Below are 57,671 nucleotides of genomic sequence, written 5' to 3'. Positions count from 1 at the left end.
AACACCAAGGCGTTTTTCTACATCGCGGTGATGATGCCGATGTGGGCCAGTTACATCGTCAAGGCCTATGCCTGGACCTTGCTGCTGGCCAAGGGCGGCGTGGCCCAGTGGTTCGTTCAGTACCTGAACCTGGAGCCGGTGTTGCAGTTCGTACTCGGGATGCCGGGAGTGGGTGGCAGCACCCTGTCGACCTCGCACCTGGGGCGGTTCATGGTGTTTGTCTATATTTGGCTGCCGTTCATGATCCTGCCGATCCAGGCCTCACTGGAACGCCTGCCGCCGTCCTTGCTGCAAGCTTCGGCGGACCTGGGTGCCAAACCGCGTCAGACCTTCATGCAAGTGATTCTGCCGTTGTCGATTCCGGGCATCGCGGCCGGTTCGATCTTCACCTTTTCACTGACGCTGGGCGACTTCATCGTGCCGCAACTGGTGGGCCCGCCGGGCTACTTCGTCGGCAGCATGGTCTACGCCCAGCAAGGGGCGATCGGCAACATGCCGATGGCGGCAGCCTTCACGCTGGTGCCGATCGTGCTGATCGCCATTTACCTGTCCATCGTCAAACGTCTGGGAGCCTTCGATGCGCTCTGATTCTTCCTCTCAAGACCGGGCGTCCCTGGGCCTGCGCATCGCCGCCTGGGGCGGGTTGCTGTTCTTGCACTTCCCGATCCTGATCATCTTCCTCTATGCCTTCAACACCGAAGACGCGGCGTTCAGCTTTCCGCCCAAGGGCTTCACCCTGAAGTGGATCGCCGTGGCGTTCTCGCGGCCCGACGTACTGGAGGCGATCAAGCTGTCGCTGCAGATCGCCGCCATCGCCACGCTGATTGCGTTGATCCTCGGCACCCTCGCCTCGGCGGCGTTGTACCGGCGGGACTTCTTCGGCAAGCAAGGTATTTCGCTGATGCTGATCCTGCCGATCGCATTGCCGGGGATCATCACCGGGATCGCGCTGCTTGCGACCTTCAAGACGCTGGGGATCGAGCCGGGGGTATTCACCATCGTGATCGGTCACGCGACCTTCTGTGTGGTGATCGTCTACAACAACGTCATCGCCCGGTTACGCCGCACGTCATATAGCTTGATCGAGGCGTCGATGGACCTCGGCGCCGACGGCTGGCAGACCTTCCGCTACATTGTCCTGCCGAACCTCGGCTCGGCGTTGCTGGCTGGCGGCATGCTGGCGTTTGCCCTGTCGTTCGACGAAATCATCGTCACCACCTTCACCGCCGGCCACGAACGCACCTTGCCGTTGTGGCTGCTCAACCAGCTCAGCCGCCCTCGGGACGTGCCGGTGACCAATGTCGTGGCGATGCTGGTGATGATGGTGACCATGTTGCCGATTCTCGGCGCGTATTACCTGACCCGTGGTGGGGAGAGTGTTGCGGGTAGTGGCGGAAAATAACTGACAACTCATTTCCCAATGTGGGAAGCGGATTCTGTAGGAGCGAGGCTTGCCCGCGAAGGCGTCCTCAAGAACGTCAAAAGCTTCGCGGGCAAGCCTCGCTCCTACAGAGATTCGGTTTCCACAGAGGGAAAACAACAGCTTCGGAGGACAAAGCCATGCAAACCAAACTCTTGATCAATGGCCAACTGGTCGCCGGCGACGGCCCCGCCCAAGCCGTGTTCAACCCCGCCCTCGGTCGCGTACTGGTGGAAATCAACGAAGCCAGCGAAGACCAGGTCGACGCCGCCGTGCGCGCCGCCGATAGCGCCTTCGAAGGCTGGTCGCAAACCACGCCGAAAGAACGCTCACTGTTGCTGCTCAAACTCGCCGACATCATCGAAACCCATGGCGAAGAGCTGGCCAAACTCGAGTCGGACAACTGCGGCAAACCCTACAGCGCCGCGCTGAACGACGAGATCCCGGCGATTGCCGACGTGTTCCGATTCTTCGCCGGGGCCAGCCGTTGCATGGGTGGCGCGCTGGGGGGTGAATACTTGCACGGCCACACCTCGATGATCCGCCGCGACCCGGTGGGCGTGATTGCCTCCATCGCGCCATGGAACTACCCGCTGATGATGCTCGCCTGGAAAGTCGCCCCGGCCCTGGCCGCCGGTAATACCGTGGTGCTCAAGCCATCGGAACAAACCCCGCTGACCGCCCTGCGCCTGGCAGAACTGGCATCGGAGATTTTCCCGGCTGGTGTGCTTAACCTGGTGTTCGGTCGTGGTCCTACAGTCGGCACCCCGCTGGTCACCCACCCGAAAGTGCGCATGGTATCGCTGACCGGCTCCATCGCTACCGGCTCGAACATCATTTCCAGCACCGCCGGCAGCGTCAAACGCATGCACATGGAACTGGGCGGCAAGGCGCCGGTGATCATCTTCGACGATGCCGACATCGACGCCGCCGTGGAAGGCATTCGCACCTTCGGTTTCTACAACGCCGGGCAGGACTGCACTGCCGCTTGCCGCATCTACGCTCAGGCAGGCATCTATGACACCTTCGTCGAGAAGCTCGGCGCCGCGGTCAGCAGCCTCAAATACGGCTTGCAGGATGATCCATCGACGGAGCTTGGCCCATTGATCAGCGCGCAACATCGTGACCGCGTAACCGGGTTTGTCGAGCGGGCCATGGCGCAACCGCACATTCGTTTGATCACCGGCGGCAAGCCAGTGGAAGGCAATGGCTTCTTCTTTGAACCGACAGTGCTGGCCGACGCACAACAGGACGACGAGATCGTGCGCCGCGAAGTATTCGGGCCGGTGGTATCGGTGACCCGATTCACCGATGAAGCGCAGGCCCTGGCCTGGGCCAACGATTCGGACTACGGCCTGGCATCGTCAGTCTGGACCGCAGATGTCGGCCGCGCCCATCGCCTGTCTGCACGCCTGCAGTACGGCTGCACTTGGGTGAACACCCACTTCATGCTGGTCAGCGAAATGCCGCACGGTGGTCAGAAACTGTCCGGTTATGGCAAGGACATGTCCATGTATGGACTGGAGGATTACACGGTTGTGCGGCATGTGATGTTCAAGCATTAAAAGCAAAAAGATCGCTGCCTGCGGCAGTTCTCCTGTAAGCGCTGCCGCAGGCCGCGATCTTTTGCTCAACGGACAAAGCCTTTACACCTCAAAACCGCGAAACACTCCTCATCGCATCCACCAGATAGCGCATCGCAATCCGGTCACTCTCCGACAGCTCGCGATAGCGCTCCACCAACTTCAACTCCTCCGAACTGAGCCGACGCCTTCGCCGCCCGGTGGCCAGGCAGGGAAAGAGTCCCAACATTTCAGTGATGCCTTGTACTTTCGACATGGACGATGTCCTTCTATACGTCAGAGAAAACTGCAAAACCGCATCGCCCTATCACTTTCAGAGGGTCGCCTTACGCCCGCTGAACCCACCGGCCTGAAGGGCCGAAACCGGTCATGTCCATAGAATAGAAATTAAATCGGCGCTGAAAAGCGGTTTTTAGAGTAATTAGTCGAAAAAAGCAGATATGCCCTATAAATCAGAAAGTGCTGTGAGAAACGTTACCTGACATGTCTTGTTTCATTGCCGCGCTGTCGCGGTGCCTTCAATCATTTTTGCTCTGCAACTGAACGGTTTAAGCTTATTGGCATCTGCTCTAAAGTCCGTTGCGTTTGGCCGAAGGCATGTCCGAACCGTTATTTCTGATCCAGCACGTGCCAGGAACGGCGCGGGATTGTTCACGACAGGTTGTACTTATGCACCGCAGGAATTTGCTCAAAGCGTCCATGGCCATCGCGGCTTACACCGGTCTCTCGGCCACCGGCCTGCTGGCCGCGAACGCCTGGGCCGGTAGCGGCACTGCCGATGGCGATGCTCAGGCGTTCGACTTCGAAGCGCTGAAGAGCCAGGCCAAACTGCTCGCCGGCAAGCCGTATCAGGACACCAAACAGGTGCTGCCGCCGACGCTGGCAACCATGACGCCGCAGAACTTCAACGCGATCCGCTACGACGGCAATCACTCACTGTGGAAGGATCTGAAAGGTCAGCTGGACGTACAGTTCTTCCACGTCGGCATGGGTTTCAAGCAGCCGGTGCGCATGTACAGCGTCGATCCCAAGACTCGACTGGCGCGCGAGGTGCATTTCCGCCCGTCGCTGTTCAATTATGAAAAAACCACCGTCGATACCCAGCAGCTCAAGGGCGACCTGGGCTTTTCCGGGTTCAAGCTATTCAAGGCCCCGGAGCTGGATCAGCACGACGTCTTGTCGTTCCTCGGCGCCAGCTATTTCCGTGCGGTAGACGCCACCGGCCAGTACGGTTTGTCGGCCCGCGGCCTGGCGATCGACACCTACGCCAAGAAGCGCGAAGAGTTCCCGGACTTCACCAAGTTCTGGTTCGAGACACCGGGCAAGGACAGCACCCGTTTCGTGGTGTACGCCCTGCTCGATTCGCCGAGCGCCACCGGGGCCTACCGTTTTGACATCGATTGCCAGGCCGAACGCGTGGTGATGGAAGTCGACGCCCACGTCAATGCCCGCACCGCCATCGAGCAACTGGGTATCGCACCGATGACCAGCATGTTCAGTTGCGGCACCCACGAGCGCCGTATGTGCGACACCATTCACCCGCAAATCCACGACTCCGATCGCCTGGCGATGTGGCGCGGCAACGGCGAGTGGATCTGCCGTCCGCTGAACAACCCGGCCACCCTGCAATTCAACGCCTTCGCCGACACCGACCCGAAAGGCTTCGGCCTGGTGCAGACCGACCATGAATTCGACAGTTATCAGGACACCGTCGACTGGTACAGCAAGCGTCCGAGCCTGTGGGTAGAACCTACAACCGCGTGGGGCGAAGGCTCTATCGATTTGCTGGAAATTCCTACGACCGGCGAAACCCTGGACAACATCGTCGCGTTCTGGACGCCGAAAAAACCGGTCGCGGCCGGTGACTCCCTGAACTACGGCTACAAACTCTACTGGAGCGCCCTGCCACCGACGGGTACGCCGCTGGCACGGGTCAATGCGACCCGTTCGGGCATGGGTGGCTTCGTCGAAGGCTGGGCGCCAGGTGAACATTACCCCGAAGTCTGGGCACGCCGCTTTGCCGTGGACTTCACCGGCGGCGGGCTGGACCGCTTGCCCGAAGGCGCGGGGATCGAACCGGTGGTGACCTGCTCGAACGGTCAGGTGAAGGATTTCAACGTGCTGGTGCTCGATGACATCAAGGGCTACCGAATCACCTTCGACTGGTACCCGACCAATGACAGCGTGGCGCCGGTGGAGCTGCGGTTGTTCATTCGCACCAATGACCGCACGTTGAGTGAAACCTGGTTGTACCAGTATTTCCCGCCTGCGCCTGATAAGCGTAAGTACACCTGACGGTAAGTGGGCGCCTGAACCGGCCCCTTCGCGGGCAAGCCCGCTCCCACAGTGATGGGGTTGTTCACAAAATTTGTGTACGCCGCCGATCCTTGTGGGAGCGGGCTTGCCCGCGAAGGCGGCAGGACAGCCGACAAACCTCTCGACACAAAAATGCAAAAGCCCCGGTCAACACGACCGGGGCTTTTTTGGTCTTACAGCCGCATTCAATCACGCAAATCCGATTCATGAATCGGCTGGTCACGATGGGTGGCCCGTTGGTATTGCGCCGGCCAGATCGCCTTGTGCCCACCCAGATCGTCATCGGCATGCAGCGGCCAATACGGATCACGCAACAATTCCCGGGCGAGGAAGATGATGTCGGCCTGACAGGTGCGCAGAATATGCTCGGCCTGGGCCGGCTCGGTGATCATGCCGACGGTGCCGGTGGCAATACCTGACTCCTTGCGTACCCGCTCGGCGAAACGGGTCTGATAACCGGGCCCTGTAGGAATTTCGGCATTTACCGCCGTACCGCCCGACGAAACGTCAATCAGGTCCACACCCAGGTCTTTCAGGCGTCGCGCCAGCTCCACGGTTTCGTCGGGGTTCCAACCGTCTTCCACCCAGTCGGTGGCCGATACCCGCACAAACACCGGTAACTCTTCAGGCCACACGGCCCGCACCGCTTCGGTGACTTGCAGCACCAGCCGGATGCGATTCTCGAACGAACCGCCGTACAGATCGCGCCGTTGATTGCTTAGGGGCGAAAGGAACTGATGCAGCAGGTAACCATGGGCGGCATGCACTTCGACCACTTTGAAACCGGCGGTCAGCGCCCGTTTGGCCGACTCGACGAAGGCCTGAATGACCTCGGCGATCTCACTCTCATTGAGCTGCTTGGGCGGTGTGTGCTGGGGGTCGAAGGCGATCGGCGAAGGGCCGACCGGAGTCCAGCCGCCATCTTCCGGCTTGACGCTGCCATGTTTGCCCAGCCACGGCCGATGCGTGCTGGCCTTGCGACCGGCGTGGGCCAACTGGATGCCGGCGACAGCGCCTTGGGCGGCGATGAAACGGGTTATACGTTGCAGGGGTTCGATCTGTTGATCATTCCAGAGACCAAGGTCCTGGGCGGTGATACGCCCGTCGGCGGTGACCGCCGTGGCTTCAGTGAATACCAGACCCGCGCCGCCGATCGCGCGGCTGCCGAGATGGACCAGATGCCAGTCATTAGCCAGCCCATCGACGCTGGAGTACTGGCACATCGGTGACACCGCGATGCGGTTGAGCAGGGTCAATTGACGAAGGGTATAGGGTTCAAGCAGCAGACTCATGGGGCACCTCTCAAATCAGTGGGCAGGCTCCAGGGTTCTGTTTGAATAGTCGACGAGTGACAGGAAAAAGGTGCAGCACCCGCCCCCGCGGGCAAAAAATTCGACAAGACGTCACAAGGATAATCAAGCAGTGCTTAGAGCCTAGTCGACATCGCGGGATCAGGGAGGGTTCAGAGAGATTCGGTGTGAGGGAAATCGCTTTCGCGGGCAAGCCTCGCTCCCACAGGGTTTACGCAAATCCTGTGGGAGCGGGCTTGCCCGCGAAGGGCTTAACGCGGTTCGATGTGGGCAATCATCAACTGCACAGTCTCGTTCCCACGAAACTCGTTGAGGTCGAGCTTGTAGGCCAATTCGACCCACTTGATGGTCGGATTCGGCCAGATGTCCCGGTCGATACCAAAGGCGATGCCATCCAGCTTCACCGAGCCGCATTCGCTCTTCAGCACCACTTTGAGGTGCCGCTCGCCAACCACGCGCTGCTCGACCAACTGGAACACCCCGTGAAACAGCGGCTCCGGGAAGTGTTGGCCCCAAGGCCCGGCGTGGCGCAGGGCGCGAGCCAGTTCCAGGTGAAACTCCTCAACCGCCAGGGTGCCGTCTGACAGCAGTCGCCCGGTCAGGTCTTCTTCACGCATTTGCCTGCGCACTTCGGCGTCGAAAGCTTCGGCGAACAACGGAAAATTCGCTTCCGGCAAGGTCAGGCCGGCCGCCATGGCGTGGCCGCCGTATTTACTGATCAGGTTCGGATGTTGCGCCGCGACCACGCTCAAGGCATCGCGAATGTGAAAGCCCTGAACCGAACGCCCCGAGCCCTTGAGCAGGCCATCGCCAGCATCGGCAAAGGCAATGGTCGGACGGAAATAGCGCTCTTTCATACGCGAGGCGAGGATACCGATCACCCCCTGGTGCCACTCGGGATCGAACAGGCACAGGCCGAACGGCATCGATTCCACCGGCAGATCCTTGAGTTGGGCCAGCGCCTCGCGCTGCATGCCCTGCTCGATGGATTTACGGTCCTGGTTCATGCCATCCAGCTGAGCCGCCATTTCACGGGCGGCGCCAGCGTCTTCGGTGAGCAGGCACTCGATGCCCAGGCTCATGTCATCCAGCCGCCCTGCCGCGTTCAGACGCGGGCCGAGGATAAAGCCCAGGTCAGTGGAGGTGATGCGCGAATGATCACGCTTGGCCACTTCAAGGATCGCCTTGATCCCCGGGCGGGCGCGCCCGGCGCGAATTCGCTCCAGGCCCTGATGCACCAGAATCCGGTTGTTGGCATCCAGCGGCACCACGTCGGCGACGCTGCCAAGCGCCACCAGGTCGAGCAATTCGCCAATGTTCGGCTGCGCCTTGCTCTCGTACCAGCCCAGGCTGCGCAAACGCGCACGCAGGGCCATCAATACATAGAAAATCACCCCGACACCGGCCAGGGCTTTGCTCGGGAATTCGCAACCCGGCTGGTTCGGATTGACGATGGCATCGGCTAACGGCAGTTCGTCGCCGGGCAAGTGGTGATCGGTGACCAGCACCTTGAGCCCGGCCTTTTTCGCCGCCGCCACGCCTTCGACGCTGGAAATGCCGTTGTCCACGGTGATCAGTAACTGCGGCTCGCGGGTCAGCGCCACTTCGACGATTTCCGGGGTCAGGCCGTAGCCGTACTCGAAGCGGTTGGGCACCAGATAGTCGACATGCGCCGCGCCCAGCAGGCGTAACCCCAACATGCCCACGGTACTGGCCGTCGCGCCATCGGCATCGAAGTCGCCAACGATCAGAATCCGCTGACGCTGCTCCAGCGCCGTCACCAGCAAATCCACCGCCGCCTCGATGCCCTTGAGCTGCTGGAACGGAATCAGCCGCGCCAGGCTCTTGTCCAGTTCAGCCTCGGACTGCACGCCCCGCGCCGCGTAAAGGCGGGTCAGCAGCGGTGGGATATCACCGAGGAATGGCAGGGTGTCGGGCAACAGGCGAGGTTCGATGCGCATGGGGTGACAGGTGCTTCTCTTGAATACGTAGGATAAAACCGGGTGACGCGGCCAAGCGGCGAATAATCAGCCGCGTTCGCCGGCCAGCCATTGCAACTGGACTTCGTGCTGACCACGGTCGTCGGTGACGAAAATCGTTCCTTCGCTGATCATCACGTCCCACTTGATAACGCGCGGCATGTCCTTGGCCAGGGTTTCCAGCACGTCCTGGGGCACGGCGGCGATGTTGACGTTTTTCAGGGTCTTGATCGCCGGGATCACTTTGCCTTCCCAGACACGCAGGCTGCCGTAGGCCAGCAGGCTGGTGCGTTCGGTGCGGCGCGAGCACCAGGTCAGGCGGTCGGCGTCTGGCTGGCCGACTTCGATCCAGTGCAGGACACGGTCGTCCAGGCTCTTTTCCCACAGCGCCGGCTCATCCACGTCTGACAGACCGCGGCCAAAAGACAGCTGCTCGTTGTACCAGAAGGCGTAGGCCAGCAGCCGCACGGTCATGCGCTCTTCGGTTTCCGAAGGGTGACGGGCGATGGTCTGCTTCACGTTCTCGTAGACGCTGCGGTCGAGGTCGGTGAGGTTCAGTTCAAACTTGTAGGTCGTGGACGGCTGGGCCATGAACGGGCTTCTTGATACGGGGAAAGGCGGCAAGTCTAACCGATGCAAGAGGGCAATCAACGAATTGAAGGCGAATCAACTTTGGGCGATGGATGTCGGCCTATGATAAAACGCTGCATTCGCTCAGCCTTTGTCCTACAGGATTTCGCATGCCGTTCTCCAATAAACCGCTCTCGGGTCTGAAAGTCATCGAATTGGGTACGTTGATTGCCGGGCCGTTTGCCTCGCGTATTTGCGGCGAATTCGGCGCCGAAGTGATCAAGATCGAGTCACCGGACGGCGGTGATCCGTTGCGCAAATGGCGCAAGTTGTATGAAGGCACCTCGCTGTGGTGGTTCGTTCAGGCGCGCAACAAGAAATCCCTGACCCTGAACCTGAAACACCCCGATGGCCTGGCGATCCTGAAACAGCTGCTCAGTGAAGCGGACATCCTGATCGAGAATTTTCGCCCCGGCGTGCTGGAAAAGCTCGGCCTGGGTTGGGAAGTTTTGCACGCACTGAACCCGAAACTGGTGATGGTGCGGCTCTCGGGCTTTGGCCAGACCGGCCCCATGAAAGATCAGCCGGGCTTCGGTGCGGTCGGTGAGTCCATGGGCGGCCTGCGCTACATCACCGGGTTCGAGGACCGGCCGCCAGTGCGCACCGGGATTTCCATCGGCGACTCGATTGCCGCGCTCTGGGGCGTGATCGGCGCACTGATGGCCTTGCGTCATCGCGAGGTCAACGGTGGCTTGGGCCAAGTGGTGGACGTGGCGCTGTACGAAGCGATCTTCGCCATGATGGAAAGCATGGTCCCGGAGTTCGACGTGTTCGGCTTCATCCGCGAACGCACCGGCAACATCATGCCGGGCATCACGCCCTCCTCCATTCACACCAGCGCCGACGGCAAACACGTGCAGATCGGCGCCAACGGCGATGCGATCTTCAAGCGATTCATGCTGATCATCGGCCGCGAGGATCTGGCCAACGACCCAGTGCTGGCCAGCAACGACGGGCGTGACAGCCGTCGCGACGAGATTTACGGGGTGATCGATCGTTGGGTCAACTCACTGCCGCTGGACGCAGTGATCGAGCAATTGAACCAGGCCGACGTTCCCGCCAGCCGGATCTTCAGCGCCGAAGACATGCTCAGCGATCCGCAATACCTGGCCCGGGAAATGTTCCTGCAAGCCAAGCTGCCCGACGGCAAGGACTTCAAGATGCCCGGCATCGTACCGAAGCTTTCCGAGACACCCGGCACCTCGGAATGGGTCGGGCCGCAGTTGGGTGAACACAATGCGCAAGTCCTCCACGATCTGGGCTACGACCCGGCACAGATCGCACGACTGCGTGAAGACGGGGCCATCTAAGCTGAATCGCCTGCTTTCATCTGTCCTCGATTACGCCGGCATCGGGCGCCTGCTGGCGGCGCTCGGGCTGTTGTCGGGCCTGATATCCCCGGCCCTGGCGCAACCTAAGGAGCATTTGTTCTGGCTGTTGCGCGACCTGCCGCCACTGACAATCTTCGAAGGTCCGAAAAAAGGCCAGGGCGTTATCGACCAACTGATGCCCCTGCTGATCGCCGGTATGCCGCAGTACGAACACACCCTGATACGGGTCAATCGCGCCCGCGGCATGCAGATGCTTCACGAAGAATCCTTTACCTGCGACCCCTCGCTGGTCTGGAGCAAGGAGCGCGAACAATGGATCACGTATTCCATTCCGGCCTTCCGGGTGGTCAGCAATGGGCTGGTGATCCGACGTGAAGATCGGTCGGTGCTGGAGCCGTTTCTTTCCAACGGTGAAGTCGATCTGGCGGCCCTGTTGGCCAGCGGTCGACAGAAAGTCGGTGTGATCGCCGAGCGCCGTTACGGTGAGTTCCTCGACACACTGCTGCAACAGGCGCCAGCCGGCGCGCTGACGCCCCACTATGGCAATGACGCCCTCGGCAGCCTGCTGCAGATGCAACGCCTGGGTCGTTTGCAGGTGGTATTGGGTTACTGGCCGGAAATCCGCTATCAGGCCCATCAGGAAAACCTGGCCGATGAGCAACTGGAGTTCTACCCGGTCAAAGGCACGGGCAACTACATGCCCGTGTACATCGGTTGCTCGAATACGCCCCAGGGTCGACAGGCGATCAGTGAAATCAACCGACTATTGCGCGCCCTGCCCCGCGAGCACCTGGACCCGTTGTATGCCGACTGGCTCGACCCGCAAAGACGCAAGAATTACCTGGAAGAAACCAAGGCCTTTTTCGAGCATCAGGCCACGCAATGACAAATCGCAGGCAAAAAGAAACCCCGAGAAGTGGGGAGACAACTCGGGGTTAAACGTGGCCTGTATGACAGACCCGTAGCAGCAAGCTACAAGCACCGGAGCACAATGCTTGATCCTGCCGTTACATGGTCTGACTGACCTTGGCGCAGGAAGGTTCCCACAAAAAACACTTCAATTTCGGCTGACCAGGCGCTTGTCCTGAGCAGCATTGCGCAACGCCGCGATGACACAGGGCTCCAGGCGTCCTTCAGCGATCAGCACGTCGCGGTGCAAGCCGTCGACGACATCCGTCAGCAGACGTTTATCGGTTAACTGGGCCTGATTGAACAGCCGTTCGACCACGATAGCGCCGGTCGCACTCTTGAGCGTCACCAGGCATTCGCCATGGGCACCCGATGGGGTCAACTTGACCTGGTACGGGCTCAGAGCCTCGCCGAGCAATAGACTGATACTTTCCATCTCGATCACCACTCAATAGTCCGCAAACAAAGTGCCTGGGGCGTATCCACAGTAAATGACCCCAGGCCCGAGAAGAAAGTTCTGGATTCCAACGGCAGGCGCACCGGCGCCTCTGGTGGATAAAGCATGCCCGGAAAAGATGACAGTAAAAAAACAGCCGCGTTTAAACCCTTTCACCCGAGACACATTCCTTGTAGCAGCTGCCAAAGGCTGCGTTCGGCCGTAGCAGCTGCCGAGCCTGCGAGGCTGCGTTCGGCTGCGCAGCAGTCGTAAAACCTGCTTGCAAGGTCTGACTGAAGCACCGCGTGGCCTGGATTCACGACTGCTGCGCAGCCGAACGCAGCCTCGCAGGCTCGGCAGCTGCTACAGGGATTGCGCTTCACGCCTGCCTTGTCCGCTTGGCCAGATCGGTCCATCCGCCCAGCAGTCCGCGCAATTGACCGTCCGCGCTGTAAAACGGCACTGTCCACTGATAGATGTCCCTGACGCCGTCCTTGAACATCAACTGGCGCTCGCTGAAGCGGGTCTTGCGCGTACCGAGCTGGGCCATGAACTCGGCGTGCAGTTGCTCGGCGGTTTCCTTGGGCAAAACATCGAGTTCGATCAGGCGGCGCCCCTGAATCTGGTCGAAACGAGTCGACAAACTCTCCTCATAACTTTTGTTGCACATGATCAAACGCCCTTCCAGATCACGCACGAACATCGGATCGGGCATGGCGTCTATCAAGGCATGCTGGAAGGCGAGCTGGTCATTGAGGTCTTTTTCGGCGTCCCGACGTTGCTGGATCAACATCGCAAGTCGCCGGCTCCACAACAGGGATAGCAGCGCAAAAACACTGGCGACAAAAACGCCCCAACAGCCCCATTCTGCTATTCGCTGCCAGGTCGAAGGCGTCTGTACAGGAACAATGCCATCGAGCCACTTCAAGCGAATGGCACGTAACTCGGCAGGCGGAAACGCTTCGAGCGCCTTGTTGAGGATGCTCAACAATTGCGGCTGTCCTTTGCGTACCGCCAGATGATCGGCCTCCCATTTACCCTCCACCGTATCGCCCACCTTGAGCTGCCCGGATGGATAGAGCTGCGCCCCGGTTTCGTTCTCGATGGTGGCATAGGCTTCGCCGCTTTCGACCAACGCCCTGGCCTCGGCGTAGGTTTTGACCGAATGCAACTCGATGGCCGGATAATCGCGACGAATAGCCGCCTCCAGCGCATGCCGTGCTGGCAGCACCAGTACTCTTTTCGACAGCTGCTGCATGGATTGCACCGCTGGCGCGCCCGCTCGCCCGACGAACACCCAGCCCGCACCACCGAACGCATGACTGAAATCCAGAAACTCCTTGCGCTCCTCACTCATTGCCAGTGTGGTGCTCATGTCTGCCGCGCCGTTTTCCAGGCGCTCCAGCAATTGATCGGTGGAAAACGTCTCTTCGTGGAGGAACTTCAGCCCTGTCATGGCGCTGATGCGGTTGAGCACATCGTTGTTCAAACCGCTCCAGTGTCCATGTTCATCCTTGAACAGGTACAACGGGTACTGCGCCGACGCGACGATGACCGTCGGATGTTGCGCAATCCATTGCAGCTCCTGAGCGTCTAGCCCGATCGCGGCCCCGACGACCGACTCACGGGGTCCATAAGTCGCCAATTGCGCCGCCAGCCCCCATTGAGCAACGCTCATGGCGCCGACCAACAATATCCAGCACGCGGCTGGTTTAAACCCTCTAAAAAACAGCATTGCCACTTCCTTGGTAATCGTCTCGCCCGTCCTTCATGGGCGGCTCTTCATTTACGAAACCCGACAAGTGTGGCATGCAGAAATGAGAAAGCCCGTCAGGAGACGGGCTTCAAAATGTGACAGCTTTTACCGGTTACAGTGGCTTGCCGCGGTTGCCATGCTGACTGACAAAGGCCTGCACGGCTTTCAGGTCGTTCGGCAACACGGTGCAACGCTCATCTCGCTCAAACAAATCAGAAAGATGTGCAGGTAGTTCAAGCGCTTTTCCTACACCGGCTTTTTCCACCGCGTCCGGGAATTTGACCGGATGAGCCGTACCCAGGATCACCATCGGAATATCCAGGCTGCGACGGCATTCGCGCGCGGCCTTCACGCCGATGGCGGTGTGCGGGTCCAGCACCTCGCCGGTTTGCTCGAAGACTTCAGCAATGGTTTCGCAGGTTTGGGCGTCGTCCACCGCCAGCGAATCGAACAGCTTGCGCGCCTCGGTCCAGCGTTCCTGTTCGACACTGAAACCGCCACCCTGCTTGAAGGTGTCCATCAAACCGGCAATCGCCGCGCCGTTGCGACCGTGCAAGTCGAACAGCAGGCGTTCGAAGTTCGACGAGACCATGATGTCCATCGATGGCGACAGCGTGGCGTGCAGGGTTTCCTTGACGTACTGATTGCCGCTCATGAAGCGGTGCAGGATGTCGTTGCGGTTGGTGGCGACGATCAACTGGTTGATCGGCAGACCCATGTTGCGCGCCAGGTAACCGGCGAAGATATCGCCGAAGTTGCCGGTCGGCACCGAGAACGACACCGAACGCGCCGGGCCGCCCAACTGCAGGGCTGCGTGGAAGTAATAAACGATCTGGGCCATGATCCGCGCCCAGTTGATCGAGTTCACCGCTACCAGACGGGTGCCCTTGAGGAAGCTCTGGTCGGCGAAGCTCGCCTTGACCATTTCCTGGCAGTCATCGAAGTTGCCTTCGATGGCGATGTTATGGATGTTCTCGCCAAAGATGGTGGTCATCTGGCGACGCTGCACTTCAGACACGCGGTTGTGCGGGTGCAGGATGAAGATGTCGACGTTTTCGCAATGCTTGCAGCCTTCGATGGCCGCCGAACCGGTGTCGCCGGAGGTAGCACCGACGATCACTACGCGCTCGCCGCGTTTTTCCAGCACGTAGTCGAGCAGACGACCGAGCAGTTGCAGGGCGAAGTCCTTGAACGCCAGGGTCGGGCCGTGGAACAGCTCCAGCACCCATTCGTTGCTGTTCAGCTGACGCAACGGTGCCACGGCGCTGTGGGAAAACACGCCATAGGTTTCTTCAAGAATCTTTTTGAAATCGGCATCCGGAATGCTGCCGGTAACGAACGGGCGCATCACCCGGAAGGCCAGCTCGTGATACGGCAGGCCGGCCCAGGAAGCGATTTCTTCCTGAGTGAAACGTGGCAGGTTTTCCGGGACGTACAGACCGCCGTCGGTGGCTAGACCGGCCAGCAGGACGTCTTCGAAATTCAGGGCCGGTGCCTGGCCGCGGGTACTGATATAACGCATGACTGGCTCCAATAGACAGTGTTCGCAAACCCGGGCCCGCACGCAGGCCCGGTGAACGATAACGACTTAGTTCAGGTGCTCGACGCGGATCCGTACAACCGGACCGACCACGCCCGCAAGCGCTTCCAGGGCAGCGATCGCATCGTTGATGTGCTGTTCCAGTACGCGGTGGGTCAGCAGGATCATCGGCACCAGGCCGTCGTGTTCCTCGACTTCCTTCTGCATGATCGATTCGATGTTGATGCCGCGCTCCGACAGGATGCTCGCCACCTGGGCCAACACGCCCGGATGGTCCTTGGCCTGAATGCGCAGGTAGTAGGCGCTTTCGCAGGCTTCGATTGGCAGGATCGGGTGGGCCGACAGCGAATCCGGCTGGAAGGCCAGGTGCGGTACACGGTTTTCCGGGTCGGAGGTCATGGCGCGAACCACGTCCACCAGGTCGGCGATTACCGACGAAGCGGTCGGCTCCATGCCGGCGCCAGCACCGTAGAACAGGGTCGAACCGGCAGCATCACCGTTGACCATCACCGCGTTCATCACGCCATTGACGTTGGCGATCAGGCGATCGGCCGGGATCAGCGTCGGGTGCACGCGCAACTCGATACCAGCCGCGGTGCTGCGCGCCACGCCCAAGTGCTTGATACGATAGCCCAGCGCTTCGGCGTAGTTCACGTCAGCGGTGGTCAGCTTGGTGATGCCTTCGGTGTAAGCCTTGTCGAATTGCAGCGGGATGCCGAACGCAATGGACGCCAGGATCGTCAGCTTGTGAGCGGCGTCGATGCCTTCGACGTCGAACGTCGGGTCAGCTTCGGCGTAACCCAGGGCTTGCGCTTCAGCCAGCACGTCTTCGAAGGTCCGGCCTTTTTCACGCATTTCGGTAAGGATGAAGTTACCGGTGCCGTTGATGATGCCGGCCACCCAATTGATACGGTTGGCGGACAGGCCTTCACGGATCGCCTTGATCACCGGGATGCCGCCGGCCACGGCCGCTTCGAACGCAACGATCACGCCCTTCTCGCGAGCCTTGGCGAAAATTTCATTACCGTGAACGGCAATCAGTGCCTTGTTCGCGGTGACCACATGCTTGCCATTCTCGATGGCCTTGAGTACCAGCTCGCGGGCAACGGTATAGCCGCCCATCAGCTCTATGACGATGTCGATCTCAGGGTTCGTGGCCACTTCGAAGACATCGTTGGTAATCGCAATACCGGTCGTCTGGAACTGAGGCTTTGGCGTGCGCATGGCAATTTGTGCCACTTCGATTCCACGCCCGGCACGACGAGCAATTTCCTCGGCGTTGCGCTGAAGTACGTTGAAGGTACCGCCACCGACGGTCCCTAACCCACAGATGCCTACTTTGACCGGTTTCACTGTGAACTCCCCATAAAACGGCCGACTCGAGGCCGGCCGTGAAAACAGCCGCAGGTTCGCGGCTCTCTATTGATGGCCCGGCAAATGCTGCCGCCGGACCACGCTCGTCAAAGGCTGGCCGTGACGATGCGAATTTACTTCGCGCCCAGTGCCAGTTTGGCGACTTGTGGCGCAGGCTGGTAGCCCGGAATGACCTGACCGTCAGCCAAAACGATGGCCGGTGTACCGTTCACGCCAATCGACTGACCAAGGGCAAACTGCTTGGACACCGGGTTATCGCACTTGGCGGCCTTGATTTCCTTGCCATCGACCATTTTGTCCATGGCGGCTTTCTTGTCTTTGGAGCACCACACGGCTTGCAGTTGCTCGTCACCCGGCGAGCCCAGGCCCTGGCGCGGGAACGCAACATAACGCACTTCGATGCCGCGTTTGTTCAGCTCAGGCACTTCGGCGTGCAGCTTGTGGCAATACGGGCAAGTGGTGTCGGTGAACACGGTGATGTGCGACTTGGTTTCGCCGATGGCCGGGTAGACCACGGTTTCCGCCACCGGAATGTCGTTGATCAGTTTGGCAATGCCCAGGCGTTCGGTCTTCTCGGTCAGGTTGACCGGTTTACCGTCCTTGAGCTGGAACAGGTAGCCCTGAACAACGTATTGGCCGTCGGCGCTGGCGTAAAGCACGCGGCTGCCCTTGAGCTTGACTTCGTACAGACCTGGCAGCGGGCTGGCGGTGATGGTTTCGACCGGCACGTCGAGCTGGAGGTTTTCCAGGCTTTTACGAATGGCTTTGTCGGCCGCGTCATCGGCGACGGCAAAGGTGCTGACCAACGCAATGGCTGCAGCGGCGAAAATCTGGGTCAGACGCATGAGAACTCCTGAAGGCGGACAAATGGGACGATCAGAACGCCCGTGCCGAAACACCGGGTCATAACCGCCCATCGTGCAAACCGGCAAAGCCTACCACATAAGGCCCCTGTGGCCGAATGCGGCTGACACGAGACACCCCGCGAGCATGACTGGCGATAACTCCGTGGCGAGGGAGCTTGCTCCCGCTCGGCTGCGTAGCAGTCGCAAATAGGCTTGTTGGGCATTTCCTGAATAAATGCAGCCTGGTTTTGGGGTTGCTGCGCAACCCAGCGGGAGCAAGCTCCCTCGCCACAGGGTTTGTGCTAGCCTCTGGGGTGATGCTTGGCATGCAGATCCTGCAAGCGCGCCCGGGCGACGTGAGTATAGATCTGGGTGGTGGAGAGATCGCTGTGGCCGAGCAACATTTGCACCACTCGAAGGTCGGCGCCGTGGTTGAGCAGGTGCGTGGCGAAGGCATGACGCAGGGTATGCGGCGACAGCGACTTGCCAATCCCGGCAACCTTGGCCTGGTGCTTGATGCGGTGCCAGAAGGTCTGGCGGGTCATCTGCTCACCGCGCTGGCTGGGGAACAGCACATCGCTGGGACGCCCGCCCAGCAACTCGCCACGGGCATCGCGCATGTAGCGCTCGACCCAGACAATCGCCTCCTCGCCCATCGGCACCAGCCGCTCCTTGCTGCCCTTGCCCATCACCCGCAGCACGCCTTGGCGCAGGTTGACCTGCTCCAGCGTCAGGCTGATCAGCTCCGTCACCCGCAAGCCACACGCATAAAGCACCTCAAGCATGGCGCGATCACGCTGACCGATGGCCTCGCTCAGGTCCGGAGCGGCCAGCAAGGCTTCCACATCGGCTTCCGACAAGGATTTAGGCAATGGCCTACCCAGCTGCGGCATATCCACGCGCAGGGTCGGATCGACGGCAATCAGCTTTTCCCGCAGTAAATAGCGATAAAAACCACGCACACCGGAAAGGAATCGCGCCGTAGAACGGGGTTTGTAGTTTTGCTCCAGGCGCCAGGCCAGGTGATCGAGGATCAACTCGCGCCCGGCGTTGATCAGCTCCAGGCCCTTCTCCTGCAACCAGCCGTTAAACAAAGCCAGGTCGCTGCGATAGGCATCGCGGGTGTTATCGGAAAGGCCTTTCTCCAGCCACAGGGCGTCGAGGAACTGGTCTATCAGGGGATGATCGATGGCAGGCATGGGAGCTCAGAACTGGCGGACAAAAGGCCGCAAAAATGAAGAGTCTTGCATAACACGTTGAAGGTGACACATGAAATTCGGGCACAAAAAAAGCATCCCTTACGGGATGCTTTTTTTTGAGTAGACGCTCAGCTCATTACCGGGCCGGTTCGTTCTGCCCCAGGATCAGCTTGCCATCCTTGTCGACCGGAATCTGATTGCCCGGATCGCGATCCATCCGCACTTTGCCTTCCTTGCCGTCCAGCGAATAACGAACGTCGTAGCCTACGACCTTGTCGCTGATGTCATTGACCGTGTTACAGCGAGTCTGAGTCGTGGTGTAGGTGTCACGCTCCTGCATGCCTTCCTGCACCTTGTTACCCGCATAACCGCCGCCGACCGCACCGGCCACTGTGGCGATTTTCTTGCCTGTACCGCCGCCGATCTGGTTGCCCAACAGGCCACCAGCCAGGGCGCCGACCACCGTACCGGCGATCTGGTGTTGGTCTTTCACCGGCGCTTGCCGGGTCACCGTAACGTCCTTGCACACTTCACGTGGAGTCTTGATTTGTGTCTTGACCGGTTCAACGGCCAGCACTTGTGCATACTCAGGGCCGCTTTTAACCAGTTTGTAGGTGGCAACAGCACCACCGGCAGTCACACCGACAGCACCCAATACCGCACCAACCAGCAACGACTTGTTCACATGAACCTCCTGGCTATAACAGACGGGACAAACCCGCGCTTCTCCCAGCCTTGGAGCATAAAAAAAGGCGCGAGTTCAACACTCGCGCCTTCTCGGCTTGCAGCAGGAAAACGATAACCGTTATGGACGGTCGTCGACTTCCTTCTCGCTCGTTGCCACAGGAATCAGGTCTTCGCTGTTCAGGTTCAGCCAGATCAGCACCACGTTCGCGATGTAGATCGAGGAGTAAGTACCCGCCAGAACACCGATGAACAGGGCAATGGAGAAACCGAACAGGTTGTCGCCACCGAAGAACAACAGGGCCGCGATCGCCAGCAAGGTGGAGATCGACGTCGCCATGGTCCGCAGCAGGGTTTGCGTGGTCGAGATGTTGATGTTCTCGATCAGGCTGGCCTTGCGCAGGACGCGGAAGTTCTCACGAACCCGGTCGAATACCACGATGGTGTCGTTGAGCGAGTAACCGATGATCGCCAGCACCGCCGCCAGCACCGTCAGGTCGAAGGTGATCTGGAAAAACGACAGGATACCGACGGTCACGATCACGTCGTGGATCAAGGACACGATCGCGCCGACCGCAAACTTCCACTGAAAGCGGAAAGCCAGGTAGATCAGGATGCCGCCCAGCGCCATCAGCATGCCGAGGCCGCCCTGATCGCGCAGCTCTTCACCGACCTGCGGGCCGACGAACTCGACACGCTTGACCTGAGCCGGGTTGTCGCCGCCGACTTTCTGCAGCGCTTCAGCCACCTGGTGACCCAGTTGCGGGTCTTCGCCAGGCATGCGCACCAGAAGATCGGTGGTCGCACCGAAGTTCTGCACGATGGCTTCGTGATAACCGGCTGTAGCCAGTTGCTCACGCACCTTGGTGACATCGGCCGGACGCTCGTAGGTCAGCTCGATGAGCGTACCGCCGGTGAAGTCCAGGCCCCAGTTCATGCCCTTATGAAAGACACTGAACATTGCCAGCGCGGTAAGGAACAATGTGACGCCGAACGCAAAGTTGCGAACGCCCATGAAGTTGATTGTACGTAACATGGCAGCCCCTTAAATCCACAACTTCTTGAAGTCACGACCGCCGAAGATCAGGTTGACCATCGCGCGGGTCACCATGATGGCCGTGAACATCGAGGTAAAGATCCCGAGGGACATGGTCACGGCGAAACCTTTGACCGGGCCGGTGCCCATGGCAAAGAGAATCCCGCCCACCAACAAGGTTGTCAGGTTGGCGTCGAGAATCGCGGTGAATGCCCGGCCGAAGCCTTCGTTGATTGCCCGTTGTACAGTCATGCCGGCCGCGATCTCTTCACGTATCCGCGAGAAGATCAGTACGTTGGCGTCGACCGCCATACCCATGGTCAATACGATACCGGCGATACCTGGCAGGGTCAGCGTTGCACCCAGCAGCGACATCAAGGCCAGCAGCATCACCATGTTCACTGCCAGCGCAACGGTGGCGATGAGGCCGAAGAAGCGGTAGATGGCCATGATGAACAGCGAGACAAACAGCATGCCCCACAACGATGCATCGATACCTTTGGTGATGTTGTCGGCACCCAGGCTTGGGCCAATGGTGCGCTCTTCAGCGAAGTACATTGGAGCCGCCAGACCACCGGCACGCAGCAGCAGCGCCAGCTCGGACGATTCGCCCTGGCCGTTCAGGCCAGTGATACGGAACTGGGCACCCAGCGGCGACTGGATGGTCGCCAGGCTGATGATCTTCTTCTCTTCCTTGAACGTCTGGACCGGCACGTCTTTCTCAACGCCGTTGACCACTTGCTTGACGTAAGTGGTGACCGGACGCTGTTCGATGAAGATCACCGCCATGCTGCGACCGACGTTGCTGCGAGTCGCACGACTCATCAGCTCGCCACCGTGACCATCCAGACGGATGTTCACTTCTGGCGTACCGTGCTCGCCGAAGCCGGCCTTGGCGTCAGTCACCTGGTCACCGGTGATGATCAGGCCACGCTCGATCAGAGCCGGAGGACGCTTGCCTTCACGGAACTCGAATTCCTCGGAAGTGGCTTTCGAAGCGCCAGGCTCAGCCGCCAGACGGAACTCCAGGTTGGCCGTCTTGCCGAGGATACGCTTGGCTTCTGCGGTGTCTTGCACGCCCGGCAGCTCAACCACGATGCGGTTGGCGCCCTGGCGCTGAACGATAGGTTCGGCAACACCCAGCTCGTTGACGCGGTTACGTACCGTGGTCAAGTTCTGCTTGATGGAGTATTCGCGGATTTCCGCCAGCTTGGCCGGGGTCATCGCCAGACGCAGTACCGGTTGGCCATTGAGGTCGGCCGGAACAATGTCGAAATCGTTGAAGTTCTTGCGGATCAGCGCACGGGCCTGTTCGCGGGAGTCTTCATCTGTGAAGCCCAGCTGAATGGCACCGCCCAGTTGCGGCAGGCTGCGATAGCGCAGTTTCTCTTTGCGCAACAGGCTCTTCACATCGCCTTCGTAGACTTTCAGGCGTGCGTCGAGGGCTTTGTCCATGTCCACTTCCAGCAGGAAGTGCACACCACCGGACAAGTCCAGACCCAGCTTCATCGGGTGCGCGCCCAGGCTGCGCAGCCATTGCGGGGTGGTTTGCGCCAGGTTCAGTGCAACGACGTAGTCATCGCCCAATGCCTTGCGCACAACGTCTTTGGCTGGCAACTGGTCTTCAGCCTTGACCAGGCGAATCAGACCGCCCTTGCCGTTTGCCGCCAGCGTGGCCGCCTTGACGTTGATCCCGGATTCCTTGAGCGCGGTGCTCACACGGTCCAGATCAGCCTGATTGACTTGCAGCGCAGTGCTTGCACCGCTGACCTGAATGGCCGGGTCGTCAGGATATAGATTGGGAGCGGAATAAATCAGACCGACCGCCAGCACCGCCAGGATCAGAATGTATTTCCACAGAGGGTATTTGTTCAGCATCACGCCGCCCGCTTATGACGCGGGGCGCCTTGCGCGCCCCGTCGATTGAGTAGAAGTTGTAACTTAGATCGCTTTGAGCGTGCCTTTTGGCAGCGTGGCGGCGATGGCGCCTTTCTGGAACTTCATTTCAACGGTATCGGACACTTCCAGAACCACGAAGTCGTCGGACACTTTGGTGATTTTGCCGGCGATACCACCGGTGGTCACAACTTCGTCACCTTTTTGCAGGCTGCTCAGCAGGTTCTTCTGCTCTTTGGCGCGCTTGGCCTGTGGACGCCAGATCATCAGGTAGAAGATGACCAGGAAACCGACCAGGAAAATCCACTCAAAGCCGCCGCCCATCGGGCCTGCCGCAGGTGCAGCAGCGTCAGCCATGGCATTAGAGATAAAAAAGCTCATTTAGCACTCCAGTTGCAAATGTTGAATCTTGGGGTCAGAAAACTCAGTCCAAAGGCGGAACAGGCAACCCGCGTTTGGCGTAGAAGGCATCGACAAAGGCGGCCAATGTACCCTGTTGAATAGCCTCGCGCAAACCAGCCATAAGCACTTGATAATGGCGCAAGTTATGGATGGTATTGAGCATGCTTCCCAGCATTTCGCCGCACTTGTCCAGGTGATGCAGATAAGCGCGGGAGAAGTTCTGGCAGGTATAGCAATCGCAGGTCGGATCCAGCGGCGAATCATCATGGCGATGGAACGCGTTACGGATCTTCAGCACGCCTGTATCAATGAACAGATGCCCGTTGCGGGCATTACGGGTTGGCATCACGCAATCGAACATGTCCACACCGCGGCGCACACCCTCAACCAGATCTTCCGGTTTGCCAACGCCCATAAGGTAACGAGGTTTGTCAGCCGGCATCTGACCCGGCAGGTAATCGAGCACCTTGATCATCTCGTGCTTGGGCTCGCCCACCGACAGACCGCCGATGGCCAGGCCGTCGAAGCCGATCTTGTCGAGGCCTTCCAGCGAACGCATGCGCAGATCCTGGTGCATGCCGCCCTGCACGATGCCGAACAACGCCGCGGTGTTGTCGCCATGGGCGTTTTTCGAACGCTGAGCCCAGCGCAACGACAGCTCCATCGATACGCGAGCGACGTCTTCGTCGGCCGGGTACGGGGTGCATTCGTCGAAAATCATCACAATGTCGGAGCCCAGGTCACGCTGGACCTGCATCGACTCTTCCGGGCCCATGAACACTTTGGCGCCGTCGACCGGAGAGGCGAAGGTCACGCCCTCCTCCTTGATCTTGCGCATGGCGCCCAGGCTGAACACCTGGAAACCGCCGGAGTCGGTCAGGATCGGGCCTTTCCACTGCATGAAATCGTGCAGGTCGCCGTGCTTCTTGATCACTTCGGTGCCAGGACGCAGCCACAAGTGGAAAGTGTTGCCCAGAATGATTTCCGCGCCGGTGGCGACGATATCCCGCGGCAGCATGCCCTTGACAGTACCGTACGTGCCCACCGGCATGAACGCCGGGGTCTCGACGGTACCGCGTGGGAAGGTCAGGCGACCACGACGCGCCTTGCCGTCAGTAGCAAGCAACTCAAACGACATACGACTTTGGCGACTCATTCTTTGTCCTCGGGGCCACGTGGTGCGGGATTACGGGTGATAAACATCGCATCACCGTAGCTGAAAAAGCGGTATTCGTTGTCGACGGCGGCTTTATAGGCGGCCATGGTCTCGGGATAACCGGCGAACGCCGAAACCAGCATCAACAGCGTGGATTCAGGCAGATGGAAGTTGGTGACCAGGGCATCGACCACATGAAACGGCCGGCCCGGGTAGATAAAGATATCGGTGTCGCCACTGAACGGCTTGAGCACGCCATCACGCGCGGCGCTTTCCAGGGAACGCACGCTGGTGGTCCCCACGGCCACCACACGACCGCCGCGAGCGCGGCAGGCCGCAACGGCATCGACCACGTCCTGGCCGACTTCCAGCCATTCGCTGTGCATGTGGTGATCTTCGATCTTCTCCACGCGCACCGGCTGGAACGTGCCCGCGCCGACGTGCAAGGTCACGAATGCGGTCTCGATGCCCTTGGCGGCAATCGCCTCCATCAGCGGCTGATCAAAATGCAGCCCCGCCGTCGGCGCCGCCACCGCGCCCAGGCGCTGGGCGTACACCGTCTGATAACGCTCGCGGTCCGAGCCTTCATCCGGGCGGTCTATATAAGGAGGCAACGGCATGTGCCCGACACGGTCGAGCAGCGGCAACACCTCTTCGGCAAACTTAAGCTCGAACAACGCATCGTGACGCGCCAACATCTCGGCCTCGCCACCGCCGTCGATCAAAATCTTCGAGCCGGGCTTGGGCGACTTGCTGGAGCGCACATGGGCCAGCACGCGATGACTGTCGAGCACCCGCTCCACCAGAATTTCCAGCTTGCCGCCGGAAGCTTTCTGGCCAAACAGCCGCGCCGGAATCACCCGGGTATTGTTGAACACCATCAAATCGCCTGGGCGCAAATGCTCAAGCAAATCAGTGAATTGACGGTGTGCCAGGGCGCCGCTGACCCCATCCAGGGTCAACAGGCGACTACCGCGACGCTCGGCCAAAGGATGGCGAGCAATCAGCGAATCAGGGAGCTCGAAGGTAAAGTCAGCAACGCGCATGATGGGGTTCGTCTAGCAGGGCCGGGAAGTCTAGCGGAAATATCAAAAATTCTCCATGTACCTGATTGACCAGCGGTATTCACCTCTCTATACTTCGCCGCCATTGAGCCCTGATGGCGGAATTGGTAGACGCGGCGGATTCAAAATCCGTTTTCGAAAGGAGTGGGAGTTCGAGTCTCCCTCGGGGCACCACATAGCAGTATCTGAGAGTCTCTACCAGCCTCTCAGACCCAGAGAAACCGGCCACTTGGCCGGTTTTTTTGTGCCTGTCTGTCTACCCCTGTCTCCCCTTATCCGTTGTATCCCTGTATCCCTGCTTGTATCCTGAGAAAAATACCGAACTTTGGGATACAAGGATGAAGCGCGCAGACATCAAGCGCCGCCCTCTCGCTGACACGACACTTGCGGGATTGGAGCCGGAATCAAAGGAATACCGGGAGCTGGACGGAAACGGCCTCTACTTCAGGGTTAAACCTGATGGTGGTAAATCCTGGCAGCTTCGCTACAAACGTCCGGCGGGCAATTGGGCTTGGATGGGGCTGGGGGGTTACCCGGAAGTAAGTGGTGCGTTGGCACGGGACAAAGCTGCCGAACTACGCAAGATAGTTAGCAGTGGCGCCGACCCTCTTGAACAGAAGCGCTCTGCCAAAGCAGCCATTGATGCTGCCAGGACTCGGACCTTTCGAGCGGCGGCTGAAGCTTGGCTCAAGGCCAAAGAAGAAAAGGGCCTCGCCCCTTCCACTCTTAACAAAATCCGCACTTACCTCGATAAAGACATACTCCCGGCGCTGGGGGATAAGCCCCTCGACGAAATTACCCGTACCGACTGCGCAGAACTCCAAGCATCCCTTGAAGCCCGAGATGCACACAACGTGGCGGAAAAATGCCGCACTTGGATCAATCAGATCTTCGGCCGAGCAATCGGTTTAGGTCTCACCGAAAACGACCCGGGCAGCCGCCTGCGCGATATTGCAGCTCAAGCCCCGAAGACTCAGCAGCATCCACATTTGCTGGAGCCTGAGCTGGCAGAGTTCCTCCAGGCACTCAAAAACACCCCCAGCAGGTTAACGGCCCGGACTGCAGCATGGCTCTGCATTTGGACCGCATCTCGACCGGGCATGGTTCGCTTAGCTGAATGGAAAGAGTTCGACCTTGATAAAGCGATTTGGACGACACCTGCCGCCAAGATGAAGATGCGTAGAGATTTTGTGTGTCCGCTCCCTAAGCAAGCGCTTGCCGCTCTCAAAGAGCTCCATTGCCTAACCGGGCGCAGTAGATGGCTTTTTCCCGGAGTTGGTTCTAAGAATCCAACCATTAGCGAAAACACCATCAACAAAGTCTTCGCGACGATTGGCTACAAAGGTCGCTTGGTTGGCCATGGCACTCGCCATACTGCTAGCACTCTCCTTAGAGAACACGGCTGGCCTAAAGAGCATGTCGAAGCGCAGCTGGCTCATAAAGAAGAGGGAATCTCTGGGATTTACAACAAGGCTCAATACCTTGAGCACAGGGTGAAAATGATGCAGTGGTATGCAGATCACCTTGATGCGTTAGCAAGTGAAAAAGTGATCAATGGCAAGTTCGGGAAAGCGGTATGACTGCGCATATCCGTACCCCCTTCAAAATCCATGTTACCGGTGTTACTCGTGTAACGACCGCCCCAAAACGCCCGAATTCATTGGCTTTAGCGCCCGTTACACCCCTGCGCGACCTTCCGTACACTCGATGTAACGCACCTCTGATGTGTAACGCCAGAACAATCCCCTCGCTTGCTGCGGGCCGACGCTCGGCACACTTGGCGAGAGCGCAAATCTCGCTGGCTTCGCCTGCACGACGCAGGGCGTGGGATAAAGCGTTACACGTTGAGAGCTATTGGCAATGATTGATAATCACCCAATCCTGCACTCAGCGTTAACCGCTGGCCTGATCCAGTATCTCTCAGGGCAACCGCTCTACGAGTTCTGCAATGAACAGCTCACTGACGTGTGCGAGCTGATCAATCAGTGTTGCTTGCGCATTCAGACCGGCGACATCGACGGCGATCTCAGCAGTATGTGCATCCAGACAACAATGCACGAAGAGACAATTTTTCAATACGCCTCAACTGACAACAGAGCCCGTCTTGCACATTGGGTTCGCCAGTACAGCAAGTGCCACTCGGCTTCGGAACGCGAGGCGCATGCCGCCTACATCATGGCCTGCGCAGTGAAGGCGCTGGGAGCTTTGGCCGATTGGATGCGTGACGCCGATAAGGCGGCTTGGTCGCATGTTGCTGAACCTCCGACCGACTGGCCATGGGATCTCTATCGTCAGTGTGTGGAGATGCAGGTCGATCCCAACGAACGTATCCAGGCACTAGACCAGTATGTTCTTTATCTGGAGCCCATCACTTCCCTGCCTTGCTTGATCAACGATGAGCTACTCCCCATCGCGGACAGCGCAATCAAGAACGCCATCCGTTGCAAAGGGGGCATCATCAGCGGCATGGAGCGCAATAAAGACATCGTTGCCCGCGACGCTGCAATCATTCATCAGGGGCGGCACTACTTGGCGAGCGGAATGCCTGAAAGGAACATTGCCACAGCGGTGCATGCCTGGCTAAAACGGGAAGTGGCTAAACCGCCAAAGCAGCGCCTTGGCTGGATCACACTCGAAACAGAAAAGGCGCTATCGCGTAAATCCGTTGACACCATCCTCAAACGAAATTTCGTGCTGTAAACCAAAATTTCAATTGGAAGTGAACTGCTCACCGCCGACCAATCTCTAGACCATTGCTCTCGTTGTCCAAATCAATCGAGAGCAATACCTATGAACACCTCTGTCACCGATTTTTCCCGCAAGACACCCTCCACCTCCCCTTCACTTTTTGATGCCGCTTCGACCTTAATCCGCATGCGCGAGGTGGAGGGCATCGTGGGCATGAAGCGCTCGACCATCTACAAACTGATGCAGCGCACCGACTGCGGCTTCCCCCAGCCCGTCAAACTGAGCAACAGCAATGCCCGTGGCGCTCCTGTTGCCTGGGTTCTTTCTGAAGTTCAAGCGTGGGCACGCAGCCGCATCGAGGCGCGTGATCAGGTGGCAGCATGAAGCGCAATTACAACCCGTTCAAAGACCCCTTTCACGACACCTACGCCATCGGGTTCCGTCTCTATCTCTCCGGCGCGATCAACTGGCGGCACCGCACTATCGCGGGCGTAAGCTGGAACGGAAATGATCAGGAAGCGTTCTTTCTCAGTCCTGATGGCTTTGCCCTACCGCTGAAAGCTAATCCATGGGAACTGCCAGAGCTGATTCGCCGAAACGCAGTACGCAGAGAGTTTTCCAGCGTTCATGGCACCGGTCATTTCGCCATGAAAGCGGGTCGCCTGACCTCGCTGAAGTCCCTTGGTATGAGCGACTGGGTCACCTACTGGCTGGTTGATCAATCGGCTGGTTACGCGAACGATCCGGCGGTATGGCAACGCATCACTGAAGAGGATCTCGCTGTGGAAAAGGCCGCTACCGAACGCCTTCACCGTGACATGCGATTGACCTCCGATCTGACCGGCTATGTAGATGAATGCCTCGCACAGCGCCGTGAGCTGTTGGCTGTAAAACACCGCCGACGCTGCGCCGAAGACAGCAAGATTTTGACCTGGCTCAAAGGCGAAACACCGATGCCACTTTTTGCCAACGTGCAGGAGGCAGCATGAATCGCCAGATCGCAGAGAAAGCTTTGATGCACCCGTTTTCAGTGCTACGCCGGATCGGGTTTTCACCTCGCCTCATGCAGCGCCTTGAGCGCTACCGCAGCCAGCAGGACAAACAAGGGCGTGTCGTCAGCGTACTCAGCTGGGCCGATGGCACCTGGTGCGCCCTCTCCCTCCACTGCGAAAAGATCGGAGCCGTGGTCGTCGACGAAGGCCAGCAAACGCAAGCCTACGAAGACGCCCACTCCATGCTCAGCGGTGGCTTCCTGCCCCTCCTTTCCCTGCGCTGGGAAGCCCATGCCTGAAACGAAAACGCCTCCGGGGGCGATCCGGAGGCGCTGAGGTAAATCTACATGCACGAACAATTTATGCCGCACCTGAAAAATCCGCAAGCCATCAGCGCAGTTGCACTTTCAAAAAACGGACGTTACTCTCTGGCCGTCGCTGCAAAATCAGCGACCGGGTTTGGCGACCCGAGTTTAAGAAGGCGCACAGGCGCCCCCATCTCGATTGCAGGCGCTTTTTTTGTGCCCGCATTCCTGCTTTATGGCGGCTGTGCGTGGGAGACCTTCGGGTCTGCCGGGTTCCTTCTTACCCGGTTCGCCAACCTGCGCACAGCTGCCACCCCAATTCGTTTGGCGACGAATCGTGGCAGTTCCTACTTAAGAAGGAGCTCCACCTATGCACGCCCTCAATCCGTCCAAAATTCGCGCCGCTGCACACCGTGCAATGGCTCTCGCCGCTTTACACGCCAATTCCAGTCTCGCTACACGTCTCTCCCGCTACAACGCTCACATGGCCAAAGCCCGCGCGCTCGAAACCGCAGGCGGTGCCCAATGAACAATGCCCTGAGTTTTGCCCTGCCCGAAGATCTGCTCTGCGTTAATCCAACCGCGGAAGCCGGTGTGCCCATCGACGCCATCACTTGCGCCATTGACCGCGCCGACTCCGTACTGACGCTGCTCGAGGATCACTTCGAAAACGAATCCTCGCGCCTCGCCAATCACATCATTGCCGCCGTTCTTTGGGACGTGCGAGGCACCCTCGGCCTGATCAAGACGCTCGCATTGCACGGCGACACCACCTCGACCCCTGCTGCGCATAAAGGCGGTGCACGATGAGTACGTCCACCACGCTGGGCCACGCCACCTTTTCACGCGTCAACACTACCGACCTGAAGCTGTTTCGGGTCAATGCCGGTGTTCCGGTCGAGGATGCACTGGAGATGGTTTCGCAGCTTCAGCATCACGCCAATCAGCTCAACCTCGACGCCGCCATGAGCGACCACGGCGAGCGTTTCAGTTGGCCAGCCCTGTACCTCGGTGAAATGGCCAAGGCGCTGATCGATGACATCAACGACGCGCTGTTTCTGCCGAGGGCTGACGCATGAGCCAACGACCGAACAGCACCGCAAAACGTCCAAGCTTTGCCGACGTGAAGGCCGCCGCGCTGAAAGACATTGATCGTGTCCTGTCGCACTGGCTGCCGAACGGCAAGCGCGTGGACGGTGGCAAGGAATACACCGCCCCGAATCCGACTCGCAGCGACAAGCGCGCCGGTTCGCTCAAGGTCAGTTTGAGCAAGGGCACGTGGTCCGACTTCGCCACCGGCGACAAGGGCGGTGACCTGATCGATCTGGTGCGCTATCTGGACGGCGGCACTGACGTCGAAGCCTGCAACAAACTGGCTGACTTACTGAATGTCTCGCCCGGCGCCGCTCAGTCGAAGGCAGCTCCCAGCAAGACCAAAACACCGCAGTGGAACGCCATCCAGCCGATCCCGCCCGAGGCCATGAATAAGTGCCCGGCCAAGCACCGGGAACACGGCGCTCCGTCCAAAGTGTGGATCTACCGCGATGCACAGGGCCAGCCACTCATGGCGCTCTACCGCTTCGACCTCGGCCCCGATGAAGACGGCAAGCCGAAGAAGGTCTTTGCACCACTGACGTGGTGTCAGCGCGCCGACAGCCAAACCAAGCAATGGCGCTGGCAGGGTCTACCAGAGCCGCGCCCTGTGCTGCGCCTTGATGAGCTGACTCAGCGCGGTGATGCACCGGTTGTTCTCTGCGAAGGCGAGAAGGCTGCCGACGCCGCCGCCGAACTGTTGCCCGGTTACGTGGCCACCTGCTGGCCGAATGGTTCCAACTCCTGGCACAAAGCCAACCTGACACCACTCCAAGGGCGCGACGTGCTGGTGTGGCCGGACAACGACAACAGCGGCAAAGCCTGCATGGAGACTGTGGCCGACAAGCTGCGCGAAATCGGCGCCGCCTCTGTTCGGGTCATCGCGTTGGACGTGTTCACACGCAAGCCCACGCTGAAGAACGAGCGCGCCGTCTTCGCCAAAGGTGGTCAATGGGACGACGGCGACGATGCGGCCGATGCGCTCGCCAAAGGCTGGACAGCCGCTCATATCGCCGAGCTGGAAAGCAACGGCGAACTGTTCAGTTTGCCTGTGGAAAAGTCGGCGACGGAACCGACCGAAGCCAAGCCGGAAGCGAAGACGAAACCAGCGGCCAAGCGCCCGACGAAATCGAAAAATGACTTGATGCCCGGTGGCTTTCGCCTGACTCCCGAAGGGGTGTTTTATGCCGGCGACGACGGCGAGGCGCGCCCGGTGTGTTCGCCTCTGGAAATCCTCGCTCGTACCCGTGATGAGAAAGGCCACAACTGGGGTCTGTTGGTCGAATTCGACGATCCAGACGGCACCAAGAAGCGCTGGAACATCCCGGCGCGCACTATGACCGGCGACTTCGGCAAGGACGTTCTCGGCCCGTTGGTGGACATGGGCCTACGCCTCGCCGGTAGCCGCTCAGGACGCAATGCGCGCAACGACCTGCAGAGTTACCTCGGCGGCTTCGACAGTGCGCAACGGGCGCGGCTGGTCACCCGCTTGGGTTGGCATGACAGCGCCTTTCTACTGCCCGAGCTGCAGGTCGGCACGCACAGCGAACACTTGCATTTCTATGAGGCTGGTGCGCAGCTTCCCCCCATCAGCGAAGCGGGCACGCTCGAACAATGGCAACAGCAGATCGGCGCGCTGTGTATCGGCAACCATCGTTTGGCGTTTGTCGTCGGCGTGGCGTTCGCAGGCCCGCTGCTGCACATGCTCGGCCATGAGTCGGGCGGCTTTCACCTGTACGGCGACAGCTCCGGCGGCAAGACCACTCACCTGCAAGTTGCCGCCTCGATCTACGGCGGACCGCGTCTGGTGCGTTCGTGGCGCTCCACCGACAACGCACTGGAATCCATCGCCGCTGCGCATTCCGACGGTCTCCTGGTACTGGACGAAATCGGCATGTGCGATGCGCGCATCATCGGCGAGACGGTGTACATGCTCGGTAACGGCACCGGCAAGGCCCGCGCCAACGACCGGGGCCAAGCAGGCCGACAGGTGCAGGAGTGGCGGCTGCTGTTTCTCTCCACTGGCGAGAAGACGCTGGCCCAGCACATGGCCGAAGCGAACAAGGAGCTGAAAGCGGGTATGGAGGTGCGCATGCTCGCCGTACCGGCCGATGCCAGCAAAGGCCTCGGCATGTTCGACACGCTCAACGGCTTTGAAGACGCCGCAGCACTGTCCGACGCGCTCAAGGCACGGGTGGCGAACTACTACGGCACACCACTCACTGCCTTCCTGACGGCGCTGTGCGAACCCGGCAAGCGTCACGGCTGGTCGTCCATCCTGCGCCACACGCTGGAAGGTTTTATCGCCAAGTCGCTCCCGGCGTCCGCCAGCGGACAGGCACACCGTGCTGCTGCTCGCTTCGGCCTCGCGGCTGCAGCTGGCGAGCTGGCCACCGCGATGGGCATCACCGGCTGGCCGGACGGGACCGCCACTACCGCCGCCCGTGTGTGTTTGAACGCGTGGTTAAACGAACGCGGCGGCGCCGGCAACTTCGAGGGCGATGCGATCTTGGCACGGCTGCGCCAGGTCATTGAGCGCTTCGGCGAAAGCCGCTTCACCCGCTGGGAATCGGCGGCGGCGAAGATCGACGAGCACGGCCCGCGCACCATCGACCGCCTCGGCTTTCGCAAGACGCTGGAGCACGGCATGGGCGACACCATGCACACCACCAACACCTACTACGTGTTGCCCGAGGCATGGCGCTCCGAGATCTTCCGGGGCATGAACATCAACGCAGTGAACAAGGAACTGTTGCAGCGCGGCGTGCTGGAGCCAGGCAGCGACGGTAAGGCGTCGAGTCTGGTCCGGTTGCCCGGCCTCGGTCCGCAACGCTGTTACATCGTGAAGACGATTCCGGGAACGGATGAGAGCGAGGCTCGGGCTGCCTGAGGGCATCTCTGCTGATCGAGGTAGCGCCGGCTCATTCCCGGCCTCGCCAGCCGCTCATTCAACCCAAATCAAATTTCAAAGGAACAAGACAGATGAACGAGTTTCAAGCACCGACAGAGCAACGCGAACCGCTAACCAATGAACTGGAAGGCCTTGAAGTCGCTGGACTTTCAGAGGTTGTGCCGGACAGCAGTGAAACGATCGGCCATTGCGAGAAGAAACAGCAGCTGCTGAACGAGATCGAAAAACTGAAAGTCGAGCGGGATAAATACCTGAATGAAGCTGAACACCTGTATGCCGAGATAGCTCCACTGGAAGCGCTATTGGAGGGCGACGAGGTCATGGATACAGATCGAGCATATGAAATACGGAAACAGTACAACACCCTGAAAATCCCTTACGACTCTCGAATGCATCACGCCAGCATCATGAGCAATAAGATTGCTCGACGCGAGAATCTCGCCAATCACGAAACCTTGATTGCCGGTTACACCGACTCGATGGCGAATTGGAAAGCAGACGAGCAAGAACTCAACGAAAAACGGGATAGCCTCCATGCCCGTTTGGAACAGATCCGGCAGCAAGCAGCCGACGACATGGCGAAAGCACGGCAAGCCGAAACCGATGCCGCAACCGCTTATGCACAAGCCGTGGCATGGGGCGACACCGAGGGCGAAAAGAACGCCAACGCAGAAGCACAGAAGGCTGCGAAAAACCTCGCGACCGCGACCGAGCACAATCGTCGTCAACACCTAATCATGACCGCACTGGAGCACGAGCTGGCCACCGTCGACCAATACATCGCCGAGGCTCAAAAGGAACATAAAGCCATCGAAAGAAAAGCACTGTATCTGGCGCGGACGGTTTTGGAGGAACAGTGGAATGAAAAAGCTCAAGCGTTGCTGGACATGGGAGGGAAGCTCTGGACCGCCATTGACTTGGTTGGCGGCGATCAAATTAGTCTGAGGAAACTGGTGCTTCCTGAAGAAGGTGAAAGATTCGGTAACTGGACTAGCAGTGATTTGGCGGAGCGTTCTCGCAAGTACACCCTGCAAGATGTTCTGTCGTTGTAACCCGCCGAGCCATCCGAAACAGCCTACAAACGTAGGCTGTTTAAAACTCCATCAGGACAAAGATAATGATCACTCCAATACAAAGCAGTGCCAACTGGACCGACACCTTGAAGGCGCGCAAGAACCACTTAACCGCGCTGATGAAAGTCGTGGACATCAAAACTGACAAGGCCTCGAAGGTTCAAACACTAACGGTCAACTTGATCAAGAACGAAATGAGCTTCATTGAAGACCAGTTAAAGGCTCGAAAGTAAGCTGAACTCCATGCTGTAATACAATCCAGATAGACATCTTCAAAACACAAAACAGGAAATGTTCATGTCAAAACTTGCCGAATACCGTCAGCTAGAAAAACACTTGGCCGAACAGCTTCAGGCATTGGAAACACTGAGGGACAACTCCGCGCTGAAGAAAGAGATCGAGTTCGAAACCAAGCTGCGTGGGCTGCTGGATCAATATGGTTTCAGCCTGAAACACATCATCAATTTGCTAGATCCGCAAGGCGGCAAGCGCGCCCAGGCTTCCCCTGCGACACCGGGTACTCTTAAACCTCGCCAACTCAAGACTTACAAAAATCCTCATACTGGTGAAGTCGTGGAGACCAAAGGCGGTAATCACAAGACACTAAAAGAATGGAAAATCAAGCACGGCTCCACCGAGGTGGAAAGCTGGTTGAAAATGTAACCACGATCCATCAGAAAGGGCCAAAGGGCCCTTTCTGATGGATTATCGTAGGACAGACATGCACCTGCCTAATACTTCTTCATTGCCTATGATCACAACATTCAACCTTTTCCTAGCGCGGGTAATGTTCTGGAAAAGCATTTTGGTCATATTATAATAGGCCGACCCCCTATAATATAACCCACCATCTGCACCATACGAAAAATACTGATCGATTGGTATCGCAACACCGTCAAACTCTTGCCCGATAACCCGATGCGATGTCTTTTTGGCGACGGCACAATACTTTTCGTGATGTTCATTTCCGTATTGAGACGGAGTAAAGCGCAGCACTTCCCACCTACTCTCTTCCAATGTATCAAGATAGTATTTTGCATCCTCTAAATTATTAAAATAGCTAAGCTCGATATTGTTTGTACCTGACAACGGGATATTTCTTCCACTATTAAAAAGAACCCTTATGAAGTTTGCAATTTCTTTGTTTGTACGAATTTTTTCGGACAACTTGTATACCACCAGATTTCTTATACTACTTATTGATGCATCTATATCGCTTCTCTCTTCCCAACTAGCTAACGTCTGAAGCTTGTCATAAGAGAAAATACAGCTTCCGTTCGAAGCCTGAACCTTATCTACAATATCCTTTAACTGATGAGGGCGAACACGCTGAGCCTCATCAACGATAACCAAATCATATTTCGCCAAATCATAAGACAAGTAGCTTTTTATGGGAATAATATCCCAGCCCGCTCCCCTTAACGCAATCTGCCCATCATTTAACTGCCCACAATGGATAATAAGATTAGTTTTCTTAATTTTCGTAAGTTGTTTCGAAATATCATATACAAGCAGAGTCTTGCCAGTACCAGCACTGCCTATCACAGAAATAAATCTCACCATTTTCGGAAGAGTTAAATACTGTATAATTCGGCTCCTAATCTCCTCCTGCTGATGAGTTAAAAAATACTCATCACGCAAAAACTTCTGAGTAGAGTTGAAAGGTGAAACCAAGTAATCAGATGGATCAAAAAGATCATCAACAACTTCTTCGTGGCTTATTTCCTGAGAAACAAGCAAATCTCTCAAAAAACCAAAATCGACCTTTACTAGGCAGCCGTCCTCCTGTAGATAATAGAGTGTCATCACATCCGAAACATAGGTAAAACAATATACATATCTACCAACACAGGACAAATAATATCTATTTCGCACCAACTGATCTTTTATTTTTTCTTCTGGGCAGGTTTTTTTAAGTTCAACATTAATAATTTTATCCCTCCCGAATCTTAATAAGTCGAACTCCTTACCTATTTGGGGAATTTGATAACCAACGTAAAACGCAGAAAAAACACTAGCATTATCTGATAAATCATACAATCCGCCAACTAGCCCTTTCAGATCTTCGATTTCTGCTGGCTTTATTTTTATATCATAATGAGTTAAAAACTGATTAAACACAGGAGACGCCAGTGAAGTATTAGCTTGAACTAAAGACAGGATGTTTATGTTTTTCACATCATACCCCAAAATTCCATTAAAAATTTAATTCCACTTTCTTAACCTGACGAACATGGCCATTCAAGGTCAGGGGCGGGATACCATTAAACTGCCCTAAAGCGCCCCTATCGTAGAAACAATTAAATCAAGAACAACTCAACTTCTTATTTTCTCCAACGCTCAATGACCTGAGCAAAGACAACATCGCGCCATGGCGTTTTCCATTCACTATGAACCTTGACGCTTTGTGAATGTGGTTCTGGAACCGGTAGCGGCATCTTAATCACAGCTGGTAGCAACACGGCGTCACCGACCACAACGCACTCGCCAGGAGCTAGGTTAGGAAGGATCTCTGTGATCGCATTGGCGTTATCGGGGAATAGCCGTCGCACATAGGTCTGATCTGCGTCGTTCGTCAGGCGCAAGGAAATGAAGTTGTTGCACTGAGCGAATATTGTTTCCGATACTTCCGAGGGTCGTTGGCTAACCACCATCAGGCTCAAGCCGTATTTCCGCCCTTCCTTTGCGATGCGTTCGATAGATTTTCGGGATGCGCGATAGGCTGCATGACCGTCTCGCGGTACATAGTTGTGAGCCTCTTCGCACACGAGCATGACAGGGATGTCATTGAGCTTGTCTTCAGCATGCTGCAGTTTGGAATAATGAAAGCAAAAGTCAAAGATAAGGCGAGAGATCAGGCTAACCGTGACGCTAAGAACTTCGAACGGAACTCCGCTCAAGTCCACAATGGTAACGTTCGCCTTATGGAGGTAGCCGATGAATTGCTTCATCAACGCCTCAAAGTCATCAGTAACATGCGCCTGCCCATCAGTTTTCTTTGAATTCAAGAGAAACCGGAGGCGCTTGTCAGCCAATTTCGCCTCCAACCGCGAAACGAACCTATTGAACTCTCCGTTGAATGGCCCATTGGTCGCCTTGGTCGCTGCCGCAGCCGAGTTGGCTGCAAAATCGTGGATTTTTTCGAAATAAATTCTCCGGTCAGACACCAAATCACCATTGGCTAGCTTAGGTTTGTCTTCTCCAGGCAACCGACCAATGACCTCTCGATTCAGATTCTCGATAAAGTTGTAAACCTCCTTAATCGCGAAATAAACTGGGGTATCATAAGTCACTTCCGGAACATCTGGATTGTGCATCTCCTTGTTCAAAACAACAGCATGCTTAAATTGACTAACTTGGTTGTGAGAGTTGGATTCGTTACTCTCGATAAACATGCTTTCGAGCTCCTCCGAATTCATCAACCAGTAGGGAAGCTGAAGACAATCTATATCTAGACGACTCAGAGTAAAAGACTCTTCCGCATGCAAAGTAAATGCAGCGGTATATTCATCGTGAATATCAAATATAACCACGTGCGAGTTATTCTGCACATCCTTATTACTGTTCTTACGATTAGATATGCCCACTATACCCTGTAGCACGCTCGCTACAGTGCATGATTTACCAGAGCCTGTTGAGCCCACAACAGCAATATGCTTACTGAAGAATCTATTGCCGTTGATCATAAGATCAATGGCTTTATTCATTGATAGTTTGCCAAGAGGAAAGTCGTGATCGCCATCTGCCGAAAATATCTTGTCTAAAGTATCGCTTTCCGCAATGAATGCATGTTCGGTTGGTACCGGCAAGAGGAGACTACTACGATCAAACGTTTTGTCATCTACCAGGGTTCCTATCGCCTGGCACTCAATCTGGAAGCTCCAGGTCGGCTTTCCGTCTGGAGTGGTAGTGTTTGTGCCTTTGATGTTTCGGATGGTGGCAATCGTGAAATCATGGTTGCCTTGTGCAATCTTCAGAAAGCGGCCTACTTGAAGCCCTTCCTTATTTTTTTCGAAGGCTTCGAGACTATCCACCGCAACGATGACGGCTTCTGGTGCACACGAAAGCACAGCTCCAATTTTAATAGGCATTACTCATCCCCATCATATATTTGATTTCATCAAATTTTTCGGCACCTAAAACTTCAAGATTTACATCCTGAAGGTCTAGACTTGTAACATCTCCATCTCCAATTACAAAAAAATCATCCGCCTTAATTTTAAGCTGAAGTTTTTTGTAATCATCCCAACGAACAAACCGCAGAACAAACTCTTTTTTATCCTTTAGAACCATCGGCTCACGAAAAAAACTGATCTCGGAAAATGCCTTTACTGGTCGCCCGAGGTTTGGCACCACATCCTTCCCGATTAATCGTTCCGCAATTTCATCAAATAAATTTTGAGGAACGTCCAGCGCAAAAAGAGGTGTGTGTGCATGCACCTGTTTAAAATGGTACTTATCAATAAATGACTTTATAAACAGGACAATCTGCTCATCGAATTGATCTAGGAATACAGGAAATACAACAAAGAAGCGCAGACGAACGTTTGCACTCAAATTTTCTTTTAGCTGTTTACGTCGTGTCTCCAAAATTTTCTGTCGCGTCTTTAACGCAAGCGTCCATTGAGAAACCGCAGTAGATCTAATCCGGCGTAATGCCTCCAAAAAATCTCTCTTGGTGATTTTTCTAAGCTTTTCCTGATGTTTGATACTTAGATCAGCAATAATTTGAATAGCGTTTGGATAAAAAAGTGTTTCAACTTCACCCTCATTGAAACCAAGAGCCTTAAGCAGCTTTGCATTTTCCCCCACCAAATCGTCGTACTTTGGTGTTACCGTAATTGCAAATACTTTCAGGAATTCATCAACATCAACACCAGCAACCTCTGCAACCAAAGTTTTTAAGTCTTTATTTCTAGAGCTGAGCGCAGCTTTCAACTCTACAGCGGAGATGACGACTACTGGATTATTTGGAAAGTGTGCAAATAGATGATATTTTATTTTCGCGACTGGATTAGACTTAAAGTGTTTCATCATCTGAAGCAAAGGATCATACAGAATACTCGGCGAATACTTATCCTGAGTCTCGTGATATTTACACTGAATCGCCTTGGTACCCGAAAATGTTGCTACTTCAATATCTTCGACAATACCTTCGATAGTAACTTCCGCCTCGTCCGCCGCCTTTAGTAGTTCAGCGAGCGTCTGATTAAATTGGTACAAGAACCCTTGTATTGTGTAGTCGGCCGAACGTCCCATTTTGACCTCTGCAATTTTTTCTACGTCGTTAAATTCGGGAGGCCGGCCTCGCTGAGCACTGCTCGAAGGATGTTGCGCTCCTCGCTGTAGGTCCAGGCACTTGGATGATGAATTGCAATGTGCCGCGCTGACTCATCCCAGGACGCATACCAATCATCTTTTACAGCGATGAATACTGGGGGGCGGCCATCGAACTGGTCGCTGGTAATGTCAATAACTACACCGTCGAGCTCAAGCCACGCATGGGAGCCGCCGCCACGCTCGCCGCACACGTATTCAACCCGCAAACCTAGCTGGGTATTGAGATAGTCCCCAAGCAGCTCCGAAACGACACCACAACAGCCCCGGGGGAATGTCTGCAGGTGTGTCGGGAGCTGGCCTCGTAATTTTTGTGCTTCAAGCCCTTTACGAAAAGAATAAGTGACGACAGTAAAATCCAATATTTCCTCCTCGCTTTCTGATGCGCCCTACGTTCTGTATCGACCCCAGCTTAGTAGACGCTTTGAATGTCTGCTTTTTTGGCCGATAGCTACTTGTCACAAAAGGGAGCTGCTAGCTGCTGGCTGCTGGCTGCTAGCCTGCTGGCCGCACTAGAAGGGCTACTGATAATGCTACTGGGCAGATGACGATCCGAAGGGCCTACATCAAAGCGCTCATTCATTCTTCTAAAGCGTTACACCTGTTAGCCTAGTAACACTCCCTACCGCTGACGCACAACGACAGTGTTACTCAACAAATATTCAATAAATACAGTCAGTTAGATAACACCGTTACACCAGTAACATGGGTAACACAGCTTTTAGAGGGAAACGTCCCCCCCACTCCCCGGAAGCATCATTCCCTCCAGCGAATGTCACGTGCATGGTCGAAAGTACGCCGGGGTCCCTGAGGAGTTCATTAGGACACGGGGTCGGAAACCCGCGGGACTGTGCTAGCGAAAAGGTACCCATCTTAGTGAACAGGTGAACCGGGTGAACTCACAGTTCACCAGTGCAATAGGGTAATTACACAGACTTGCCCACCCATTTGCATTCGACCTGACCAGTCATTTGCATCGGATTTGACCAGTACGAGCTCGACATGACCGGCAGAGAACGACCCAAAGCGGACGGTCAAAGTGAACGCGTGCGCATTGCTTTGACGATCCGTCATCGGCCTTTCAAACGCTTTATTCCATTGGGCACCTCATCCCCAAGTTTCTTTGAGTACAGTTCGAAACAGTTCCGAAAGTAATGGCTCAACGTCTTTGCGCTCGGTGCGTATCGGCTTAATGGACTCAAGTCGATTCAGTTCACGCTCAATGAATTGTTGAATGGGAGTGATCTGAGGTGATAACCCCATCTCCGGAGACGCGCGCTTGATCGCAAGCAATTCATCAATGGCCTGCTGGAGCCCGGACTCTCGCTCGATGACACCGCGCAGCTTCTCAAACTCTATGGGGGCAGGTGTACCAAACTGCTCAAGCCACCGCACCGATAACAGCGGGCGCAGAACGTAGAAGTATTTTTTCAGCGGTACCTGAGGGGCCTGCAAATATCCCCTATAGTTGGTTTTGGCCATGCTGCGATAGTGGTAGATGCCACTCTCCACCGAATACACCTGCGGCAATAACTCCTTTGCCCGCTCGTGGAAACAGCCAGCATGCTCGTAAATGATGGTCGACTGTATCCACTCCACAAAGCCTGGATTGGACTTCCAAAATAGCCTGAGTGCCTTACGTAGATCCCAGCCATTGATATCCATGTCGTCAATGATCGGATACTCGATGACGTCGCGTTGCTCCTCGAGGCCGACAGAGAGATACCACTCGGGTTTATTTACGTAGATGAAGCGTGCGTCGTAGTCGCTGTTGGGAGAGGCAAATCCCCAGGCACGACTGCCAGACTCAATAGCTAAAAGAACTTTCACGTCATGCTCGTTCTCAGCACGACGTAGCCGGTCTCGAACCTCTTCTTGAACAACGATAGAAACCATGAGCCAACTCTAATTAGACGATGTTTCGAGTGCACGCTACTCATCCCGCGGTAGACTGTCCAGCGTCCTCTACTGGCCGTTCTCTGCCGATCAGCAACACAAAGGGGCATCTTTACCATCGCGGTAACGATGCCACTTTTTCGTCAGGATCCTTTCAATTTCAACGTTGAAATTTCAGTAAGGTGGGATGTCTGTCGCTAGCAAGATGTCGCGGGTTTCCGACCCCGTATAAGACCGAAATCCTCAGGGGCCCCCGGCAGTTCCAAGGTCAAATTCCTTGCCCTGCCCACGGGAAAGGAACTACGGCCTTACCTCATCACCTTATTCCAATCGATCTCGTGTCCAGCTTCCTGAAGCTCCCGACCCAGAGCTTGCTGCCAGTTGCCATCCATCGACTCATACACCACCCCGGCATAATCACTCGGTATTTCCAACGCCCCTCGTTTAAGCGCGCAGACTTTTCCTCGTCCAAGTCGACCGATGAAATATCCAAGCTCCAGGATCACATTTTGCCGTGCACGTGGCTCAGGGGTTCCCCCACGAACGCAACCCTCATCATCAGGAGTAAGTAGCACCACTGCAAAACCCACATCGCCGTATGCCTCTACCTTCTCAATGACCGTTCGTCCTTGATTAGCTTGCTCATGCAAGATGACTGCTTCAAACCCAATTCTTTCTAGAAACCGAGCAACCATTTCGCGTGAACCATCATCATGGCCATGAACCACGAAAACGCGACGCGAAAGCGCATCAGGACCAGCCACTGTGGAAATCGTGATCTCAGATTCGTGCTCAACGTCTGCGAGATCCTCTCTCAATGTCCGCTGAGCTTGATTTAAGAGAGCGATAGCTGTCTTGATGTGCTTCTCAATGGGTCCGATGTAATTCGGTGAGGCGTCCCCCGCCCAAAACCTTGGGTAGTACGTGAGTTGAGCAGCACCTTGAAAATGATTGTAGGTGGATGTGTTTTCGCCAAAGCATCGTGCCAGTGTGTCCTTGACGGCCACCTCCAGCCCTTCAAGCTCGGGCGTATTACCGCGACGAACTGTGTTCACATCAAATGCTTCAAGCTCATCGATTCGATCTTGGAGTCGATCGATTCCTCGCTCAATATTTTGACGGGACAGTTGAGGCTTTGTAGCAGTTGGCATCGCTGGGGGCTTAGCTCGAGCCATCGAAGACATACTCCTTTAAGTGGTGAAGGCATTATTCCATAATGGGAAATGAGCCAGCATCCATCAGGCTGTATCCCTGCATGTATCCCTGACCATAAAATCTTGCTACAAGCCACGGCTTATATGGCGCCCTACAGTCTCCCTCGGGCACCAAAATTAAGAAAGGTCTTGCTTTGCAAGGCCTTTTTTTTCGTCTGTAGAAAAGCCATTGTCCGCACCGCTGTCGTGTAGGGGCCGCCGAAGGTTGCGATCTTTTGATCTTGCTTCTCTTACGCACGTCCCGCACCGGTGGAACATTTCACAAGGATTCCCACCATGGAATTGCAGCTGGAAACTGTTGCCCTCTTCTCTCTCAAACTGGCTTATGAGACGGAAGATTCAAGTCCGATTTTGCGTGACGATCTGGTTATGGGTGACTACCAGCGGGATGTGTTTGAGTTGCTGGTGCGGCGGGGGGATGTTGAGGCGATTCAGGTGAAGGTGGATGAGTGTGTGGGGTTGGCGTTGGAAGCTATCGGCGGCGTGGATAAGCCGTTGGGGCGGGAGTTGCAGAGGTTGGCGGGTGAATTTGCCGGTATTCAGACGATGGGGCAGCTTGATGGTCCGCTCGTTGCGCTCAAAGATTATCTGAAAGATATTCAATGAATGAAGGCGGGCGGCCTAAAAAGCGGGAATGCCGATAGACGGGCCAAAGACTGGTCGCCACGTCTTATCCAATAATAAGTCCAATAATAAATCCATGCCCTTTCCCCGAAGGTTGACGGCGGACTTCAGCACCGCCAGGACGATGGAGAAGCCTCATACACAGCGCATAGCGCGCAAGGATTATTTGAAGGACATTCAGAGAGTGATCAGGCTGTACAACGGGATACACCCTTATGCCTGCTGACTCTCGCGGACAGATCGAGCGCAAAGAGATTCCCGATCAATCCATAATGAAAGCCTAGCCCGCCTCTGATATCTCCATAGGCATGACATAAAAAGGCATCCTAAAACGCGTATTCATCAAGGGCAAGCTACCCTCCAATGGATGACTATAGCTATAATAGAAACCACTTATTCCGGCTAAAAAACCATGAATATCGAACAGAAAAAACTGATCATCAGCTACATAAAAAAGCATGACAAGAACGGCGAGCTAGTAAAGTCTATCACACCCAACAAAGACTTTATTGGCGGCACAATAGAATACAACGAATCCAAAGTCGTACTACATCGAAGCATATCTTTCTTGGGCGACGAGGAATATGTCCGCGCCTATTTGGTAGTAAGACTAACCAAAGAGTTAGGATATAACTCTCGAGAAAGAATTATCGAGCTCGAAAAAAACTATAGCATAGGCCGCCCAAATAGAAAATCAGCTCGGATTGATATACTTGTTCGCTACCCTTCAGACTGGCCTACAAACGACAGGAATAATACATTCTTGTTCATCGAATGCAAATCACCAGAAAAATATGAGACAGACAAAGATTTCCTGAAAGGACAAATTTTCGATCTATCAAAACAGGAAACACCCACACCAGAACTAGCAATATATTATACGATTACTGGCACAAATAATAACCTGCTAGACAAATGCACGATAATCAACCTCAATGAATACTCCTCTTGGGATATATGGGATAAAGCCGGTCAGGCCGCAAACTCCATAATACCTGATAAATTTAACACACCTAAAAACATCCAATACGCCAACATTGACACCCCAAACAAGGATCAACGAAACTTAAGAACAGACGTAACTAAACTTGAGTTTGACAGACTCCGAAAGGAACTTCATGATGTTATATGGGGTGGCGGCGGCACCAACAACAATGATGTTTTTGTCATCCTTGTCAGACTTTTTTTATGCCGCGTATTCGATGAATTAGAAACCCCCCCCAATAGCAAATATCGTTTTCAAAGAGCGGCATACTCCAATGGGTTGGTAGAAAGCCCTGAGGAGGTCGTACTTAAAATGAGCCAATTATTCAGAGAGGCTGCACAAACCTATCTGGGTTATACAAAATCAGAAATCGACGAAACGACACCATTTGAAGCAAAAAAAATATCAGCTGCAAAAGTTGCATTTATAGTTGAACAACTTCAAGACAAATCTTTAACCAAAAATACACATAGAGGGGATGGCGACTTACTCGGAGACTTTTTTGAAGGAATTGTCTCTCAAGATTTCACGCAAACGAAAGGTCAATTTTTTACACATACAAACCTTATAAAATTCTGCTTAGAACTTTGCAATTTCAAAGACGAAGTCTATAACACCTTTTTGACTGAGCGAGACATTCAAGGGCGACCAAGAATCCCAAAAATTATCGATCCCTCATGTGGGTCTGGAGCTTTCTTGATTGCAGCTATGAAAGAAGGAACGAAGGCCTTATCCCCACTGAGGTCTGTTGGTGTACTACCAAAGAGGCTTAAAGAATATGCTTCAATTTGGTTTGGTGAAGACAGTCAAAATAGCTGGGCTAGAGAGTTTCTATACGGAATTGAGCCCAACTCCGATCTTGGACTCGCCTCAAAAGTCAACATGATACTTCATGGAGATGGCAGCACTAATATTTTTGTTAAAAGCGGCCTCGAAGCATTCAGTGAATATACTTTAGATGACCGCTCTCATGGGCTTGCTATCAACAAACGAAAAGAACCAGACTCCCCATATAAACGTTTGTGCAACGAAGAGTTTGATTTTGTTTTCACTAATCCACCATTCTCCATATCTTTAAGTGGAGACGAAAAAAAACAACTAAATAGAGACTTCATTCTCGGCAGCGACAGCGCGAGCGAAAATCTGTTTATTGAACGTTGGTATCAGCTACTAAAGCCTGGCGGAAAATTCGTAGCTGTAATTCCAGAAACCATACTAGACTCCTCTAGCAGCTCGGACATTCGACTATTTTTATTCAATTACTTCAAAATTAGGGCCGTGATTTCTCTGCCATACGTCGCTTTTAAACCGTTCACCAGCACAAAGACTTGCATCTTATTTGCGGAGAAAAAAACTGACGAGCAAGCACAAAACTGGTCATCAGCCTGGAATCAATATGAAAAAGAGCATAAACGCTTAGTAAAAGATGCAAAATCCGATAACGAAAAAAATAAAAAATCAGCTCAACAGAGACTATTAGATACAAATAGCGAAATCGATGGCGAATTGTCACCAGAACACACTAACAATTTAGAGCAGGCAATTAAGGATAGCAGTTCCTGGATATTCAGAAGAACTGTATCGGACGCTAAAATTGAGAATTATGAGATCTTCTTTGCGGAACCACTTCATGTGGGATACAGACGCAGAAAGGGGCTTCCTGATCTTGAACAACCTAATGATCTGTTCGCTGACGAAAATCGTGAGAGCGTACTGCAAAACTATAAAAGCGGCTCCCATGAAAGCTTAAGGTTTGGATTTAAAGCTCAATTACTTGATTTAGCAATCAGACCTAGCCTTCGCGCCGACCCGAAATACGTACACCTATGGGTCAAACGAAATGGCGAAGCCTTTAATAGTTCTTCACCGCAAATAAAAATTAGAGACCTCTTAATACCTTTTAAGCCTAACAAATTACCAAAAGGCCCGCTCCAATCACCGCGAAAACTTATAGACCTAGCCAATGTAGAGTCTAAAATGTCTATTGTATCTGGCGCGGATGAAGTTGATGAGTTAGGGTCAGATAAAATTGAGTTCTCGGATTCTGATATCGCAATCTCGAAACTAGAGCCATACCTAGGGAAAGTCGTCGTGAATATCCCTGAAGAGGAGTGGATCGGTAGCCCTGAGTGGTTGACCTACAAAGCGTCACCAAAAGTCTACAGCTTAGATTATATCCGCTTTCTATTGTTAACACCTGAGATGCTAGAGGTTTATCGCTGCTTGCAATCAGGAAAAAGACATGCCCGCCTATCTGAAGTCGATTTTCTATCATTATCTATTCCAGTAGCAGATAAATCACAACAGAACAAAGTAGCAAAAAAATGCCAAGAAAAAATGAATTTAATACTAACAAAAAGAGATGAAATCTCGTCACTCAGAAAAGAAATTGATGACATAGCGACTATTCACGACTAGTTTAAACCACAAGAAAAAAAAGCGTTGGAAGCAGATCACATCTATCATTTACAAATGATAGATGTGATCTGCTTCCAACGTTATTTCTTCGACATGCATTGCTATAGATAACACCAGGATCATAGTTTAGAACAGCTTTTTTACTTGTTATTCAGCAAGAAGCTTGACGTTGGGGCTTTCGAAGGTTGCAGGAAAAGGGTCTGCACGATACCCTCCCACCGTCGCTGCAAATTCAGCGACCGGGTGTGAGAGCCCGCAACAATCAAGGCGCAAAGCGCCCCAAAACCAATCGTGGCGTTTTTTTCGTCTGCGATATGGCTTTATGGCGGCTGTGCGTGGGAGACCTTCGGGTCTACCGGTTGCCTTGATTGCCGGTTTCTCACCCCGCGCACGGCTGTCACCCAAGCTCGTGAGAAGGCTCGTGGCAGCTCCTCAAATCAAGGATGTTGACCATGACCAAGATAAATCCGTTTGAAATTTGGCTTTCCCCTCTAGGCAATTCCCAATCGCGTAACACCCTCCCTCATTGCCTCTCCATCATCGGAGGTGGTCAATGACCGATCAATCAGACCTCAAAACCATCGGCCTAACCCCCGCCATCTACTGCTCCGATCAACCCCTCTTCCACGTCTCTCACGGCGTCCCCCTCGGCGATGCATTAGCCATGGCTTCTGATTTTCTGTTTCTCGCCAAGAAGCTGACCGAAGATGCCGCCTACGCCAGAGATACCGACCGCCATGCTTGGACCGCGCATTACTTGACCGCGATGAGTAAGGCGGTGGTTGATGATGCGGTGAAGGTGCTTGCGCGGGATCGAGATTCTGCGCAAGCACCTGAGCGGGCGGCGACATCTGAAGGGTAGTGGCTGGAGAATGGCGGGATGGTTTTGATGCCGGTGGGTGACCGGTATGACGCCTGTGGGAGTGAGCTGCTTGGGATGGTGGCCGGGCATCAGTATTGATGTTGGCTGAGCTGGCGCTTTCGCGAGCAAGCTTCGCTCCTACAGGGGTTGCGGTTGTCTGACAGGGATTGTTAGCCCCGAGCTTTTCGGGGCTTTTAGTTGATCAGATCAAAGCGGGGCTTTTTATCCAGCGTGAATGTTTATAGGGCCTTTGGTTTACAGCGCAATAAATCAACGCATCTGCTCCCTGGAATTGCCCACGGATCTGATGCTGTTTCTCACCCGTAATGCTTGCTATACATCCTCCATCGACAAGCCCTCAAAGCATTGAGCCAGTGCGTGAGCGCCCCACGCCCCGCTCATCTAGACTTAATGGATAGTCGTAGGCAGAACCGAACACGTCGCTTTGGTGCGGATGATTCAAAGGCGGCGTGGCAAGCTGCGTGATATGCCTGAAGAGGTGCGGCAAAGACCGCGCCGGGCACAACAAGATGCCCACTCAGGGTGCCCTGGCCAACGGTCTGAAAATGCCACGAAACCGTGACGTGGTGTGAACGCCGCAGCCGACACTTTCGGACGACCGACAACCGCCTGGTTTGTCCGTGACCGTGAGGAATGCTGTATGTCTGATGAGATGTTGCACCTGCCTATGGTCAACAGCCTGCTGGAGCGCCACAAGGGTTTACCCGGCGCATTGTTACCGATCCTTCATGATATTCAGGAGGGCATCGGTTATATCCCCGATGCCGCCGTTCCCGAGATTGCCCACGCCCTCAACCTGAGTCAGGCCGAGGTTCGCGGGGTGATCAGCTTCTACCATGACTTCCGCACCGCGCCTCCTGCCCGACATATCCTGCGTCTGTGCCGGGCCGAGTCCTGCCAGAGCCGTGGCGCCGAGCAGCTCGCGGCGCAATTGCGCGACCGCCTGCAACTGGACGACCACGGCAGCAGTGCCGACGGCAACATCAGTCTGCGCCCGGTGTATTGCCTCGGCGCCTGCGCCTGCTCACCTGCCCTGGAGCTGGATGGTCAGGTGCATGCGCGGCTCACTGCCGAACGCCTGGATGCCCTGCTCAACGCTTGCCAGGAGGACGCATGATGCCGACGCTTTATCTGCCCTGTGATTCTCTTGCCCGTGCCGTAGGCGCCGATGAGGTGGCCGTGGCCCTGACCACTCAGGCCCGGGAGCGCGGTCTGTCGTTGGACTTGCAACGCACCAGCTCGCGCGGCCTGTACTGGCTGGAACCGCTACTGGAAATGGACAGCCCGCAAGGTCGTATCGGCTTCGGCCCGCTGACCGCTGCCGATGTGCCGTCCGTGCTCGATGCGCTGCAAGGCGAGCCGTCCGCTCATCCGTTGGCCTTGGGGCTGGTGGAGGAGTTGTCTTATCTGAAAACCCAACAACGCCTGTTGTTCGCCCGCGCCGGCATTACCCGGCCGCTGTCGTTGGAGGATTACCGGGCTCATGGCGGCTTCGAGGGCTTGACCCAGGCCATCGCTCTGGGCGGCGAGCAGACCGCGACTGCAGTATTCGATTCCGGCCTGCGTGGCCGTGGCGGCGCGGCTTTCCCGGCCGGGATCAAATGGCGCACGGTGCGCGCTACCCAAGCGACGCAGAAATACATTGTGTGCAACGCCGACGAAGGCGACTCCGGCACCTTTGCCGACCGCATGTTGATGGAAGGCGACCCCTTCCTGCTGATCGAAGGCATGGCCATTGCCGGCATCACCGTCGGCGCCAGCTACGGCTACATCTATGTGCGCTCGGAATATCCACAGGCCGTGGCCACCCTGCGCGAGGCGCTGGACATCGCCCGGGCCGCCGGTTACCTCGGCGCCAATGTCGGCGGCAGCGGATTGGCCTTCGACATGGAAGTGCGGGTCGGTGCCGGCGCTTACATCTGCGGTGAGGAAACCGCACTGCTGGACTCCCTCGAAGGCAAGCGCGGGATCGTCCGCGCCAAGCCGCCGATCCCGGCCTTGCAGGGCCTGTTCGGCCTGCCGACCCTGGTGCACAACGTGCTGACCCTGGCCTCGGTGCCAATGATTATGGCCAAGGGCGCGCAGTTCTATCGCGACTACGGCATGGGCCGTTCCCTGGGCACCATGCCCTTCCAGCTGGCGGGCAATATTCGTCACGGCGGTTTGGTGGAACGGGCCTTTGGCCTGACCCTGCGCGAATTGGTGGAAGACTACGGCGGCGGGACCGCCAGTGGCCGGCCGCTGAAGGCCGCGCAGGTTGGCGGCCCTCTCGGCGCCTGGGTGCCGCCGTCGCAATTCGATACGCCGCTGGATTACGAAGCCTTCGCCGCCATGGGCGCGATGCTCGGCCACGGTGGTGTGGTGGTGGCAGATGACACGTTGGACATGGCCCACATGGCGCGCTTCGCCATGCAGTTCTGCGCCGAAGAATCCTGTGGCAAATGCACACCGTGCCGTATCGGCTCGACCCGGGGCGTTGAGGTGATAGACCGCCTGCTGGCCGCGCCTGACCAGAGCGGTCGCGATGAACAGGCGATCATCCTCAAGGACCTGTGCGACACAATGCAATACGGTTCGCTGTGCGCGTTGGGCGGCATGACCTCTTATCCGGTCGTCAGCGCCCTCAAGCACTTCCCCGCCGACTTCGGTCTGCAAGCCTCGGAGGCCGAGCAATGATTACTGTATTCGACCCGAAAACCGATATGGATCTGGGTACCCCGGCCCGCGAAAGCCAGGTGCAAGTCACCCTGAACATCGACGGCCAAAGCATCAGCGTGCCCGAAGGCACCTCGGTGATGCGCGCTGCCGCGTTACTGGGCACCACCATCCCCAAACTGTGTGCCACCGACAGCCTGGAAGCCTTCGGCTCCTGCCGCATGTGCCTGGTGGAGATCGACGGCATGCGCGGCTACCCCGCATCCTGCACCACGCCGGTCAGCGAAGGCATGACCGTGCACACCCAGACGCCGAAGCTCGCGACCCTGCGCCGCAACGTCATGGAGCTGTACATCTCCGATCACCCGCTGGATTGCCTGACCTGCTCGGCCAACGGCAACTGCGAGCTGCAAACCGTCGCCGGCCAGGTCGGCCTGCGGGAAGTGCGTTACGGATATGAGGGCGAGAACCATCTGGACGACGTGAAGGACACGTCCAACCCGTACTTCGACTACGACCCGAGCAAGTGCATCGTCTGCAACCGCTGTGTGCGCGCCTGCGAAGAGACCCAGGGTACGTTTGCCCTGACCATTACCGGGCGCGGGTTCGAATCCCGGGTCGCGGCCGCCGGTGGCGAGGACTTCCTCGACTCGGAATGCGTGTCCTGCGGCGCCTGTGTGCAAGCCTGCCCGACCGCGACACTGATGGAAAAAAGTGTGGTCGAACTGGGTCAGCCCGAACATAGCGTCATCACCACCTGCGCCTATTGCGGTGTGGGCTGTTCGTTCCGCGCCGAGATGAAAGGCGACCAACTGGTGCGCATGGTTCCAGACAAGAACGGCCAGGCCAACCACGGCCACTCCTGCGTCAAGGGGCGCTTTGCCTGGGGCTACGCGACCCACCCGGATCGCATCACCAAGCCGATGATCCGCAAGTCCATTAACGACCCTTGGCAGGAAGTCAGCTGGGATGAAGCGGTGACTTACGCCGCCAGCGAATTCCGCCGGTTGCAGCAAAAATACGGCCGCGATTCCATTGGTGGCATCACCTCCAGCCGCTGCACCAATGAAGAAACCTACCTGGTGCAAAAACTGGTGCGCGCCGCGTTCGGCAACAACAACGTCGACACCTGTGCGCGGGTCTGCCACTCACCGACCGGCTATGGCCTGAAACAAACCCTGGGCGAGTCCGCCGGCACACAGAGTTTCGACTCGGTGATGCAGGCTGACGTGATCCTGGTGATGGGCGCCAACCCCAGCGACGCTCACCCGGTGTTCGCCTCCCAGCTCAAGCGCCGTCTGCGTGAAGGCGCGCGACTGATCGTCATCGACCCACGCCGTATTGACCTGGTGGACACGGTGCATGCTCGCGCCGAACTGCACCTGGCCCTGCGTCCGGGCACCAACGTCGCCATGCTCAACGCCCTGGCCCACGTCATCGTCACCGAAGGCTTGCTCAACCAGGCCTTTATTGACGCCCGTTGCGAGGGCAACGATTTCGCTCACTGGAAAGAGTTCGTCAGCCGAGCGGAAAACTCGCCGGAAGCCCTTGGCCCTGTCTGCGGCGTAGAACCTGCCGATATCCGTGCCGCTGCACGCTTGTATGCCACCGGCGGTAACGCGGCGATCTATTACGGCCTGGGCGTCACCGAGCACAGCCAGGGCAGTACCGCGGTCATGGGCATTGCCAACCTGGCCATGGCCACCGGCAACATCGGTCGCGAAGGCGTGGGCGTGAACCCGTTGCGTGGGCAGAACAACGTTCAGGGCTCCTGCGACATGGGCTCCTTCCCCCACGAACTACCCGGTTACCGTCACGTCTCCAACGAGGTGGTACGGACGCAGTTCGAACAGGCCTGGAATGTTACCCTGCAACCCGATCCGGGCCTGCGCATTCCCAACATGTTCGAGTCTGCACTGGCCGGCAGCTTCAAGGGCCTGTACTGCCAGGGCGAAGACATCGCCCAGAGCGACCCCAACACCCAACACGTCACCGCGGCGCTGTCGGCCATGGAATGCATCGTGGTGCAGGACATTTTCCTCAACGAAACCGCCAAGTTCGCCCATGTGTTCCTGCCGGGCGCCTCGTTCCTGGAAAAAGACGGCACCTTCACCAACGCCGAGCGGCGCATCTCCCGGGTACGCAAGGTCATGGAGCCTCTGGGCGGCAAGGCCGACTGGGAAGGCACCGTGGCTCTGGCTAACGCCCTGGGCTATCCGATGAATTACAAGCATCCATCGGAAATCATGGATGAGATCGCCAGCCTGACGCCGACCTTCACCAACGTCAGCTACGCCGCACTGGATAGTCACGGCAGCCTGCAATGGCCATGCAACGCCGCGGCACCAGACGGCACGCCAACCATGCACATTGAGGAATTCGTGCGTGGCAAGGGGCGCTTCATGCTCACCGGCTACGTGCCGACCGAGGAGAAGGTCAACAGTCGCTATCCGCTACTACTGACCACCGGGCGCATCCTCAGCCAGTACAACGTCGGCGCCCAGACCCGCCGCACTGAAAACGTCGCCTGGCACGACGAAGACCGCCTGGAAATCCACCCGACCGACGCCGAGAGCCGTGGGATCAACGAAGGCGATTGGGTCGGCATCGGCAGCCGCGCCGGCCAGACCGTACTGCGGGCACGAGTCACCGAACGGGTTGCCCCAGGCGTGGTGTACACCACCTTCCACTTCCCTGAGTCGGGTGCCAACGTGATCACCACCGACAACTCCGACTGGGCTACCAACTGTCCGGAGTACAAGGTCACCGCCGTGGAGGTCAGCCGCGTCTATCACCCTTCCGAGTGGCAAAAACGCTATCAGGCATTCAGCGACGAACAACAACGCCTGCTCAACGAACGTCGCCATGAACGCGGCGCCGGGACAAAAGCCGAGGTACGCCGATGAGTACGGAAAACCTGATCAAGATGGTCAACCAGATCGCCCAATACTTTGCCAGCGAACCGGATCAGCAACAGGCCGTGCTCGGCGTGCGCAATCATCTGCAGATGTACTGGACGCCCGGCATGCGCAAGGAGTTGCTGGCCTGGCAGACGGCGCATCAGGGAGCAGACTTGCACCCGCTGGCGCAGGCAGCGGTCAGTGGGGCGGGCTGGGAGGCTTAGGTTTACACGATCCTTGGGGAAGATTGCCCCTTGGCCTGTTGGCTGAAAACTGTGGCGAGGGAGCAAGCTCCCTCGCCACATGTGAGCATGTGTTGCGAGTCTTTCGGGACTAATGCACCGGCAACACCACCAACGCCTCCAAACCGCCCATCGACCGATTACTCAGGGTCAGCTCACCTCCGTGTTCCAGCACAATCGCTCGCGCCGCCGATAACCCCAAACCAACACCCCCGGTGCTTTTGTTGCGCGAGCCTTCCATGCGAAAGAACGGTGCGAACACTTGTTCAAGGCAGGCATCTGGAATACCCGGTCCACGGTCCAGTATTTTGATCCGCACCTCTCCAGTACCGGGAATCAGTTCAATCTCCGGCTCACTACCGTACTTAATGGCGTTATCAAGCAAGTTGGTGATCACCCGTTTGAGCCCCAACGGTCGACCAAAATACACCAGCCGCAGCGGCCCGCTGAAGGCAATCTCGATACGCTGATCGCGGTAATCATCGAGCAGGGTTTGCAGCAGTTCCGCCAGATCAAACTGGGTGGCCGGTTCAAGCCTGGCGTCGTCGCGGAAGAATTCCAGCGCCGAGTTGATCATCGCCTGCATTTCATCCACGTCACGAAACAGCCGCTGCTGTTGCTCGGTATCTTCGATGAACTCGCCACGCAGGCGCATCCGCGTCAGAGGGGCGCGCAGGTCGTGAGAGATGGCGGCAAGCATTTGCGTGCGGTCGCGAATGAAGTGCTGCAACTGGGCCTGCATGGCATTGAACGCGAGAATCGCCTGACGGATTTCGTGGGGACCGAGTGGTTCGATCGGCGGTGCGCGGAAGTCCACGCCGAAGCGGCGGGCGCCTTCGGCAAAGCGCTGCAAAGGTGTGGCGAGGCGCCGGGTGGCGATCAGCGCGACCAGGGCGGTGGAGATCAGCACCAGCAGGATCACGATCAGGTAGCGTGGCGTTTCGTCGAGCCCCCAACTGCGCGAGGGCGCGGAGAACATCAGCCACGATGCGTCGGACAACTCGATCAGCAGCGCGTAATGTGCGTCCGCCGTATGCTCCTTCCAGTCGGCCGGTTCATAGGCTTCGATGCGCCGGTCAGGGGCTCTGAGCATCGGCTGCAGGATGCTCGACCCGATGTCGGACTTCGGATCTTCCACTGTTGGCAGATTGAGATCGTGCCGATCAGGGTGCCAAGTGATTGTGAAGCCGCTCTCGTTGGCGGCTTGCGCCAATGAGGGGCGCAGAGCCGTCGGAGCGGCCTCGATGACACGGGTGATGGCGGCGGCTTTTTCCAGCAGGCCGATTTCGGTCAGCGGCGGACGCGCCCACACGCCGGCCAGTTGGATAAATAATCCGTTGAGCGCCAGTGAAATGAGCATGGCCAGAATGATCGTCAACGCGATCCAGCGCGCCACCGTATCTTGCGGCCAGTCCCGCTTCAGCCAGCTCATCGCCGCGTCACGCTGGGCGTGAACAGGTAACCACCATTGCGCACGGTGCGAATCATTGCCGGGCGCTTGGTATCGGACTCGAGCTTGCGGCGCAAGCGGCTGACTTGAACGTCGATGCTGCGATCGAACGCTTCATGGCAATGCCCGCGCGCCAGGTCCAGCAACTGCTCGCGGGTGAGAATGCGCTGCGGGTGCTCGACGAAGACCAACAGCAAGTCAAACTCACCGGCCGATAGGGGGATCATCACGTTGTCCGGCGAGCGCAACTCACGGCGAGTGACGTCCAGGTGCCAGTCAGCGAAATCAATCAGCGGCCGTGGCCGTTCCTGCGGCACCGGACGACGCTCGTCCACACGCCGCAACACAGCGCGCACTCTGGCCAGCAGTTCACGGGCATCGAAGGGTTTGGTCAGATAATCATCGGCGCCCAGCTCCAGCCCGACCACCCGGTCACTGAGCTCGCTCATGGCCGTAAGCATGATCACCGGCATTGCATATCGAATCCGCAGTTGCTGACACAGGATCAGCCCGCTGTCGCCGGGCAACATCACGTCCAGAATGATCAGGTCCGGTGCCTGGCGCTCTATGGCCGCCCACAGCGACGCACCGTCTGTGGCGACCTCGACACTGTAGCCGTGCTGCACGAAGAATTTTTTCAGTAGATCGAGGACTTCAAGATCGTCGTCCACAATTAAAAGGCTGTTCACCGAAGGTCACTTAAGGGGGCGAATGGAACCGCCATCTAAAACCATTCAAGGCAGCGAGTCATATATTTCAATCTTGCAACAAAACGTCATCGCCGCAATAAACCAGACATCTTCTCGCAAGGCATGGGGCTCAGTATCTCGGCGAATTCCTCCCGAGCCCCCTCCATGATGCCTTTCAAGTGTGCTCCCCGGCTGGCCCGTAATACTTCGATTGCTGTGCTGACCGCTGGGTTGACGGGTTGCAGCAGCCAACCGCCGTCTACCACCAACGTGAGCTGCGCCGACGTCGCCTATTCGGTGTACGACCCGGCGGAGCCATTCAATCGCGGGGTCTTCGCGTTTAACCGGGTGCTCGATGACTACGCTCTGGCGCCGGTCGCTCGCGGCTATCGTTACATGCCGGACTTTTTCCAGACCGGTGTGCATAATTTTGTGGCGAACTTCGGCGAGCCCAAGGTCTTTATCAATGACCTGCTGCAAGGCAACCCGATGCGCTCAGTCAATACCATGGGGCGTTTCGTGCTCAACACCACAGTCGGGGTGGTGGGTTTGATCGACGTTTCCGGCATGGCCGAAATCCCGCGTCACAATGCGGACTTCGGCCAAACCTTCGGCGTGTGGGGCATCGGCAACGGTCCGATCGTCGAGCTGCCATTGCTTGGAACCTCCAACAGTCGCGACGCCGCCGGCCGCGTGCTCGACTTTGTGATCGATCCGTTCGGCAGTAACAGCGATACCGTGGATACGCTGTCCACTATCAGCACTGTCGGCGGCATCATCGATGGTCGGGCAGAAGCCTTACCACTGACCGACAGCCTGCAAAAACTGCCGGACTACTACAGCGCTCTGCGTAACGTGGTTGCCGAGCGTCGTGCCGCTTACGTAGCCGATGGCAAACAAGGCTCGCCAGAGCACACCACCCCACAGTGCACAGGAGCAGCGGCCGATGGGTTCTGAAAGCAATAGCCTGACTCTGCAGAAACGGGTAATCCAGCAAGATCCAGCCAATCTGCATTGTCGGGAAATCACCCTGCGCCTGTCAGCGGACTGTCGCCAACTGGTGCTCAGTCGCTACACCGAACACTACGGCCAGGCAGTGGTGCGTTGGATCGAGCGTAGCCATACGGTGTCAGTAGCCGAACTGTTGCGCTGGCTCGTGGCCAATGGCGAGGTGGAGGTCACGCGAGCTGATAGTCAGTCACTGTCTTGATTTCAGGGGGATGATACGGAGGATGGTAGTCTTCCGGTCGTCATCCCCTGCGAAGCCTACAGCGAAACTGAGAGAAATCTGTCTGCCCTCGCATAGTTACTGCCGCCCTTACCAGCAATCAGGCTCGCACATAGACCCAAGCGCTGATGCCGGACTTGAGGGTCACACTGATGCGTTTGTAGTCCGCCACCTCGTATTCGTCGGCCGCGACCAGCTCTTGGGCCGTGATTTCGAAAACAGTGCCGGCGATCTCGTCCGACACGTCGCCACTCTCCTGCACGATCGGATGATGGGTTTTCCCACTAGCGGCCAACACCGCCGGATCGATTATCTCGACCAGGTTCTGCTTGTAACCTGGCAGGCTGTCCAGGCGCCCTTTCAACTCGCGCCCGAAGGTGGACAGCTGAACGGCCCGGTCCTGCAAAGTACCGTAGGAGAACAGCAGAACCGGTTGCTCTGTTTGGTTTGGCATGAGGTTTCCTTGATCAGATAAGCAAGTCTTCGTAGAACGCTCCGAAAGGGCGCTCAGGGTGGGCGATCTGGATTTCCAGAATCCACAGGCCGGTTGTCGGGCACTTGTCTAAATCCCCGAGGTCGCCACCACGGTGAATCGCATGAGGGAAATCGCTGACTCTATGGCCTTTGATGTCGAGGTTGAGCTTCCATCCCATGGCTTGCGCCTGGTCAGCCGCATAGCGGTAAAGCTCCATGCCGGAAACCCGCTCGCTACGCCAAAAGCCGTCGACCCGATTGAAAAGCTCCCGAGAGGCCGCAGCACAGGCGATCATTTCCGGGTCGGAACCGGTGGTGAAAGTCGCCCCTGCATCACCTTCGTGCCCTTGCCAGACCGCGCCCATGTCGACGAAAAAAATATCTTCGTCACCCAGCACAGGATCGCCATCGGAGCGCTGTTTGAACGTCTTGAGCGTATTGGCGCCAAAGCGGATCAGCAGCGGGTGCCAGATGCGATCCATGCCAAGTTCCGACAGAACCTGTTTACCCAGTGACTGGGCTTTGGACTCGCGCATGCCGGGAGAAACAACCCGGGCAATCTGTTCGATGGCCTTCCAGGTCATCTGCTGCGCATGGCGCATCGTTTCCAGCGTGTAACGCTCGCCTACTGCTTCTTTACCGCTCAGAGCCGTTGTCATCGATCATTCCTTTTGTACGAATTCTCGCTGTATATTTTTATATATTGCGATACTCGATAAAAAAGATATAGCCATGATCCAGGCTAAAGA

52 protein-coding genes and 1 tRNA gene (1 of these 53 running past the window's edge) are annotated in these 57,671 nt (G+C 56.5%); 27 read left to right on the top strand and 26 right to left on the bottom strand.

What is annotated here, in order from left to right:
- The 3 genes from AC30D7_RS05160 to AC30D7_RS05150 all read left to right on the top strand — a co-directional run.
- On the top strand, positions 1-588 hold the 3' portion of the coding sequence (locus AC30D7_RS05160; protein ID WP_019581622.1) for an ABC transporter permease. It extends 357 nt beyond the left edge of the window; only the last 588 of its 945 coding nucleotides appear in the window; its start codon lies beyond the left edge, outside the window; the stop codon is at positions 586-588.
- A complete protein-coding gene (locus AC30D7_RS05155) occupies positions 578-1,402 on the top strand; it encodes an ABC transporter permease (protein WP_018926693.1) in 825 nt (274 codons plus the stop codon). The genes AC30D7_RS05160 and AC30D7_RS05155 overlap by 11 nt, the downstream gene beginning before the upstream one ends.
- Positions 1,403-1,560: 158 nt before the next feature.
- Positions 1,561-2,985 carry a gamma-aminobutyraldehyde dehydrogenase gene (locus AC30D7_RS05150; RefSeq protein ID WP_490133316.1) on the top strand — a complete coding sequence of 475 codons (1,425 nt, stop codon included), beginning with the start codon at positions 1,561-1,563 and terminating at the stop codon, positions 2,983-2,985.
- Between the two features lie 88 nt (positions 2,986-3,073).
- On the opposite strand, the gene AC30D7_RS05145 is transcribed toward AC30D7_RS05150, so the two are convergent.
- The gene (locus AC30D7_RS05145; RefSeq protein ID WP_007940616.1) at positions 3,074-3,259 is read right to left on the bottom strand and encodes a hypothetical protein; all 186 of its coding nucleotides are present in this window, start codon (positions 3,257-3,259) and stop codon (positions 3,074-3,076) included.
- A 413-nt stretch (positions 3,260-3,672) separates the two neighbouring features.
- On the opposite strand from AC30D7_RS05145, the gene AC30D7_RS05140 reads away from it, so the two are divergent.
- Entirely contained in the window at positions 3,673-5,298 is a 1,626-nt protein-coding gene (locus tag AC30D7_RS05140) for a glucan biosynthesis protein D (RefSeq protein ID WP_490133315.1), read from the top strand.
- A 206-nt stretch (positions 5,299-5,504) separates the two neighbouring features.
- On the opposite strand, the gene AC30D7_RS05135 is transcribed toward AC30D7_RS05140, so the two are convergent.
- From AC30D7_RS05135 to AC30D7_RS05125, 3 genes are all read right to left on the bottom strand, one after another.
- Complete coding sequence (locus tag AC30D7_RS05135; RefSeq protein WP_490133314.1) at positions 5,505-6,611, bottom strand: NADH:flavin oxidoreductase/NADH oxidase; 1,107 nt, start codon at positions 6,609-6,611, stop codon at positions 5,505-5,507.
- Positions 6,612-6,880: 269 nt separating this feature from the next.
- On the bottom strand, positions 6,881-8,590 hold the full coding sequence (gene recJ / locus AC30D7_RS05130) for a single-stranded-DNA-specific exonuclease RecJ (protein ID WP_490133313.1): 1,710 nt from the start codon (positions 8,588-8,590) through the stop codon (positions 6,881-6,883).
- Positions 8,591-8,656: 66 nt separating this feature from the next.
- A complete protein-coding gene (locus AC30D7_RS05125) occupies positions 8,657-9,199 on the bottom strand; it encodes a YaeQ family protein (protein ID WP_205887323.1) in 543 nt (180 codons plus the stop codon).
- 149 nt (positions 9,200-9,348) lie between these two features.
- Here AC30D7_RS05125 and AC30D7_RS05120 point away from each other — a divergent pair, with 149 nt between their 5' ends.
- Together AC30D7_RS05120 and AC30D7_RS05115 are read left to right on the top strand one after the other, a co-directional pair.
- Complete coding sequence (locus AC30D7_RS05120; protein ID WP_490133312.1) at positions 9,349-10,548, top strand: CaiB/BaiF CoA transferase family protein; 1,200 nt, start codon at positions 9,349-9,351, stop codon at positions 10,546-10,548.
- The gene (locus AC30D7_RS05115; RefSeq protein ID WP_490133311.1) at positions 10,529-11,455 is read left to right on the top strand and encodes a TIGR02285 family protein; all 927 of its coding nucleotides are present in this window, start codon (positions 10,529-10,531) and stop codon (positions 11,453-11,455) included. Before AC30D7_RS05120 ends, AC30D7_RS05115 begins: the two co-directional genes overlap by 20 nt.
- A 171-nt stretch (positions 11,456-11,626) precedes the next feature.
- Here the strand turns inward: AC30D7_RS05115 and AC30D7_RS05110 are convergent, their stop codons facing one another.
- The 12 genes from AC30D7_RS05110 to queA form a co-directional block, all read right to left on the bottom strand.
- On the bottom strand, positions 11,627-11,914 hold the full coding sequence (locus AC30D7_RS05110) for a DUF3509 domain-containing protein (RefSeq protein ID WP_490133310.1): 288 nt from the start codon (positions 11,912-11,914) through the stop codon (positions 11,627-11,629).
- A 379-nt stretch (positions 11,915-12,293) separates the two neighbouring features.
- A complete protein-coding gene (locus AC30D7_RS05105) occupies positions 12,294-13,649 on the bottom strand; it encodes a transporter substrate-binding domain-containing protein (RefSeq protein ID WP_490133309.1) in 1,356 nt (451 codons plus the stop codon).
- A 133-nt stretch (positions 13,650-13,782) separates the two neighbouring features.
- Positions 13,783-15,192 carry a threonine synthase gene (gene thrC, locus AC30D7_RS05100; protein ID WP_490133308.1) on the bottom strand — a complete coding sequence of 470 codons (1,410 nt, stop codon included), beginning with the start codon at positions 15,190-15,192 and terminating at the stop codon, positions 13,783-13,785.
- A 66-nt stretch (positions 15,193-15,258) separates the two neighbouring features.
- Complete coding sequence (locus tag AC30D7_RS05095) at positions 15,259-16,563, bottom strand: homoserine dehydrogenase (RefSeq protein ID WP_018926703.1); 1,305 nt, start codon at positions 16,561-16,563, stop codon at positions 15,259-15,261.
- Positions 16,564-16,697: 134 nt separating this feature from the next.
- Positions 16,698-17,429, bottom strand: coding sequence for a DsbC family protein (locus AC30D7_RS05090; RefSeq protein ID WP_007934018.1), 732 nt, complete (start codon positions 17,427-17,429; stop codon positions 16,698-16,700).
- A 302-nt stretch (positions 17,430-17,731) separates the two neighbouring features.
- Complete coding sequence (gene xerD / locus AC30D7_RS05085) at positions 17,732-18,628, bottom strand: site-specific tyrosine recombinase XerD (protein ID WP_007934017.1); 897 nt, start codon at positions 18,626-18,628, stop codon at positions 17,732-17,734.
- Between the two features lie 136 nt (positions 18,629-18,764).
- Positions 18,765-19,313 (bottom strand): glycine zipper 2TM domain-containing protein, encoded by a 549-nt coding sequence (locus AC30D7_RS05080; RefSeq protein WP_018926705.1) that lies wholly within the window; start codon positions 19,311-19,313, stop codon positions 18,765-18,767.
- 120 nt (positions 19,314-19,433) lie between these two features.
- Positions 19,434-20,348, bottom strand: a complete 915-nt coding sequence (gene secF / locus AC30D7_RS05075; protein WP_018926706.1) for a protein translocase subunit SecF — start codon at positions 20,346-20,348, stop codon at positions 19,434-19,436.
- A 9-nt stretch (positions 20,349-20,357) separates the two neighbouring features.
- Positions 20,358-22,226 carry a protein translocase subunit SecD gene (gene secD / locus AC30D7_RS05070; protein WP_018926707.1) on the bottom strand — a complete coding sequence of 623 codons (1,869 nt, stop codon included), beginning with the start codon at positions 22,224-22,226 and terminating at the stop codon, positions 20,358-20,360.
- A gap of 63 nt (positions 22,227-22,289) precedes the next feature.
- On the bottom strand, positions 22,290-22,625 hold the full coding sequence (yajC, locus tag AC30D7_RS05065) for a preprotein translocase subunit YajC (RefSeq protein ID WP_007934009.1): 336 nt from the start codon (positions 22,623-22,625) through the stop codon (positions 22,290-22,292).
- 43 nt (positions 22,626-22,668) lie between these two features.
- Positions 22,669-23,784: a tRNA guanosine(34) transglycosylase Tgt gene (tgt, locus tag AC30D7_RS05060; RefSeq protein ID WP_019651852.1), complete on the bottom strand. Its 1,116-nt coding sequence runs from the start codon at positions 23,782-23,784 to the stop codon at positions 22,669-22,671.
- A 14-nt stretch (positions 23,785-23,798) separates the two neighbouring features.
- Positions 23,799-24,848, bottom strand: a complete 1,050-nt coding sequence (queA, locus tag AC30D7_RS05055) for a tRNA preQ1(34) S-adenosylmethionine ribosyltransferase-isomerase QueA (protein ID WP_428633979.1) — start codon at positions 24,846-24,848, stop codon at positions 23,799-23,801.
- A 107-nt stretch (positions 24,849-24,955) separates the two neighbouring features.
- Between queA and AC30D7_RS05050 the strand changes: the two genes are divergently transcribed.
- From AC30D7_RS05050 to AC30D7_RS04995, 12 genes are all read left to right on the top strand, one after another.
- Positions 24,956-25,040 (top strand) — tRNA-Leu (locus AC30D7_RS05050).
- Positions 25,041-25,204: 164 nt separating this feature from the next.
- The gene (locus AC30D7_RS05045; protein ID WP_490133307.1) at positions 25,205-26,446 is read left to right on the top strand and encodes a tyrosine-type recombinase/integrase; all 1,242 of its coding nucleotides are present in this window, start codon (positions 25,205-25,207) and stop codon (positions 26,444-26,446) included.
- Positions 26,447-26,726: 280 nt separating this feature from the next.
- Positions 26,727-27,566 (top strand): hypothetical protein, encoded by an 840-nt coding sequence (locus AC30D7_RS05040; protein WP_490133306.1) that lies wholly within the window; start codon positions 26,727-26,729, stop codon positions 27,564-27,566.
- Between the two features lie 90 nt (positions 27,567-27,656).
- Entirely contained in the window at positions 27,657-27,938 is a 282-nt protein-coding gene (locus AC30D7_RS05035) for a helix-turn-helix transcriptional regulator (protein WP_490133305.1), read from the top strand.
- Positions 27,935-28,543 carry a hypothetical protein gene (locus AC30D7_RS05030; RefSeq protein WP_490133304.1) on the top strand — a complete coding sequence of 203 codons (609 nt, stop codon included), beginning with the start codon at positions 27,935-27,937 and terminating at the stop codon, positions 28,541-28,543. The genes AC30D7_RS05035 and AC30D7_RS05030 overlap by 4 nt, the downstream gene beginning before the upstream one ends.
- On the top strand, positions 28,540-28,845 hold the full coding sequence (locus AC30D7_RS05025) for a hypothetical protein (RefSeq protein ID WP_490133303.1): 306 nt from the start codon (positions 28,540-28,542) through the stop codon (positions 28,843-28,845). The genes AC30D7_RS05030 and AC30D7_RS05025 overlap by 4 nt, the downstream gene beginning before the upstream one ends.
- A 531-nt stretch (positions 28,846-29,376) precedes the next feature.
- Positions 29,377-29,661, top strand: coding sequence for a hypothetical protein (locus AC30D7_RS05020; RefSeq protein ID WP_490133302.1), 285 nt, complete (start codon positions 29,377-29,379; stop codon positions 29,659-29,661).
- A complete protein-coding gene (locus tag AC30D7_RS05015; RefSeq protein ID WP_490133301.1) occupies positions 29,658-29,930 on the top strand; it encodes a DUF3077 domain-containing protein in 273 nt (90 codons plus the stop codon). The genes AC30D7_RS05020 and AC30D7_RS05015 overlap by 4 nt, the downstream gene beginning before the upstream one ends.
- Complete coding sequence (locus AC30D7_RS05010) at positions 29,927-32,833, top strand: DUF927 domain-containing protein (protein WP_490133300.1); 2,907 nt, start codon at positions 29,927-29,929, stop codon at positions 32,831-32,833. Before AC30D7_RS05015 ends, AC30D7_RS05010 begins: the two co-directional genes overlap by 4 nt.
- 92 nt (positions 32,834-32,925) lie before the next feature.
- Complete coding sequence (locus AC30D7_RS05005) at positions 32,926-33,906, top strand: chromosome segregation protein SMC (protein WP_490133299.1); 981 nt, start codon at positions 32,926-32,928, stop codon at positions 33,904-33,906.
- Positions 33,907-33,971: 65 nt separating this feature from the next.
- Positions 33,972-34,160, top strand: a complete 189-nt coding sequence (locus tag AC30D7_RS05000) for a hypothetical protein (protein ID WP_490133298.1) — start codon at positions 33,972-33,974, stop codon at positions 34,158-34,160.
- A gap of 64 nt (positions 34,161-34,224) precedes the next feature.
- Positions 34,225-34,590 (top strand): histone-like nucleoid-structuring protein, MvaT/MvaU family, encoded by a 366-nt coding sequence (locus AC30D7_RS04995; protein ID WP_490133297.1) that lies wholly within the window; start codon positions 34,225-34,227, stop codon positions 34,588-34,590.
- Between the two features lie 42 nt (positions 34,591-34,632).
- Here AC30D7_RS04995 and AC30D7_RS04990 read toward each other — a convergent pair whose 3' ends face one another.
- The 6 genes from AC30D7_RS04990 to AC30D7_RS04965 form a co-directional block, all read right to left on the bottom strand.
- Complete coding sequence (locus AC30D7_RS04990; protein WP_490133296.1) at positions 34,633-36,105, bottom strand: DNA/RNA helicase domain-containing protein; 1,473 nt, start codon at positions 36,103-36,105, stop codon at positions 34,633-34,635.
- Positions 36,106-36,251: 146 nt separating this feature from the next.
- Positions 36,252-38,018 carry an ATP-binding protein gene (locus AC30D7_RS04985; RefSeq protein ID WP_490133295.1) on the bottom strand — a complete coding sequence of 589 codons (1,767 nt, stop codon included), beginning with the start codon at positions 38,016-38,018 and terminating at the stop codon, positions 36,252-36,254.
- Positions 38,008-39,186 carry a hypothetical protein gene (locus tag AC30D7_RS04980; protein WP_490133294.1) on the bottom strand — a complete coding sequence of 393 codons (1,179 nt, stop codon included), beginning with the start codon at positions 39,184-39,186 and terminating at the stop codon, positions 38,008-38,010. Before AC30D7_RS04980 ends, AC30D7_RS04985 begins: the two co-directional genes overlap by 11 nt.
- A gap of 20 nt (positions 39,187-39,206) precedes the next feature.
- Positions 39,207-39,626, bottom strand: coding sequence for a hypothetical protein (locus AC30D7_RS04975; protein WP_490133293.1), 420 nt, complete (start codon positions 39,624-39,626; stop codon positions 39,207-39,209).
- A 745-nt stretch (positions 39,627-40,371) separates the two neighbouring features.
- Entirely contained in the window at positions 40,372-41,160 is a 789-nt protein-coding gene (locus AC30D7_RS04970; RefSeq protein WP_010457953.1) for a nucleotidyltransferase domain-containing protein, read from the bottom strand.
- Positions 41,161-41,468: 308 nt separating this feature from the next.
- Positions 41,469-42,335, bottom strand: a complete 867-nt coding sequence (locus AC30D7_RS04965; RefSeq protein ID WP_490133292.1) for a TIR domain-containing protein — start codon at positions 42,333-42,335, stop codon at positions 41,469-41,471.
- Between the two features lie 315 nt (positions 42,336-42,650).
- Here AC30D7_RS04965 and AC30D7_RS04960 point away from each other — a divergent pair, with 315 nt between their 5' ends.
- From AC30D7_RS04960 to AC30D7_RS04930, 7 genes are all read left to right on the top strand, one after another.
- The gene (locus AC30D7_RS04960) at positions 42,651-42,980 is read left to right on the top strand and encodes a hypothetical protein (RefSeq protein ID WP_490133291.1); all 330 of its coding nucleotides are present in this window, start codon (positions 42,651-42,653) and stop codon (positions 42,978-42,980) included.
- A 430-nt stretch (positions 42,981-43,410) separates the two neighbouring features.
- On the top strand, positions 43,411-46,401 hold the full coding sequence (locus AC30D7_RS04955) for an N-6 DNA methylase (RefSeq protein WP_490133290.1): 2,991 nt from the start codon (positions 43,411-43,413) through the stop codon (positions 46,399-46,401).
- A gap of 553 nt (positions 46,402-46,954) precedes the next feature.
- Positions 46,955-47,263 (top strand): DUF3077 domain-containing protein, encoded by a 309-nt coding sequence (locus AC30D7_RS04950; protein ID WP_490133289.1) that lies wholly within the window; start codon positions 46,955-46,957, stop codon positions 47,261-47,263.
- A gap of 661 nt (positions 47,264-47,924) precedes the next feature.
- Positions 47,925-48,401: a formate dehydrogenase subunit gamma gene (locus AC30D7_RS04945; RefSeq protein ID WP_477747242.1), complete on the top strand. Its 477-nt coding sequence runs from the start codon at positions 47,925-47,927 to the stop codon at positions 48,399-48,401.
- On the top strand, positions 48,398-49,960 hold the full coding sequence (locus tag AC30D7_RS04940) for a formate dehydrogenase beta subunit (RefSeq protein ID WP_490133288.1): 1,563 nt from the start codon (positions 48,398-48,400) through the stop codon (positions 49,958-49,960). Before AC30D7_RS04945 ends, AC30D7_RS04940 begins: the two co-directional genes overlap by 4 nt.
- Entirely contained in the window at positions 49,957-52,845 is a 2,889-nt protein-coding gene (fdhF, locus tag AC30D7_RS04935; protein WP_490133287.1) for a formate dehydrogenase subunit alpha, read from the top strand. The genes AC30D7_RS04940 and fdhF overlap by 4 nt, the downstream gene beginning before the upstream one ends.
- On the top strand, positions 52,842-53,063 hold the full coding sequence (locus tag AC30D7_RS04930) for a formate dehydrogenase subunit delta (protein WP_019581641.1): 222 nt from the start codon (positions 52,842-52,844) through the stop codon (positions 53,061-53,063). Before fdhF ends, AC30D7_RS04930 begins: the two co-directional genes overlap by 4 nt.
- Before the next feature lie 109 nt (positions 53,064-53,172).
- Here the strand turns inward: AC30D7_RS04930 and AC30D7_RS04925 are convergent, their stop codons facing one another.
- Together AC30D7_RS04925 and AC30D7_RS04920 are read right to left on the bottom strand one after the other, a co-directional pair.
- The gene (locus tag AC30D7_RS04925) at positions 53,173-54,513 is read right to left on the bottom strand and encodes an ATP-binding protein (RefSeq protein WP_490133286.1); all 1,341 of its coding nucleotides are present in this window, start codon (positions 54,511-54,513) and stop codon (positions 53,173-53,175) included.
- Positions 54,510-55,220, bottom strand: a complete 711-nt coding sequence (locus AC30D7_RS04920) for a response regulator (protein ID WP_028939511.1) — start codon at positions 55,218-55,220, stop codon at positions 54,510-54,512. The genes AC30D7_RS04925 and AC30D7_RS04920 overlap by 4 nt, the downstream gene beginning before the upstream one ends.
- A gap of 165 nt (positions 55,221-55,385) precedes the next feature.
- Between AC30D7_RS04920 and AC30D7_RS04915 the strand changes: the two genes are divergently transcribed.
- Positions 55,386-56,177 carry an MlaA family lipoprotein gene (locus AC30D7_RS04915; protein ID WP_490133285.1) on the top strand — a complete coding sequence of 264 codons (792 nt, stop codon included), beginning with the start codon at positions 55,386-55,388 and terminating at the stop codon, positions 56,175-56,177.
- A complete protein-coding gene (locus AC30D7_RS04910) occupies positions 56,167-56,430 on the top strand; it encodes a hypothetical protein (RefSeq protein WP_019581645.1) in 264 nt (87 codons plus the stop codon). Before AC30D7_RS04915 ends, AC30D7_RS04910 begins: the two co-directional genes overlap by 11 nt.
- 118 nt (positions 56,431-56,548) lie before the next feature.
- On the opposite strand, the gene AC30D7_RS04905 is transcribed toward AC30D7_RS04910, so the two are convergent.
- Both AC30D7_RS04905 and AC30D7_RS04900 read right to left on the bottom strand, forming a co-directional pair.
- Positions 56,549-56,902 carry a gamma-glutamylcyclotransferase family protein gene (locus AC30D7_RS04905; protein ID WP_019581646.1) on the bottom strand — a complete coding sequence of 118 codons (354 nt, stop codon included), beginning with the start codon at positions 56,900-56,902 and terminating at the stop codon, positions 56,549-56,551.
- A gap of 13 nt (positions 56,903-56,915) precedes the next feature.
- Complete coding sequence (locus AC30D7_RS04900) at positions 56,916-57,581, bottom strand: M24 family metallopeptidase (RefSeq protein ID WP_490133284.1); 666 nt, start codon at positions 57,579-57,581, stop codon at positions 56,916-56,918.
- Positions 57,582-57,671: the final 90 nt, after the last annotated feature.

This window comes from Pseudomonas sp. DF5 (genome assembly GCF_058148225.1).
This window is presented reverse-complemented; position numbering and strand designations above follow the sequence as displayed.

Bases quoted from the DNA above. Each gene is read 5' to 3' on its own strand.
- AC30D7_RS04970 (WP_010457953.1), bottom strand. From the start codon at position 41,160: ATGGTTTCTATCGTTGTTCAAGAAGAGGTTCGAGACCGGCTACGTCGT.
- AC30D7_RS04945 (WP_477747242.1), top strand. From the start codon at position 47,925: ATGTCTGATGAGATGTTGCACCTGCCTATGGTCAACAGCCTGCTGGAG.
- AC30D7_RS05135 (WP_490133314.1), bottom strand. From the start codon at position 6,611: ATGAGTCTGCTGCTTGAACCCTATACCCTTCGTCAATTGACCCTGCTC.
- AC30D7_RS04985 (WP_490133295.1), bottom strand. From the start codon at position 38,018: ATGCCTATTAAAATTGGAGCTGTGCTTTCGTGTGCACCAGAAGCCGTC.
- AC30D7_RS05105 (WP_490133309.1), bottom strand. From the start codon at position 13,649: ATGCTGTTTTTTAGAGGGTTTAAACCAGCCGCGTGCTGGATATTGTTG.
- AC30D7_RS05150 (WP_490133316.1), top strand. From the start codon at position 1,561: ATGCAAACCAAACTCTTGATCAATGGCCAACTGGTCGCCGGCGACGGC.
- AC30D7_RS04950 (WP_490133289.1), top strand. From the start codon at position 46,955: ATGACCGATCAATCAGACCTCAAAACCATCGGCCTAACCCCCGCCATC.
- queA (WP_428633979.1), bottom strand. From the start codon at position 24,848: ATGCGCGTTGCTGACTTTACCTTCGAGCTCCCTGATTCGCTGATTGCT.
- tgt (WP_019651852.1), bottom strand. From the start codon at position 23,784: ATGTCGTTTGAGTTGCTTGCTACTGACGGCAAGGCGCGTCGTGGTCGC.
- AC30D7_RS05000 (WP_490133298.1), top strand. From the start codon at position 33,972: ATGATCACTCCAATACAAAGCAGTGCCAACTGGACCGACACCTTGAAG.
- AC30D7_RS05110 (WP_490133310.1), bottom strand. From the start codon at position 11,914: ATGGAAAGTATCAGTCTATTGCTCGGCGAGGCTCTGAGCCCGTACCAG.
- AC30D7_RS05020 (WP_490133302.1), top strand. From the start codon at position 29,377: ATGAACAATGCCCTGAGTTTTGCCCTGCCCGAAGATCTGCTCTGCGTT.
- xerD (WP_007934017.1), bottom strand. From the start codon at position 18,628: ATGCCTGCCATCGATCATCCCCTGATAGACCAGTTCCTCGACGCCCTG.
- AC30D7_RS04995 (WP_490133297.1), top strand. From the start codon at position 34,225: ATGTCAAAACTTGCCGAATACCGTCAGCTAGAAAAACACTTGGCCGAA.
- AC30D7_RS05045 (WP_490133307.1), top strand. From the start codon at position 25,205: ATGAAGCGCGCAGACATCAAGCGCCGCCCTCTCGCTGACACGACACTT.
- AC30D7_RS05010 (WP_490133300.1), top strand. From the start codon at position 29,927: ATGAGCCAACGACCGAACAGCACCGCAAAACGTCCAAGCTTTGCCGAC.
- secD (WP_018926707.1), bottom strand. From the start codon at position 22,226: ATGCTGAACAAATACCCTCTGTGGAAATACATTCTGATCCTGGCGGTG.
- fdhF (WP_490133287.1), top strand. From the start codon at position 49,957: ATGATTACTGTATTCGACCCGAAAACCGATATGGATCTGGGTACCCCG.
- AC30D7_RS04965 (WP_490133292.1), bottom strand. From the start codon at position 42,335: ATGGCTCGAGCTAAGCCCCCAGCGATGCCAACTGCTACAAAGCCTCAA.
- AC30D7_RS05025 (WP_490133303.1), top strand. From the start codon at position 28,540: ATGAATCGCCAGATCGCAGAGAAAGCTTTGATGCACCCGTTTTCAGTG.
- AC30D7_RS05090 (WP_007934018.1), bottom strand. From the start codon at position 17,429: ATGCGTCTGACCCAGATTTTCGCCGCTGCAGCCATTGCGTTGGTCAGC.
- AC30D7_RS05035 (WP_490133305.1), top strand. From the start codon at position 27,657: ATGAACACCTCTGTCACCGATTTTTCCCGCAAGACACCCTCCACCTCC.
- AC30D7_RS05120 (WP_490133312.1), top strand. From the start codon at position 9,349: ATGCCGTTCTCCAATAAACCGCTCTCGGGTCTGAAAGTCATCGAATTG.
- AC30D7_RS04905 (WP_019581646.1), bottom strand. From the start codon at position 56,902: ATGCCAAACCAAACAGAGCAACCGGTTCTGCTGTTCTCCTACGGTACT.
- AC30D7_RS04960 (WP_490133291.1), top strand. From the start codon at position 42,651: ATGGAATTGCAGCTGGAAACTGTTGCCCTCTTCTCTCTCAAACTGGCT.
- AC30D7_RS05155 (WP_018926693.1), top strand. From the start codon at position 578: ATGCGCTCTGATTCTTCCTCTCAAGACCGGGCGTCCCTGGGCCTGCGC.
- yajC (WP_007934009.1), bottom strand. From the start codon at position 22,625: ATGAGCTTTTTTATCTCTAATGCCATGGCTGACGCTGCTGCACCTGCG.
- AC30D7_RS05140 (WP_490133315.1), top strand. From the start codon at position 3,673: ATGCACCGCAGGAATTTGCTCAAAGCGTCCATGGCCATCGCGGCTTAC.
- AC30D7_RS05005 (WP_490133299.1), top strand. From the start codon at position 32,926: ATGAACGAGTTTCAAGCACCGACAGAGCAACGCGAACCGCTAACCAAT.
- AC30D7_RS05030 (WP_490133304.1), top strand. From the start codon at position 27,935: ATGAAGCGCAATTACAACCCGTTCAAAGACCCCTTTCACGACACCTAC.
- AC30D7_RS05015 (WP_490133301.1), top strand. From the start codon at position 29,658: ATGAGTACGTCCACCACGCTGGGCCACGCCACCTTTTCACGCGTCAAC.
- AC30D7_RS04910 (WP_019581645.1), top strand. From the start codon at position 56,167: ATGGGTTCTGAAAGCAATAGCCTGACTCTGCAGAAACGGGTAATCCAG.
- AC30D7_RS04930 (WP_019581641.1), top strand. From the start codon at position 52,842: ATGAGTACGGAAAACCTGATCAAGATGGTCAACCAGATCGCCCAATAC.
- AC30D7_RS04980 (WP_490133294.1), bottom strand. From the start codon at position 39,186: ATGGGACGTTCGGCCGACTACACAATACAAGGGTTCTTGTACCAATTT.
- AC30D7_RS05040 (WP_490133306.1), top strand. From the start codon at position 26,727: ATGATTGATAATCACCCAATCCTGCACTCAGCGTTAACCGCTGGCCTG.
- AC30D7_RS04915 (WP_490133285.1), top strand. From the start codon at position 55,386: ATGATGCCTTTCAAGTGTGCTCCCCGGCTGGCCCGTAATACTTCGATT.
- recJ (WP_490133313.1), bottom strand. From the start codon at position 8,590: ATGCGCATCGAACCTCGCCTGTTGCCCGACACCCTGCCATTCCTCGGT.
- AC30D7_RS05145 (WP_007940616.1), bottom strand. From the start codon at position 3,259: ATGTCGAAAGTACAAGGCATCACTGAAATGTTGGGACTCTTTCCCTGC.
- AC30D7_RS04925 (WP_490133286.1), bottom strand. From the start codon at position 54,513: ATGAGCTGGCTGAAGCGGGACTGGCCGCAAGATACGGTGGCGCGCTGG.
- AC30D7_RS04940 (WP_490133288.1), top strand. From the start codon at position 48,398: ATGATGCCGACGCTTTATCTGCCCTGTGATTCTCTTGCCCGTGCCGTA.
- AC30D7_RS05125 (WP_205887323.1), bottom strand. From the start codon at position 9,199: ATGGCCCAGCCGTCCACGACCTACAAGTTTGAACTGAACCTCACCGAC.
- AC30D7_RS04955 (WP_490133290.1), top strand. From the start codon at position 43,411: ATGAATATCGAACAGAAAAAACTGATCATCAGCTACATAAAAAAGCAT.
- thrC (WP_490133308.1), bottom strand. From the start codon at position 15,192: ATGCGTTATATCAGTACCCGCGGCCAGGCACCGGCCCTGAATTTCGAA.
- secF (WP_018926706.1), bottom strand. From the start codon at position 20,348: ATGTTACGTACAATCAACTTCATGGGCGTTCGCAACTTTGCGTTCGGC.
- AC30D7_RS04900 (WP_490133284.1), bottom strand. From the start codon at position 57,581: ATGACAACGGCTCTGAGCGGTAAAGAAGCAGTAGGCGAGCGTTACACG.